Annotated in this window: 61 protein-coding genes and 1 tRNA gene (2 of these 62 running past the window's edge); 36 read left to right on the top strand and 26 right to left on the bottom strand. The window is 74.9% G+C overall.

Translation table 11 applies throughout. From position 1 onward, the window contains the following. The 3 genes from HWY08_RS04550 to HWY08_RS04540 form a co-directional block, all read right to left on the bottom strand. A protein-coding gene (locus tag HWY08_RS04550) for a response regulator (protein ID WP_176063383.1) crosses the window boundary here: on the bottom strand, positions 1-180 show its 5' end (the start). It extends 462 nt beyond the left edge of the window; only the first 180 of its 642 coding nucleotides appear in the window; it begins with the start codon at positions 178-180; its stop codon lies off the left edge, out of view. Positions 181-315: 135 nt separating this feature from the next. Next, positions 316-585 (bottom strand): hypothetical protein, encoded by a 270-nt coding sequence (locus HWY08_RS04545; RefSeq protein WP_176063381.1) that lies wholly within the window; start codon positions 583-585, stop codon positions 316-318. Beyond that, positions 582-1,280, bottom strand: coding sequence for a NapC/NirT family cytochrome c (locus HWY08_RS04540; RefSeq protein WP_176063379.1), 699 nt, complete (start codon positions 1,278-1,280; stop codon positions 582-584). Before HWY08_RS04540 ends, HWY08_RS04545 begins: the two co-directional genes overlap by 4 nt. Before the next feature lie 427 nt (positions 1,281-1,707). On the opposite strand from HWY08_RS04540, the gene HWY08_RS04535 reads away from it, so the two are divergent. The 4 genes from HWY08_RS04535 to HWY08_RS04520 all read left to right on the top strand — a co-directional run bounded on the left by HWY08_RS04535 (position 1,708) and on the right by HWY08_RS04520 (position 4,442). Further along, positions 1,708-1,784, top strand: a tRNA-Arg gene (locus tag HWY08_RS04535). 205 nt (positions 1,785-1,989) lie between these two features. Beyond that, entirely contained in the window at positions 1,990-2,571 is a 582-nt protein-coding gene (locus tag HWY08_RS04530; protein WP_176063377.1) for a hypothetical protein, read from the top strand. Between the two features lie 187 nt (positions 2,572-2,758). Beyond that, the gene (locus HWY08_RS04525) at positions 2,759-2,947 is read left to right on the top strand and encodes a hypothetical protein (RefSeq protein WP_176063375.1); all 189 of its coding nucleotides are present in this window, start codon (positions 2,759-2,761) and stop codon (positions 2,945-2,947) included. 121 nt (positions 2,948-3,068) lie between these two features. Continuing rightward, entirely contained in the window at positions 3,069-4,442 is a 1,374-nt protein-coding gene (locus HWY08_RS04520) for a hypothetical protein (RefSeq protein ID WP_176063373.1), read from the top strand. A 75-nt stretch (positions 4,443-4,517) separates the two neighbouring features. Here HWY08_RS04520 and HWY08_RS04515 read toward each other — a convergent pair whose 3' ends face one another. The 5 genes from HWY08_RS04515 to HWY08_RS04495 form a co-directional block, all read right to left on the bottom strand. Then, on the bottom strand, positions 4,518-5,027 hold the full coding sequence (locus tag HWY08_RS04515) for a hypothetical protein (RefSeq protein ID WP_176063371.1): 510 nt from the start codon (positions 5,025-5,027) through the stop codon (positions 4,518-4,520). 102 nt (positions 5,028-5,129) lie between these two features. Beyond that, entirely contained in the window at positions 5,130-5,972 is an 843-nt protein-coding gene (locus tag HWY08_RS21775; RefSeq protein WP_235969454.1) for an OmpA family protein, read from the bottom strand. Between the two features lie 179 nt (positions 5,973-6,151). Continuing rightward, positions 6,152-6,811: a peptide-methionine (S)-S-oxide reductase MsrA gene (msrA, locus tag HWY08_RS04505; RefSeq protein WP_209005116.1), complete on the bottom strand. Its 660-nt coding sequence runs from the start codon at positions 6,809-6,811 to the stop codon at positions 6,152-6,154. Beyond that, on the bottom strand, positions 6,808-7,290 hold the full coding sequence (gene msrB, locus HWY08_RS04500) for a peptide-methionine (R)-S-oxide reductase MsrB (protein WP_176063369.1): 483 nt from the start codon (positions 7,288-7,290) through the stop codon (positions 6,808-6,810). Before msrB ends, msrA begins: the two co-directional genes overlap by 4 nt. Positions 7,291-7,490: 200 nt before the next feature. After that, a complete protein-coding gene (locus HWY08_RS04495; RefSeq protein WP_176063367.1) occupies positions 7,491-7,892 on the bottom strand; it encodes a Fur family transcriptional regulator in 402 nt (133 codons plus the stop codon). 144 nt (positions 7,893-8,036) lie between these two features. On the opposite strand from HWY08_RS04495, the gene HWY08_RS04490 reads away from it, so the two are divergent. The 7 genes from HWY08_RS04490 to HWY08_RS04460 all read left to right on the top strand — a co-directional run bounded on the left by HWY08_RS04490 (position 8,037) and on the right by HWY08_RS04460 (position 14,194). Beyond that, positions 8,037-8,456: a rubrerythrin family protein gene (locus HWY08_RS04490; RefSeq protein ID WP_176063364.1), complete on the top strand. Its 420-nt coding sequence runs from the start codon at positions 8,037-8,039 to the stop codon at positions 8,454-8,456. 54 nt (positions 8,457-8,510) lie between these two features. Further along, positions 8,511-9,860 (top strand): heterodisulfide reductase-related iron-sulfur binding cluster, encoded by a 1,350-nt coding sequence (locus tag HWY08_RS04485; protein ID WP_176063362.1) that lies wholly within the window; start codon positions 8,511-8,513, stop codon positions 9,858-9,860. Beyond that, a complete protein-coding gene (locus HWY08_RS04480; RefSeq protein WP_176063360.1) occupies positions 9,857-10,414 on the top strand; it encodes a DUF3501 family protein in 558 nt (185 codons plus the stop codon). Before HWY08_RS04485 ends, HWY08_RS04480 begins: the two co-directional genes overlap by 4 nt. Before the next feature lie 107 nt (positions 10,415-10,521). After that, complete coding sequence (locus tag HWY08_RS04475; RefSeq protein ID WP_176063358.1) at positions 10,522-11,409, top strand: alpha/beta fold hydrolase; 888 nt, start codon at positions 10,522-10,524, stop codon at positions 11,407-11,409. Positions 11,410-11,523: 114 nt separating this feature from the next. Next, the gene (locus HWY08_RS04470; protein WP_176063356.1) at positions 11,524-12,702 is read left to right on the top strand and encodes an ABC transporter substrate-binding protein; all 1,179 of its coding nucleotides are present in this window, start codon (positions 11,524-11,526) and stop codon (positions 12,700-12,702) included. Next, complete coding sequence (locus tag HWY08_RS04465; protein ID WP_176063355.1) at positions 12,699-13,604, top strand: hypothetical protein; 906 nt, start codon at positions 12,699-12,701, stop codon at positions 13,602-13,604. Before HWY08_RS04470 ends, HWY08_RS04465 begins: the two co-directional genes overlap by 4 nt. Beyond that, complete coding sequence (locus HWY08_RS04460; RefSeq protein WP_176063353.1) at positions 13,601-14,194, top strand: hypothetical protein; 594 nt, start codon at positions 13,601-13,603, stop codon at positions 14,192-14,194. Before HWY08_RS04465 ends, HWY08_RS04460 begins: the two co-directional genes overlap by 4 nt. Before the next feature lie 6 nt (positions 14,195-14,200). Here the strand turns inward: HWY08_RS04460 and HWY08_RS04455 are convergent, their stop codons facing one another. Beyond that, positions 14,201-14,611 carry a bacteriohemerythrin gene (locus HWY08_RS04455; RefSeq protein ID WP_176063351.1) on the bottom strand — a complete coding sequence of 137 codons (411 nt, stop codon included), beginning with the start codon at positions 14,609-14,611 and terminating at the stop codon, positions 14,201-14,203. 108 nt (positions 14,612-14,719) lie between these two features. Next, positions 14,720-17,575, bottom strand: coding sequence for an ATP-binding response regulator (locus HWY08_RS04450; RefSeq protein ID WP_176063349.1), 2,856 nt, complete (start codon positions 17,573-17,575; stop codon positions 14,720-14,722). A gap of 192 nt (positions 17,576-17,767) precedes the next feature. Here HWY08_RS04450 and HWY08_RS04445 point away from each other — a divergent pair, with 192 nt between their 5' ends. Then, positions 17,768-18,325 (top strand): hypothetical protein, encoded by a 558-nt coding sequence (locus tag HWY08_RS04445; RefSeq protein ID WP_176063346.1) that lies wholly within the window; start codon positions 17,768-17,770, stop codon positions 18,323-18,325. Further along, on the top strand, positions 18,322-18,945 hold the full coding sequence (locus tag HWY08_RS04440; RefSeq protein ID WP_176063344.1) for a PEGA domain-containing protein: 624 nt from the start codon (positions 18,322-18,324) through the stop codon (positions 18,943-18,945). The genes HWY08_RS04445 and HWY08_RS04440 overlap by 4 nt, the downstream gene beginning before the upstream one ends. Before the next feature lie 57 nt (positions 18,946-19,002). On the opposite strand, the gene HWY08_RS04435 is transcribed toward HWY08_RS04440, so the two are convergent. Next, a complete protein-coding gene (locus HWY08_RS04435; RefSeq protein WP_235969453.1) occupies positions 19,003-20,019 on the bottom strand; it encodes a M4 family metallopeptidase in 1,017 nt (338 codons plus the stop codon). A gap of 215 nt (positions 20,020-20,234) precedes the next feature. Here HWY08_RS04435 and HWY08_RS04430 point away from each other — a divergent pair, with 215 nt between their 5' ends. Genes HWY08_RS04430 through HWY08_RS04420 form a run of 3 tightly spaced genes read left to right on the top strand, consistent with a single transcriptional unit; the run spans position 20,235 to position 24,236 of the window. Next, entirely contained in the window at positions 20,235-21,698 is a 1,464-nt protein-coding gene (locus tag HWY08_RS04430) for an FAD-linked oxidase C-terminal domain-containing protein (RefSeq protein ID WP_176063339.1), read from the top strand. Beyond that, positions 21,692-22,924, top strand: a complete 1,233-nt coding sequence (locus HWY08_RS04425) for an FAD-binding oxidoreductase (RefSeq protein WP_176063337.1) — start codon at positions 21,692-21,694, stop codon at positions 22,922-22,924. Before HWY08_RS04430 ends, HWY08_RS04425 begins: the two co-directional genes overlap by 7 nt. Position 22,925: 1 nt before the next feature. After that, positions 22,926-24,236 (top strand): (Fe-S)-binding protein, encoded by a 1,311-nt coding sequence (locus tag HWY08_RS04420; protein WP_209005115.1) that lies wholly within the window; start codon positions 22,926-22,928, stop codon positions 24,234-24,236. Positions 24,237-24,292: 56 nt separating this feature from the next. Here the strand turns inward: HWY08_RS04420 and HWY08_RS04415 are convergent, their stop codons facing one another. Beyond that, positions 24,293-24,601, bottom strand: coding sequence for a hypothetical protein (locus tag HWY08_RS04415; protein WP_176063335.1), 309 nt, complete (start codon positions 24,599-24,601; stop codon positions 24,293-24,295). A 277-nt stretch (positions 24,602-24,878) separates the two neighbouring features. Here HWY08_RS04415 and HWY08_RS04410 point away from each other — a divergent pair, with 277 nt between their 5' ends. Further along, positions 24,879-25,319 carry a bacteriohemerythrin gene (locus HWY08_RS04410; protein ID WP_176063333.1) on the top strand — a complete coding sequence of 147 codons (441 nt, stop codon included), beginning with the start codon at positions 24,879-24,881 and terminating at the stop codon, positions 25,317-25,319. A 38-nt stretch (positions 25,320-25,357) separates the two neighbouring features. On the opposite strand, the gene HWY08_RS04405 is transcribed toward HWY08_RS04410, so the two are convergent. The 3 genes from HWY08_RS04405 to HWY08_RS04395 all read right to left on the bottom strand — a co-directional run bounded on the left by HWY08_RS04405 (position 25,358) and on the right by HWY08_RS04395 (position 27,418). Continuing rightward, on the bottom strand, positions 25,358-26,104 hold the full coding sequence (locus HWY08_RS04405; RefSeq protein WP_176063331.1) for a DUF554 domain-containing protein: 747 nt from the start codon (positions 26,102-26,104) through the stop codon (positions 25,358-25,360). Positions 26,105-26,219: 115 nt separating this feature from the next. Then, a complete protein-coding gene (locus HWY08_RS04400; protein ID WP_176063329.1) occupies positions 26,220-26,675 on the bottom strand; it encodes a response regulator in 456 nt (151 codons plus the stop codon). A 74-nt stretch (positions 26,676-26,749) separates the two neighbouring features. Continuing rightward, positions 26,750-27,418, bottom strand: a complete 669-nt coding sequence (locus HWY08_RS04395) for a hypothetical protein (protein ID WP_176063327.1) — start codon at positions 27,416-27,418, stop codon at positions 26,750-26,752. Between the two features lie 233 nt (positions 27,419-27,651). Here HWY08_RS04395 and HWY08_RS04390 point away from each other — a divergent pair, with 233 nt between their 5' ends. From HWY08_RS04390 to HWY08_RS04370, 5 genes are all read left to right on the top strand, one after another. Further along, complete coding sequence (locus HWY08_RS04390) at positions 27,652-28,926, top strand: acetyl-CoA hydrolase/transferase family protein (RefSeq protein ID WP_176063325.1); 1,275 nt, start codon at positions 27,652-27,654, stop codon at positions 28,924-28,926. Positions 28,927-29,336: 410 nt separating this feature from the next. After that, positions 29,337-29,597: a hypothetical protein gene (locus HWY08_RS04385; RefSeq protein WP_176063323.1), complete on the top strand. Its 261-nt coding sequence runs from the start codon at positions 29,337-29,339 to the stop codon at positions 29,595-29,597. A 1-nt stretch (position 29,598) separates the two neighbouring features. Next, positions 29,599-30,162, top strand: a complete 564-nt coding sequence (locus HWY08_RS04380) for a hypothetical protein (protein WP_176063321.1) — start codon at positions 29,599-29,601, stop codon at positions 30,160-30,162. Positions 30,163-30,411: 249 nt separating this feature from the next. Beyond that, complete coding sequence (locus HWY08_RS04375) at positions 30,412-31,653, top strand: Fic family protein (protein WP_176063319.1); 1,242 nt, start codon at positions 30,412-30,414, stop codon at positions 31,651-31,653. A gap of 54 nt (positions 31,654-31,707) precedes the next feature. Beyond that, positions 31,708-32,337, top strand: coding sequence for a hypothetical protein (locus HWY08_RS04370; protein WP_176063317.1), 630 nt, complete (start codon positions 31,708-31,710; stop codon positions 32,335-32,337). A gap of 51 nt (positions 32,338-32,388) precedes the next feature. Here HWY08_RS04370 and HWY08_RS04365 read toward each other — a convergent pair whose 3' ends face one another. Then, on the bottom strand, positions 32,389-33,000 hold the full coding sequence (locus HWY08_RS04365; protein ID WP_176063315.1) for a hypothetical protein: 612 nt from the start codon (positions 32,998-33,000) through the stop codon (positions 32,389-32,391). Positions 33,001-33,302: 302 nt separating this feature from the next. On the opposite strand from HWY08_RS04365, the gene HWY08_RS04360 reads away from it, so the two are divergent. From HWY08_RS04360 to HWY08_RS04340, 5 genes are all read left to right on the top strand, one after another. Further along, positions 33,303-35,240, top strand: coding sequence for a glycoside hydrolase family 15 protein (locus HWY08_RS04360; RefSeq protein ID WP_371869298.1), 1,938 nt, complete (start codon positions 33,303-33,305; stop codon positions 35,238-35,240). Next, positions 35,237-35,713 carry a hypothetical protein gene (locus HWY08_RS04355; protein WP_176063313.1) on the top strand — a complete coding sequence of 159 codons (477 nt, stop codon included), beginning with the start codon at positions 35,237-35,239 and terminating at the stop codon, positions 35,711-35,713. The genes HWY08_RS04360 and HWY08_RS04355 overlap by 4 nt, the downstream gene beginning before the upstream one ends. A 59-nt stretch (positions 35,714-35,772) precedes the next feature. Further along, entirely contained in the window at positions 35,773-36,990 is a 1,218-nt protein-coding gene (locus HWY08_RS04350; protein WP_176063311.1) for a DUF748 domain-containing protein, read from the top strand. 1 nt (position 36,991) lies between these two features. After that, entirely contained in the window at positions 36,992-37,441 is a 450-nt protein-coding gene (locus HWY08_RS21770) for a peptidoglycan-binding domain-containing protein (RefSeq protein WP_235969452.1), read from the top strand. 263 nt (positions 37,442-37,704) lie between these two features. Beyond that, positions 37,705-38,040 carry an STAS domain-containing protein gene (locus tag HWY08_RS04340; protein ID WP_176063309.1) on the top strand — a complete coding sequence of 112 codons (336 nt, stop codon included), beginning with the start codon at positions 37,705-37,707 and terminating at the stop codon, positions 38,038-38,040. Between the two features lie 19 nt (positions 38,041-38,059). Here the strand turns inward: HWY08_RS04340 and HWY08_RS04335 are convergent, their stop codons facing one another. Together HWY08_RS04335 and HWY08_RS04330 are read right to left on the bottom strand one after the other, a co-directional pair. Beyond that, a complete protein-coding gene (locus HWY08_RS04335; RefSeq protein ID WP_176063307.1) occupies positions 38,060-38,923 on the bottom strand; it encodes a M48 family metallopeptidase in 864 nt (287 codons plus the stop codon). A 15-nt stretch (positions 38,924-38,938) separates the two neighbouring features. Beyond that, positions 38,939-39,091 carry a lmo0937 family membrane protein gene (locus HWY08_RS04330; protein WP_176063305.1) on the bottom strand — a complete coding sequence of 51 codons (153 nt, stop codon included), beginning with the start codon at positions 39,089-39,091 and terminating at the stop codon, positions 38,939-38,941. A 151-nt stretch (positions 39,092-39,242) separates the two neighbouring features. Between HWY08_RS04330 and ku the strand changes: the two genes are divergently transcribed. The 4 genes from ku to HWY08_RS04310 all read left to right on the top strand — a co-directional run bounded on the left by ku (position 39,243) and on the right by HWY08_RS04310 (position 42,167). Further along, positions 39,243-40,127, top strand: coding sequence for a non-homologous end joining protein Ku (ku, locus tag HWY08_RS04325; RefSeq protein ID WP_176063301.1), 885 nt, complete (start codon positions 39,243-39,245; stop codon positions 40,125-40,127). Beyond that, entirely contained in the window at positions 40,124-41,200 is a 1,077-nt protein-coding gene (gene ligD / locus HWY08_RS04320; RefSeq protein ID WP_235969451.1) for a non-homologous end-joining DNA ligase, read from the top strand. The genes ku and ligD (HWY08_RS04320) overlap by 4 nt, the downstream gene beginning before the upstream one ends. A gap of 71 nt (positions 41,201-41,271) precedes the next feature. Continuing rightward, entirely contained in the window at positions 41,272-41,697 is a 426-nt protein-coding gene (locus HWY08_RS04315; RefSeq protein WP_176063299.1) for a phage holin family protein, read from the top strand. Further along, positions 41,694-42,167, top strand: coding sequence for a hypothetical protein (locus tag HWY08_RS04310; RefSeq protein WP_235969450.1), 474 nt, complete (start codon positions 41,694-41,696; stop codon positions 42,165-42,167). Before HWY08_RS04315 ends, HWY08_RS04310 begins: the two co-directional genes overlap by 4 nt. Before the next feature lie 6 nt (positions 42,168-42,173). Here HWY08_RS04310 and ligD (HWY08_RS04305) read toward each other — a convergent pair whose 3' ends face one another. The 3 genes from ligD (HWY08_RS04305) to lpxC form a co-directional block, all read right to left on the bottom strand. Then, on the bottom strand, positions 42,174-43,700 hold the full coding sequence (gene ligD, locus HWY08_RS04305) for a non-homologous end-joining DNA ligase (RefSeq protein ID WP_176063295.1): 1,527 nt from the start codon (positions 43,698-43,700) through the stop codon (positions 42,174-42,176). A gap of 12 nt (positions 43,701-43,712) precedes the next feature. Continuing rightward, positions 43,713-44,138: a hypothetical protein gene (locus HWY08_RS04300; protein ID WP_176063293.1), complete on the bottom strand. Its 426-nt coding sequence runs from the start codon at positions 44,136-44,138 to the stop codon at positions 43,713-43,715. A gap of 104 nt (positions 44,139-44,242) precedes the next feature. Continuing rightward, the gene (gene lpxC, locus HWY08_RS04295) at positions 44,243-45,163 is read right to left on the bottom strand and encodes a UDP-3-O-acyl-N-acetylglucosamine deacetylase (RefSeq protein WP_176063291.1); all 921 of its coding nucleotides are present in this window, start codon (positions 45,161-45,163) and stop codon (positions 44,243-44,245) included. A 352-nt stretch (positions 45,164-45,515) separates the two neighbouring features. Here lpxC and HWY08_RS04290 point away from each other — a divergent pair, with 352 nt between their 5' ends. Beyond that, the gene (locus tag HWY08_RS04290; protein ID WP_176063289.1) at positions 45,516-46,217 is read left to right on the top strand and encodes a rhomboid family intramembrane serine protease; all 702 of its coding nucleotides are present in this window, start codon (positions 45,516-45,518) and stop codon (positions 46,215-46,217) included. A 21-nt stretch (positions 46,218-46,238) separates the two neighbouring features. Here HWY08_RS04290 and ruvB read toward each other — a convergent pair whose 3' ends face one another. The 4 genes from ruvB to HWY08_RS04270 all read right to left on the bottom strand — a co-directional run bounded on the left by ruvB (position 46,239) and on the right by HWY08_RS04270 (position 49,824). Next, positions 46,239-47,267 (bottom strand): Holliday junction branch migration DNA helicase RuvB, encoded by a 1,029-nt coding sequence (ruvB, locus tag HWY08_RS04285; RefSeq protein ID WP_176063287.1) that lies wholly within the window; start codon positions 47,265-47,267, stop codon positions 46,239-46,241. Between the two features lie 35 nt (positions 47,268-47,302). Next, complete coding sequence (gene ruvA / locus HWY08_RS04280; protein WP_176063285.1) at positions 47,303-47,896, bottom strand: Holliday junction branch migration protein RuvA; 594 nt, start codon at positions 47,894-47,896, stop codon at positions 47,303-47,305. After that, positions 47,893-48,459, bottom strand: a complete 567-nt coding sequence (gene ruvC, locus HWY08_RS04275; RefSeq protein WP_176063283.1) for a crossover junction endodeoxyribonuclease RuvC — start codon at positions 48,457-48,459, stop codon at positions 47,893-47,895. The genes ruvA and ruvC overlap by 4 nt, the downstream gene beginning before the upstream one ends. Before the next feature lie 117 nt (positions 48,460-48,576). After that, a complete protein-coding gene (locus tag HWY08_RS04270; RefSeq protein WP_176063281.1) occupies positions 48,577-49,824 on the bottom strand; it encodes an MFS transporter in 1,248 nt (415 codons plus the stop codon). Positions 49,825-49,889: 65 nt separating this feature from the next. Here HWY08_RS04270 and HWY08_RS04265 point away from each other — a divergent pair, with 65 nt between their 5' ends. From HWY08_RS04265 to HWY08_RS04255, 3 genes are read left to right on the top strand one after another with little or no spacing between them, the layout of a single operon-like run. Beyond that, entirely contained in the window at positions 49,890-51,299 is a 1,410-nt protein-coding gene (locus tag HWY08_RS04265; protein ID WP_308469062.1) for an MATE family efflux transporter, read from the top strand. Positions 51,300-51,328: 29 nt separating this feature from the next. Further along, the gene (locus HWY08_RS04260) at positions 51,329-52,336 is read left to right on the top strand and encodes an NAD-dependent epimerase/dehydratase family protein (RefSeq protein ID WP_176063279.1); all 1,008 of its coding nucleotides are present in this window, start codon (positions 51,329-51,331) and stop codon (positions 52,334-52,336) included. A 33-nt stretch (positions 52,337-52,369) separates the two neighbouring features. Next, positions 52,370-52,807 (top strand): archease, encoded by a 438-nt coding sequence (locus HWY08_RS04255; RefSeq protein WP_176063277.1) that lies wholly within the window; start codon positions 52,370-52,372, stop codon positions 52,805-52,807. Between the two features lie 22 nt (positions 52,808-52,829). Here the strand turns inward: HWY08_RS04255 and HWY08_RS04250 are convergent, their stop codons facing one another. Next, a complete protein-coding gene (locus tag HWY08_RS04250) occupies positions 52,830-53,312 on the bottom strand; it encodes a hypothetical protein (RefSeq protein WP_176063274.1) in 483 nt (160 codons plus the stop codon). Positions 53,313-53,483: 171 nt separating this feature from the next. On the opposite strand from HWY08_RS04250, the gene HWY08_RS04245 reads away from it, so the two are divergent. Then, a protein-coding gene (locus tag HWY08_RS04245) for an RtcB family protein (protein WP_176063272.1) crosses the window boundary here: on the top strand, positions 53,484-53,836 show its beginning. Its footprint extends 1,087 nt past the window's final position; only the first 353 of its 1,440 coding nucleotides appear in the window; the start codon lies at positions 53,484-53,486; its stop codon lies beyond the right edge, outside the window.

Here is a 53,836-nt window from a genome sequence, read left to right as displayed (position 1 = left end):
CATCTTCGGCAAGCCCAGGTCGACCAGGGCGACGTCGGGCTTCTCGCGGCGGGCGAGCGCGAGCCCCTCCTCGCCGGAGCCGGCCGTCCCGCAGACGTCGAAGCCGTGAGAGGCGAGCACCTGTGCGATGAGGCGGGCTACGGCCTCGTCGTCTTCGATGGCGATGGCGCGGACGGGCATGGGCGTGGGGCCCTCCCCTTTCCTGAGATCAAGCTCGTGAGTAGCAGGGGGGGCTGCCGCGGGTCAAGGTTGAGTCCGGCGGCGAGCGAGGCGCAGGGCCGCCGCCCACGTGGGCGGCGGCTCCGCGCGCGGCACTCACGCCTTGGCGGGCGGCTCGCCGGCCTCGCTGCGCGCCTCGCCGGCCGCCTCGAGCGCCTGGTCGGCGGCTCCTGCGCCCTGGAGGTCGAGCACGATGGCGAGCAGGTAGAGCGCCAGGGACAAGGTCCCGATGCCCTGCCCCACGCTCATGGCGAGGACGAGGAGGAGCGGCTTCGGCGCGACGATGGAGGCGGCCATGAGGGCCAGCGCCGCCAGCGTGGCCAGGGCCGAGACGAACACGAGCTTCTTCACCTGTGCGTGTCTCACTTCTTCTCCTCCGCCGGCTTCGCGCCCGGCCGCCGGGACAGCGCGGTCGGGTGGATCTCGTTGTGGCAGTCGATGCAGATCTGCGCGTTCGAGCGGACGTCGTCCGCGAACGCGCCGTGCTTCTCGACCCAGGTCGCGGCGTAGGTGGAGTGGCACTGGCCGCAGACGCCGTTCATCCGCTTGTTGAAGGCCTCCTGGGTGATCTTGCCCTTGTCCAGGTCCTGGCGCTTGTAGAGCTTGATGGGCGGGCCGCCCTCGCCGTCCGGGCCCGTGCCGGCGTACTCCGTCACGTAGTAGTAGAGGTGCTTGAGGCCGGTGAGCTTGGTCGTGATGGCGCCGAACATGTCGTAGTCGGCGTGGCACGTGTAGCAGCTCTGCTCGCCGAACTTGTGGTTGCGGCTGTGGATGGCCGCCAGGCTCTGCGACTTCGGGTCCGCCGCGTCGCGGATGTACGGCCCCATGACGTGGCACGAGCCGCAGAAGTTGCGCGAGAGCGTGAACTCGTACCCGGCGATGTTCCCGGTCAGCGCGACCAGCACCGGCAGGAGCCCGAGCCCGAGCAGCAGCAGGACCTTGGTCACGCGCCCGAGCGGCGGGCGGCGCACGAGGTACCAGACGAGGATGGCGGCGGAGACGGCGGCGCAGACCAGCGCGACCAGCTTCAGGAGCTCTTCGACGGAGTGGATGGAGGACACGGTGGCGTTCGGTACCACGCCAGATGGGACGGTTCAAGGGTGACATGCGGCAAAAAAGCGCACCCACCAACCCTGCGTCATTCCAGCGCGAACCCGAGGTCGACCCGCACTTCGGCCGCGATGAGCCTCCGGTCGACGGGCTTTTCATTCACCATTGGTGACTGTTCGCGGCAGCGGAATCGCCCCCCGGCGCCCGCCCCTTCGCGCCCCTTCGCGCCGCCCGAGCACGCGGTCGCGGCCGGCTCGGGGTCGCGGTCGCGGTCGTCTTCCCCGTGCTCGCCGTCGTGGTCGCGGTCGTCTTCCCCGTGGTCATGGTCGTGGTCGGGTCGAGTCGGCGGTCATTGCGGCCCTCCAGCGCGCTCCGCAGGCCCTCCCCGGGCTTCCGCCTTGACGTGGCGACCGCGCCACGGCATACGTCTCGCCGTCTGCGCGATTAGCTCAGCTGGATAGAGCGTCGGCCTCCGGAGCCGAAGGCCACAGGTTCGAATCCTGTATCGCGCGCCATCTCGACGGCCCGAATTCGCTGGCGACCTCGCCCGGATTCGGGCCGTTCCTTTTCTGCTCGCCGCGGTCGGGTAGCACACCCACACCCCCGAAGTCGTTCGCGCGCGGCTCGTACACGATACGTAAATACGGCCGCAACATGTCTCGGCCACCCTGCTACAGTCGGCGGCGACTCGCGGAACACGACGTAGGGGGGGGGATCGACATGAAACATGGCGTGCTGGCGCTGGGACTCCTGTGCGGGGCGTGCGGTGGCTCCGAGCCCAAGGTGGTCGTAGGGACGGGGGCTTCCCCGTTCACCGGGGTGGACGCGTATGCGGTCGCGAGCGAAGTGAGCGGGGCCGCCCTGTCGGCGGATGGCTCCGCCTCCGCTGCGTTCACGGGTCGGAGCATCGAGGTGGTGGTCTCCACCGCGCCGGGCGCTTGCGCGCGAATCGGAGCCAGGACGTACAAGGCGAGCACCACCACCGTCGCCATCCTCGTCATGAATGGAGCGCCGGTTCCGATCAGCCCAGGTGCGTACGGCGTCGGAAACCCACGGTCGGGCGACCCGACGCCCTTCGCCGCGGTGACCTCTTACACTTCCGACGCGGCATGCGCTGGCGGGACGCCGCGCGTCTCGGTCAGCGGGGCCGTGACGTTCTCTGCGATCGACGCGGGCGAGGTTTCCGGGAGCCTGGACGTCGTCCTCGACGACGGCACGAGGGTGACGGGCTCCTTCGGTGCCCCCGTGTGTAACGCCGCCGAGCAGAACCTCGCTGGAGTGACCTTCGCTTGCACCCCGTAGCCCCGCAGAACCAGGCCGTGCCCCACCCCGCCGGCGCTGCGTCCGAGCGCCCATCCGGCGGTTCACGCGAGGCGACGGCGTGCGCGCACCGCGGACCCGCCGCCTCGCTCGCCTGTCCCTGCTTGGGCACACGCCGCCTGGGTGCGGCGCCCGAGCCGGCGCGATAGGGAGCCGGCGGAGGCACGACATGGCCGGAGCAGAGCGCAGGGAGCCGCCGGGCGCGGCGGACGCGACGCGCCGCGGGGAGGAGCGGGTGACCGGGGCGCAAGGGGGCCTCGTCACGAGCAGGCGCGAGCCGGACGATCCGCGCGAGGAGGAAGGCTGGACGCAGCCCGAGTCTTCCGCTCAGAAGGGCGCGCTGCCGGACGAGGGCTGAGCGCAGCCGCCGGTGCGCGAAGGGCGAGCGCGCGGCGCGGGCGGGCGCCGGCGGCGCGCTTCCGCGGAGCGCGCCGGCAGGATAGAACCGTCGGCGGGCGCGGCTCGCCGCGCCGCGTGCGATGCCGCCTCTCACCCCGACCGCGCCGCGCCTGCCGCAGCTCGAGCCCGCGGTTCCCGCCGCCGCGCCGCGGCACCGCGCCGCCCTGGCCTTCGGGCTCCTCGCGCTCCTGCTCCTCCTGCGCACGGGCTACGGCCTCGTCTCCGAGTTCTGGTTCGAGGACGAGCTGCAGGTCTACCTGCTCGGCCTCAAGTACGCGACCACCGGCGCCTGGCCGTACTTCGGGCCGGACGTGGTCTACACGCGCTCCCAGATCCCGGGCGCGCTCCAGGCGCTCCTCGTGGGGCTGCCCTTGCGGTGGCTGCGCCTGCCGGAGGCGCCCTGCCTGGCGCTCAACCTGCTCTCGTTCGCCGCGCTGGCCGCGCTCGCCGCGCGCGCGACCCGCTGGTTCCCGGGCCTGCCGCGCTGGTTCGTGTGGGGCTGGGCGCTCACCTGCCCCTGGACGCTCGTCTACGGGACGCGGGTGGTGAACCCGTCCTACGTGCTGCCGTTCGCGGTCCTGTTCTTCGTCCCGCTCCTCGACACGCTCCCCGTCTTCCCCGGCCCGCGCCTCCGCCCCGGCCTCGCCTTCGCGCTGCAGGGCCTCGCGACCACCTGCATCCTGCAGCTGCACCTGTCCTGGGTGCTCCTGCCGCCCTTCACGGCGGCGGCCCTGCTCCTCGCCTGGCGCGAGGCGGGCCCCCGCGCGGCGGTGTCGCGGGCGGCGTCCTGGGCGGCGGGAGCGGCTGCGGGCGCGGCGCTCCTCGTCCCCACCTTCCTCCGCTACGGCGCGTCCGGCACCGGCGGCGTCGAGCACAACGTGGCGCTGCACCCGCGGGCGCTGCTCGAGCTCCCGGCGCTGGTGCAGCGGTTCGTCTCGTTCGGCGCCTTCGAGGTCCCCTACATGCTGGGCGGCGACCGGGCCCAGCGCGTCGCGGTCCTCGCGGCGCATCCGTGGGTGATCCCCTTCGCGGCCGCGCTCTTCGCCGCCTTCCTCCTCCAGGTCGCGCTCTACGTCCTGTCGCTCCTGCGGCGGGGCGCCGCCGCCTGGACCCGGCTGCGCGACCTCGTCCTCGCGTGCCTGGCGCTCCTCGCCGCGGGCTTCCTCTTCTCGGTGAAGGGCCCCTCCTCGCACACGTTCTACGTCCTGTTCCCGGTGGCGCTCCTGTGGAGCTTCGCGTGCCTGCAGCGCGCCCTGGCGGCGCGCGCGCGGCTCCGGGTGGCGCTGGCGCTGCTGCTCGCCTGCGGCGCCGTCTTCCACGCCGCGCTCGCGCTCGAGCACTACCGCCACCGCTCGCTCTACCGCGACCGGGACCGCGTGGTGCGCGCGCTCGAGGCGCGCGACCACCGCCTGCTCGGGACGCGCCGCGCCGAGGCCTGGGGCCGCGGGTACTGAGAAACGAGCGGGGCGGGACCCACGGTGGGTCCCGCCCCGAGCGCCGGAGCGCAGCTCGCGCCCGCGGGCCGCGCGCTACTTGCCGACGCGGTCGATGGCGCCCTGCCCGGCGGCGCTGGCGGCGTCGGTCTTCGCGTCGGCGGCGTTCCCGACGTTCTCGACCTTGCCCTGGCCGGCCGCCTTGACCGGCTGGAGGGCGGCGCCCCCCGGCGCGGCGTCGAGCTTCGCCTTGGCCTTCGCCTTCGCGCGGCCCGTCTTCTGCTTGGCCGCGGCGGCGCCCTCGCCGACCTTCTGCTTGGCCTTGGCCTTCACGCCCGCGCCTTCGGTCTTCGCCTTCGCCTCGGCGGCGCTGGCCTTCGCCTCGGCCGCGTTGGCCTTCGTCTCGGCGGCGTTCGCCTGGCTCGCGCCCTCCTTGCGGGCGGCCGCCTCGGTGCTCGCGGCCTGCGCCTCGGCCTGGGCGGACGACCCGGCCGCCTTCTCCTTCGCGGCGTCGAGCTGACCACCCAGCTGCCCGAGCTGCGCCGCCGCCGGCGACGCGACCGCCAGCGCACCCGAGATCATCACGGCCCACGTGAAGCGTTGCATGGTCCTTCGTCCTCCTGGACTGCGGGTTGAAAAGCGAGGAGGCGCCGCCCGCCTCGCCGGCGGCGCCTCCCGAGGAACGTGCGGCTCAGCGCCGCCCGGCCGTCACTGCGCGATGACGAACTCGACGCGCCGGTTGGCGTCGCGCCCGGCGGCGGTGTTGTTGTCCGCCACCGGGCGGGTCTGGCCGAAGCCCTTCGCCTGGAGGCGGTCGGCCGCCACGCCCTTGTCGACGAGGTACTTCCGGACCGCGTCGGCGCGGGCCTGCGAGAGCTTCAGGTTCGCCTTCGCTCCGCCGCGGTTGTCGGTATGCCCCTCCACCCTGACGGTCTTCACCTCGGGGTGGTCCTTGAGCGCCGCCGCCACCTCGTCGAGGAGCGAGTACGAGCGCTGGTCGATGGTGGCCTTCCCGGTGTCGAACAGCACCTTCTCGGTGAGCTGGAGCCGCTCCTTCGTGACCTCCACGCGCGCCGGGGGAGGCGGCGGCGGCGGCGCGATCGTGTAGTCACCCCCCGCGGCCGCGCTGCTCGGCGCGCCCGGGGCGACGGCGATCGCCTTCAGCGTCGTGGTGCGGTCGACGGTGATCGGTCCGGTGTAGACGGGCGAGTCCGCCGTCGGGGTGCTGCCGTCGGTGGTGTAGTGGATCACCGCGCCGGGCGTGGACGACGCGATCGTCACCGTCTGCGCCGCGGGGTACGAGCCGGGCGGCGGGTCGAAGGTGGCGGCGGCCGCGGGCTCGGCCGGGGCCGGCGGCGGCGGGGGAGGCGTCGGCTTGGGCGCGGGCGCGGCCACCGCCTCCACCGGCAGGCAGCCGAGCGTGCAGGGCATCTGGCACGGGTTGCAGTGCGAAGCCTTCGCGATGGCCTTCGCGTTCGCCTCGCTCTGGGTGGTGGAGCAGCCGCTCGTCCACGCGGCCGCGGCCGCGAGCAACGCGAGAGTTCTCTTCACGAGGATCTCCTCCGGCGAAAGGGGGCGCCGCCCCGCGGAGAGACGCGAGGGGCGCCTCTCCCCGCGACCGGCGCGGAAGCGCAGCCAGGCTACCGCACGCAGGGCCGGCCGACTCCCGGTTTCCAGGTCCCGAGAGGGGTCCAACCTCCGGCGCAGCACGCGCGGAACGCGAGCCAGCCCTACTTCGCGCGGGGCCGATGCGGCGACGGGCAGGAGCGCGCGCCGTGCTTCTCGTCCCACTGCTGGTGGTAGTCCTCCGCCACCCAGAACGGGCCGGCGGGGGCGATCTCGGTCGTGATGCGGTCGGTCAGGCGCCGCTGCTCCTCGTCGCGCGAGGCGCGGGCCGCCGCGAGCTGCTCCGGACCGAAGGTGAAGAGGGCCGAGCGGTACTGGGTCCCGTGATCCGGGCCCTGGGCGTCGCCGCTGGTCGGATCGTGGGTCTGCCAGAAGAAGCGCAGGAGCTCGGCGTAGCTCACGCGCGCCGGGTCGAACTCGACCAGCACCGCCTCCGCGTGCCCGGTCCGGTCGGTGCAGACGTCCTCGTAGCTCGGGTCGCGCGCGTGGCCGCCGGTGTAGCCGACCGCCGTGGCGACCACCCCCGGCACCCTCCGGAAGCGCTCCTCCACGCCCCAGAAGCACCCCTGGGCGAAGATCGCGAGCTGGTCCTGACCGCTCGGCGTGAGCGCGGTGCCGTGGCCGGCGTGGCCGGGGTGGGTGCCGCAGGCGGGGTTGCCGATCGGGCCGCCCGCGGCGTGCGGCGCGGGCCCCGGGCCGGCGGCGAGGATGGCCAGGGCGAGCACCGCGGCGGCGGCGGCGCCGACGAGGGGCGCCGCGCTCACGGCGCCCCTCCGCCCGGCGCCGGCGCGGCGCCGGCGCGCTGGAAGAGCGCCAGGTACTGGCCGTACCCCTCGGCCGCCAGCCGCTCCACCGGCACGAACCGCAGCGCGGCGGAGTTCATGCAGTAGCGGAGCCCGGTCGGCGGCGGGCCGTCGTCGAACACGTGCCCGAGGTGCGACCCGGCGAGCCGGGAGCGCACCTCGGTCCGCGCGAAGAGGAGGCTGCGGTCGGTGCGGGTGGTGACGCGGTCGGGGTCGAGCGGCCGCGTGAAGCTGGGCCACCCGGTCCCGGAGTCGAACTTGTCGAGCGAACTGAAGAGCGGCTCGCCGGAGACGACGTCCACGTACAGCCCGGGCTGGTGCTCGTCCCAGTAGGCGTTGTGGAACGCGGGCTCGGTGCCCTCGCGCTGCGTGACCGCGTACTGCTGCGGCGTGAGCCGCTGGCGCAGCTCGGCGTCGGTGGGCTTGTGGAAGCTGGACACGGGCACCTCCCGGGCAGCGGGCGCCGGCGCAGGGCCGGCGTCCGCCCCCGCCCGGCAGGCGAGGGCCGCCGCCGCGGCGACTGCGAGGGCGCCGGCGCGCAGGGGTCTCACGCCCGAAGAGATGCTGGCCGCGCCGCGGCGTTTCACGCCCCGCTCGGGCGAGCGTGCGAGCGGGCGGCGAGGCGGCCCGCCGGCGGCGGTCAGCGCCCCCAGCGCCCGCGCAGCACGACCTGGTACTCGCGCACGTCCACCCCGCGCAGCGCCTCGACGTGCCGCACCTCCAGCGCGTCCCAGGGCACGTCGTGGATCTCGCCGGTCGCGTCGTCGACGAAGTGGTGGTGCCGCTCGAGGTGGGGATCGAACACCACCCGCCCCTCCGCCAGGACGAGCTGCTGCAGGAGCTGCTCGCGGACGAGGAGGTTGAGCGTGTTGTAGACGGTCGCGCGCGAGATCACCGGCGTCCGGCCGCGGACGACCTCGAAGACGCGATCGGCGGAGGGGTGATCCTTCGCGCCGAGCACGTACTCGGCCACCGCCAGCCGCTGCGGGGAGGGCTGGATGCCGCGCTCGGTGAGCGTCCTGACGATCGCCTCGCGATCCACGACTAAGAGTTAACGGGCCGGGGGCCCTGCTCGCAACGCGCGGCTCCTCGGTGTCGCAGAGCCCAACCGGGACCAGCGGCCGTGAGCCGGCGCGAGTTAGACAGCGTCTAAACCCCTCACCCGCAGCCTCCAAGGAGAGACCCGATGGCCAAGCTGAACGGCTCGAAGACCCACCAGAACCTCAAGGACGCCTTCGCCGGCGAGTCGCAGGCGAACCGGCGCTACCTCTACTTCGCGAAGGTCGCGGACGTGGAGGGCTACCCCGAGGTCGCCTCCAACTTCCGCGAGACCGCCGAGGGCGAGACCGGCCACGCCCACGGCCACCTCGACTACCTCAAGGAGGTCGGCGATCCCGCCACCGGGCTGCCGCTCGGCGACACCGCCACGAACCTCAAGGCCTCCGTGGCCGGCGAGACCCACGAGTATACGGACATGTACCCCGGCATGGCGAAGACCGCCCGCGACGAGGGCTTCGCCGAGATCGCGGACTGGTTCGAGACGCTGGCCAAGGCCGAGAAGTCGCACGCCGGCCGCTTCCAGAAGATGCTCGGCCTCGTCTCGTAGCCGGCCTGCCGGGCGCGCGGGCTCCCCGCCCGCCGCGCCGGCGAGGAGGACCCCGTGAGCGAACAGCGGATCTCGTACCAGCCCACCCCCGGGCTCTCGTACGACCCCACCGAGGAGAAGTACTGGGACCCCGCCGGCCTCGACCAGGAGGTCCGGCGGGCGTTCGAGATCTGCCACGGCTGCCGCATGTGCTTCAAATACTGCGGCAGCTTCCCCACCCTCTTCTCCCTCCTCGACGAGCAGTACGACGGCGACGTCCGCCGCCTCACCGGCGGCGACGTCGAGGCCGTCATGGACGCCTGCTTCCAGTGCAAGCTGTGCGAGGTGCAGTGCCCGTACACGCCGCGCGACGGGCACGAGTTCCAGCTCGACTTCCCCAAGCTCGTCCACCGGCACGACGCGCTCGCGCTGCGCCGCCGCGGCAAGACGCTGCGCGAGCGGCTGCTCGGCGATCCCGACGGCTCCGCCCGCGCGGCGCGCGCCTCGCTCGGGCTCGCCAACGTCGCCAACCGCTCGCGGCCGCTGCGCGTCCTCATGGAGAAGGCGATCGGCGTCCACCGCGACAAGCTCCTCCCGGACTTCGCGCGGGAGCCGTTCGACGCCTGGGCCGAGGCGAACGGCTTCGTGCGCGAGACCCCCGGCGGCGAGGCGGTGCTGTTCCAGACCTGCTTCGTGCAGCACAACGAGCCGCAGGTGGGGCGCGACGTGCTGGAGGCGCTGCGCGCCTGCCAGGTCGACGTCCGGGTGGTGAAGGGGCTCGCCTGCTGCGGCATGCCGGCCTGGGAGCACGGCGACCTCGAGGCGCTGCGCGCGCAGGCGCACCGCGACCTCGACCTGCTCCTGCCCTTCGTCGACGCCGGGGCGAAGGTGCTGGTGGTGAACCCGACCTGCTCCATGATGATGCGCCGCGAGTGGCCGCACCTGCTCGCGGGCGAGGACCGCGCGCGCGCCCAGCGGCTCGCGCCGGCGGTGCGCGATCCCTCCGAGTTCCTGTGGGCGATGCGCGAGGAGCCGCGCTTCGTCTCCGCCTTCAAGAGCGCGCCGCCCGGCGGCAAGGTGGCCTACCACGCGCCCTGCCACCTGCGGGCGCAGGGGATCGGCTTCAAGGGGCGCGACCTCCTGCGCCGCATCCCGGGCGTCACCGTGGCGGCCACCGTGGTCGAGTGCTGCGGGCACGACGGCACCTACGCCATGACGGTGGAGGGCTTCGAGCCGTCGCAGAAGGTCGGCCAGAAGGCGTTCGCCGGCATGCAGGCCGCCGGCGCGCGGGTCTGGGCCACCGACTGCCCGCTGGCGGCGCTGCAGTTCCAGCAGCACGCCGGGACGAAGCCGCTCCACCCCCTCGCCATCCTGGCCCGCGCCACGCGGCCGGACGGCTTCGCCGACCTGGAGGAGAAGGCATGAAGGTGCAGCGATCGGAGCTCCTGCCGCTCGAGACCTACGACGCCCGGCGGGCCGAGGTGCGCGCCCGGGTGCTGGAGGTGAAGCAGCGCCGCCGCGTCCACGCCGGGCCGCTCACGTTCCTGTTCGAGAACGCCGACACGGTCCGCTACCAGGTGCAGGAGATGGCGCGCGCCGAGCGGCTCTTCCGCGAGGAGGAGCTGCAGCACGAGCTCGACACCTACAACGAGCTCCTGGGAGGCCCCGGCGAGCTCGGCTGCTCCCTGCTCATCGAGCTCGCGGAGCCCGCCGAGCGCGACGCGAAGCTCCGGGCCTGGGTGGCGCTGCCCCGGCACCTCTACGCGAAGCTCGCCGATGGCCGGCGCGTCCGGGCGCGCTACGACGACCGCCAGGTGGGGGACGACCGGCTCTCCTCGGTGCAGTACCTCAAGTTCCCGGTCGGGCCGCAGGCGCCGGTCGCGATCGGCTCGGACCTGCCCGGCCTCGAGGTGGAGGCGGTCCTCACCGAGGCGCAGCGCGCCGCGCTCCAGGAGGACCTCGCCGTGTCGCCGACGTGACCCGCCGGCGCCTGCGGCGCATGGCCCTTCGTTCCGCCGCGCGGGCGGGCTCCGCGCGCTAGAGGGGAGGAGACCCGCGCCGGCGCGCCCGCCGGGCGCGGCAGCCCATGCTCGAGCTCCGCCACCGCACCCTCCACGGACACGACGTCGCGTACCGCCTCGAAGGGGAGGGCCCGCCCATCCTCTTCGTCCACGGCATCGCCGGCACCTCCGCCACCTGGCTCGCGCCCATGCGCCGGCTGGTGGCGAGCCACCGCGTGCTGGCGCCGGACCTCCTCGGCCACGGCGCCTCCGCCAAGCCGAGGGGCGACTACTCGCTCGGCGCGCACGCCTCGTTCCTGCGCGACCTCCTGGCCGCCCTCGAGATCCCGCACGCCACCGTGATCGGCCACTCGCTCGGCGGCGGGATCGCCATGCAGCTCTCCTACCAGCACCCCGAGGTGTGCGACCGGCTGGTGCTCGTCGCCAGCGGCGGCCTCGGCCGCGACGTGAGCCCGTTGCTCCGCCTCCTCTCGCTGCCCGGCGCCGAGTTCCTCTTGCCCTTGCTCGTCCCGGCCTTCGTGCGCGAGCGGGGTAACGCGCTGCAGGCCTGGCTCGCCGACCAGGGCGTCTCCTCGCCGCGGCTGGCCGAGATGTGGCAGGCCTACACCTCCCTGGGCGACGCCGAGAGCCGGCGCGCCTTCGTCCGCGAGCTGCGGTCGGTCGTGGACCACGGCGGCCAGGTGGTGAGCGCGCAGGATCGCCTGCACCTCACCGCCGAGCGCCCGCCGCTCATCGTGTGGGGCGCGCGCGATCCCATCATCCCGGTGGCGCACGCGCGGGCGGCGCACGAGGCGATGCCCGGCAGCCGCCTCGAGATCTTCGAGGGCGCGGGGCACTTCCCTCACGCGGAGTGCCCGGAGCGCTTCGCCGCGCTGGTCAGCGAGTTCGTCGCGGGCGCCGCGCCCCGCGCGGCGGAGCTGGGGCCGCCGGCCGGGGCCGGCGGCACCTCGTAGGTCGGGACCGCCCCAGGCGGCGCTGCGCGGGCTTCGCGCCGCGCGGCGTTGAAGCTCGCCCGGCGCGGTGGTAAACGGACCGTCCTTCATCCATCCTCTCAAGGAGAAAGACACATGCGGTTCGCGCGCTCGCTCGCGCTGGTGGTGGTCGTCGCCGCCGCCGGCTGCACGAAGAAGCAGGAGGCGCCGCAGGGCGCTCCACCCCCCGCGGCCGGCGCGCCGACCGACACCCTGCGCATCGGCCACGTCACGAGCCTCGCCGGCGCCGAGGCGACCTTCGGGACCTCGGCCAACAACGGCGTGAAGATGGCCGTCGACGAGGTGAACGCGAAGGGCGGCGTGAACGGCAAGAAGGTCGAGCTCCTCGTCTACGACGACCAGGGCAAGCCCGAGGAGTCGGCCACCGCCGCCACCCGCCTCGAGACGCAGGACAAGGTGACGGTGCTCATCGGCGCCATCACCTCCAGCCGCGCGCTCGCCATCGCGCCCATCTCGGACACGAACCAGGTCCCCACGGTCAGCCCCTCCGCCACCAACGCCAAGGTGACGAAGGACGGCGACAAGACGCGGCCGTACATGTTCCGGGTCTGCTTCATCGACCCGTTCCAGGGCACGGTCATGGGCAAGTTCGCCCGCGAGAACCTGAAGCTGAGCAAGGCCGCCATCCTGCGCGACGTGTCGAGCGACTACTCGGTCGGGCTGGCCGACTCCTTCATCAAGGAGTTCACCCGCCTCGGCGGCCAGATCGTCGCCGACGTGACCTACAAGGCGGGCGACCAGGACTTCAAGGCGCAGCTCACCGCCGTGAAGGCGAAGAGCCCCGAGATCGTCTACCTCCCCGGCTACTACACCGACGTGGCGCTCATCGGCCGCCAGGCGCGCGAGCTCGGCCTCAAGGCCCCCATGGCCGGCGGCGACGGGTGGGACTCCGGCAAGCTGTACGAGATCGCGCAGGGCGCGCTCGACGGCTCGTTCTTCACGAACCACTACACGGACGAGAACCCCAGCCCGGTGGTGCAGGACTTCGTGAAGAAGCACCAGCAGGTCTACGGGAGCCGCCCCGACGCCTTCGCCGCGCTCGGCTACGACGCCGCGCGGGTGGCCCTCGACGCGCTCCAGCGCGCCGCGACGCCCACCCGCACCGCCGTCCGCGACGCGCTCGAGCAGACGAAGGGGTTCCAGGGCGTGACCGGGACCATCAGCTTCGACGCCGACCACAACCCGGTGAAGTCGGCGGTGGTCCTCGGGGTGGAGCACAACAAGCCGAAGTACGTGACGACCGTCGAGCCTTGACGAACACCGCCCCACGGGCGCCGCGGTCGAGCGCCCTCTTCGACGCCCTCGAGGCGCGCTGGGAGAGCGCGCTGGCCCGCCGCGTGGTCGCGGACGGGCTGGTGCTCGTCTTCCTGGCGAGCCTCGCCCACGTGGAGCTGGGGCGGCGCGGGCTCCTCCCGCCCGCGCTCGCCCCGGCGCACCCGCGGAACCACTTCCACGCCGTGCAGGTCGCCTTCTACCTGCTCCTCGGCTACGAGGTGGTCGGGCTGGTGTTCGGGCTCGCCCGCTCGGTGGCGAACGCGGCCGGCAAGCAGTTCGAGATCTTCTCGCTCATCCTGCTGCGGCAGTCGTTCGAGGCGTTCGGCGACCTGCACGAGCCCATCGTCTGGGGCGAGGTGCGGGGGACGGTCCTCGAGATGCTCTCGGACTGCGCCGGCGCGCTCGTCATCTTCGTCCTGCTCGGCCTCTACTACCGCCTGCAGCGCCACCAGCCGCTCTCGCCCGACGCGAAGGACCGGCAGAGCTTCATCCACGCCAAGAAGGCGGTGGCGCTGACGCTGCTGGCGCTCTTCCTCGGGGGCATGGGCTGGGCGGCGCTGAGCGCGGTGGTGCTGCGCCGGCCGCCGCCCGCGTTCTTCGAGTCGCTCTACACCCTGCTCATCTTCGCCGACATCCTGGTGGTGCTCATCTCCGCCCGCTACAGCTCCACCTACCGGGTCGTCTTCCGCAACTCGGGCGTGGCGGTGTCCACCGTCCTCCTGCGCCTGGCGCTCTCCGCGCCGGTCTTCCTCAACGCCCTCCTCGGCGCGGTCGCGGTCGCCTTCGCGCTGGCGCTCACGGTCGCCTACAACCTGTTCGCGGCGGGCGAGGTCGAGCGGCCCCCGGCCCCGGCCCTCGCCCCGGGATCGCTCGCCCCGTGACGCCGCCGAGGGCACCGGAGGTGCGCGCCCTGCACCTCCGCATGCTCCTCGACGCCCTGCCCGCGCTCGGGCCCGAGCCGGCACACGAGGTGATGGCCAGGATCCCGGCGCCGACGCTGGCCCGGATCCGCCGCGCCGGCAGGCTCGCCTGGCTGCCGGTGCGGCTGCTCGTCGAGACCTGCGAGGCGGCGGCGGCGGTGCTCGACGAGGAGGGGCTGCGGCGCTGGGGCGGCGTCGCCCTGCAAGCCGCCGCCGGCGCGCCGCTGACCCGCGCCTTCTTCCTGGCGGTCCTCGGCCGCGAGCGCCACGATCCCGCGGCGCTCCTGTCCTCCCTGGTCAAGGCCTGGCCGCTGCTCTACGCCGGCTGCGGGGACCTGCTGGTGATGGAGCGAGCGCCGGGCGCGCTGCGGCTGCTGCAGGGCCCCACCCCGCCGGCGCTGCGCCGCAGCGCGACCGTGCTCCCCCTCGTCGGCGCACTGGGCGCGGTCCCGGCCCACTGCGGGCTCGCCGGCCGGGCGGACGCCGCCTGGAGCCCGGACGTGGAGTGGTTCGAGTACCGGATCAGCTGGGCGCCGCCGCCCCGGACCTGAACGGCCTCACTGCGTCTCGCGGGGCCGCTCGGCGAGCTCTGCGAAGTGCCGGTCGGAGGCCGACATGTGCGACCCGAGCTCGGCGCGCAGGTCGAGCGCCATCACCACCGCCAGCGCGCGCTCGCCGGCCGCCACCAGCTCCCGGGTCTCGGCGATCTGCGCGAGCAGGTCCCGGTGCTCCTGCCGGTGCGAGTCGAGGTGGCCGTACGCCGCCGCCTCCATGAGCAGCTCCTCGCCGGCGAAGTGCGCCGCGCTGTACCCTGCGAGCTGCTCGGCGATCCGCCGCGCCACCCGCGGCCGGCCCGCCTCCAGCGCGTCGGCGAGCGCGCTCGCCAGCGCCAGCTGCAGATGGTGCTCGCGGTCGAGCGCCTCGTGGCCCAGGTTCAGCCTCTCGTTCCAGGCGTGCGTCTCTTCCATGCCGTCTCCGCACCGGTCGACCCGGCGAGTCGGCAGGTCTCTGACCGGCGGAGCGGAGGGAGGGCAACCCCTTTCTGGGCCGTAGACGGACGGACCGCCGAGCTCGCGCTACGCCTCGCCGGCGAGCTCGACGCAGCGCGCCACCGCCTGCCGCAGCGCCTCGGCGTCGAACGGCTTCTCGACGCGCAGGTTCGGGACGCGCTCGAGGAACTCGCGCGCCGCGGGGGTGAAGGCCCCTCCGGTGAGGAAGATCATCCGGCCCGCCAGCTCGGGGCGCCGGGCGCGCAGCGCCTCGTAGCACTCCATCCCCGAGAGCCCCGGCATCATGAGGTCGCACAGCACCACGTCGAACGGCTCGCCGCGCTCCAGCCGAGCCAGCGCCTCGGCCGGCTCGGTCAGGGCGACCACCTCGTGCGCGCCGCGCAGGGTCCGCGCCACCGCCCGGCACACCAGCGCCTCGTCGTCGAGGACCAGCACCCGCCCGCGCCGGCCGGCGGTGGGCCCGGCCGGCGCCGGGGCGGGCTCCGCCGGCCGCGCCGGCAGGAGGACGCGAAACCGGGTGCCCCGGCCGACCGTGCTCCGCACCTCGATCTCGCCCCCGAGCGTCTCGACGATGCCGTGGCAGATGGCGAGGCCCAGGCCGGAGCCCTCGCCCACCGGCTTGGTGGTGAAGAACGGGTCGAAGATGCGGGCGAGGTGCTCGGGGGCGATCCCCGCGCCGGTGTCGGACACCTCGAGCGCCGCCCGGCCGTCGGGAGCGCGGGAGGTGGCGACGCGGATGGTGTGCTCGGCCGGGCGCCCCTCGGGGATGGCGTGCGCGGCGTTGACGAGCAGGTTCAGGGCCACCTGCGCCAGCTCGTGCTCGCTGCCCGCGACCGGCGGCAGGTCGGCGAGCTCGACCACCAGGTTCGCCTTCGGCCGCAGCTGCCGCTCCGCGATGCGGACCGCGGCGCGCACCGCCTCGGTCAGGCTGGCCGGGCCGGCGGGGTGAGCGCCGGCGTCCGCGCGGGAGAACGTGCGGAGCCCGCGGACGATCTCGGAGATGCGGCGCGCGCCGTCGCGCGCCTCGCGCACGGCCGCCAGCGCCTCGCCGTCGGGGGCGCCGCCTCCGCCGGCCCCGCGCAGCCGCTCCTCCAGGAACTCGAAGTTGGCGAGCAGGTAGGAGAGCGGGTTGTTGATCTCGTGCGCCACCCCGGCGGCGAGCGTGCCGATCGAGGCCAGCCGGTCGGCGAAGACGAGCTGCGCCTGCAGCCGCCGCTGCTCGGTGACGTCGCGGCTGACGGCCAGGTAGCCCACCACCGCCCCGGCGTCGTCGCGCAGCGCGGCCCAGGTGACCTCGACGTCGATGGACGCGCCGTCCGCCCGGCGGTGCCGATCGTCGAAGCGCAGCTCCCCGCCGGCGTCCACCCGCGCCCTCCGCTCCGCCTCGACCGCCGGGTCCGCGGCGGAGCCGAGCGCCTCGCGGAGGGGGAGCCCCGCCGCCGCGCTCGCGGACCGGCCGTAGATGCGCTCGGCGGCGCCGGTCCAGGCGGTGACGCGCAGCTCGCGATCGGCGGCCACCACCGCGTCGCTGAGGTGCCGCAGGAGCGTGCCCTGCAGCCGCGCCAGCCGCTCCACCTGCTTGCGCTCGCTCACGTCGCGGGCGACCGCGACCAGCCGGCGCAGGTCTCCGACCTCGGCGACCCGCGCCACCAGCTCGACCGGGAAGGTCGAGCCGTCGGCCCTGCGGAAGAGGGTCTCGAAGCGCGCGGAGCCGCGCTCGACCGCTCCCGCCAGCTCGCGCTCGAGCTGGGCCCGCGCCTCCGGCGGCGCGAGCTCGCGGAGCGGCAGGCGCGCCAGCGCCTCGCGGCGCCCCGCCAGCGCGGCCACGGCCCGCTCGTTCGCGTCCACCAGCTCGCCGTCGAGGGCCGCGACGAACACCAGGTCGTTCGCGTTGCTCCACAGGTAGTCGAGCCGCTGGCGCACGCCGCGCGCCTCGAGCTCCAGCGCCCGGCGCTCCAGGGCCCGCTGCTCCGAGCGCCACCAGGCCGCGGCCGCCAGGGCGGCCGCGATCAGCGCCACCCCCACGCCGGCGGCGAGCGCGCGCCCGCGGCGGGCCGCCGGCTCCAGCAGCTCGGCCTCGTCCACCTTGACCGCCACCGCCCAGGGCGCGGCCGGCACCGGGCGCCAGGCCTCGATCACCGCGACGCCGCGGTAGTCGCGGACGACCCCGTCCCCCCGCTCGCCGCGCGCGGCCCGCGCCAGCGCCCAGCGCTCCGGGTCGGACCGGAGCCGGCGCGGTACGGCCTCGCGGAAGACGTGGCGCAGCGGCTCGAGGAAGAGCTCGTCCTCGCCGTCCAGCGCGCCGAAGAGGATCTCGCCGCTGCGGGTGGCGGTGGGCCAGGCGCGGACGGCGCTGGGCAGGGCGGTGGCGACGTCGCCCTCGAGGAGCACCGTGCCTGCCACCCGGCCCGCGCCGTCCGGGATGGGCAGCGCGACCACGAGCCGCCCCGCCTCCCCCGGCAGCGGGTCGAGGCGGGGCGCGCCCTCGCGCCGCGCGCGGCCGGCGGCCGCCAGCTCGACCTCGCTGGCGCGCGGCCAGGGCGAGGTGGCGGCGAGCACCCGCCCGTCGAGGGAGACCAGGCACGCGCGCGAGAGCCGCAGCCGCTTGAGCCGCGCGCGCAGGGACTCCGTCACCTGGGCCTCGTCCGTCCCCCCGATCTCCCCGCGGGCCACGCGCACCAGCGCGGCGTGGACGAACGGGTGCGTGAGGAGGCTGCCGGCGTCGTCGAGGAGCTGCTGCCGCCACTCGGCGATCTGCTCCACCTTGAGGTCCGCCACCGCGGCGAGCTCGCGCTGGAGCTGCCCGCGGAGCTCGCGCTCGAAGGCGACGAAGTGCGCGCGCGCCGCGCCGGCGAGCGCGCAGGCGAGCGCCGCGACGATCGCCGCCGGAACGATCCAGGTCCGGGTGGTCCCGCGCAGCATGCCGCCCCACGCCGGCTCGAGCCAGCCGGTCAGGCGAGCTTATCGCAACCGCACCCCGGAGGCGCCGCGGGCCGCGTGTGGGCGGGCTCCCCACCCGCAGCGCGCGCGCCCACCTCGGCCCCCAGCGACTCCGATGCGAGCCGCGCCGGCCGTGCGCTAGGCTGCTCGCCTCGACCTGGGAGGGTCCCCCGCTTGTGGTTCTTGTTCTTCGGGCTCGGCGCCGCGTCGATGCCGCTCTGGCACCTCCCTGCCCGGCTGGCGCGCCTGCCGTGTCCCCCGCCGCCGGAGGCGAGCTGCGCGCTCTTCTTCCTGTCCGCGGCGCTCCTGCGCCTCGTCATCCTGCGCGCCCGGGTGGGCGCGATCGAGGGGCGCGAGCGGCGCGCGCGCCGCGCCCCGAAGCGCGAGTCGCGCTTCGGGCTCCCGCCGCCCGGCCTGCTGGAGGTCGGCGCCGGCATCGGCAAGGGCGTCGCGGAGGCGGTGATGGGGAACGTGGTCGGCGCGGCCTGGGCCGGCGCGGCGCTCCTCCTGCGAGTGGCCGCGTCCCGCGCTCCCGAGGATCCGCTGGTGGCGGCCCGCCGGGCGGCGGAGCGACGCCGCGCGGTCGAGCGCGAGCGCCGGCGCGCGGCGTGGTGCGTGGCGGGGGTGGGGCTCGTCTGCGCCTGCGTGGCCTGGTGGCCGCTGCTGGCGCCTCGCGTTCCGGCCGCCTGGGCGGTCGCGATCGATCTGGCACACCGGAGGAGCTGGCGATGAACGGAACGTCCCGGAGTCCGGCCGGAGGGCGCGAGCGGCACGTCGATCGCGAGGCGCTCCCCGATCCTGCGCTCTTCACCCGGCGGAGCGCGCACCGCGCGGCCGTGCGGCGCATCGTCTTCGCCGCCGTGGCGCTGGTGGCGGTCGCGGCGCTGGGCGCGATCGGGCTGCGCGGCGCCTCGGCGCGCGCGGGCTCCGCCCGGCGCGCCGCGGCCGCGGCCACCGCGGCCCTCGAGCACGCCGCCTCCGGAGGCGCGGCGCTGACCGGCCGCGAGGAGGCGAGGCCCGCCTCCCCCGCGGAGCTGGCGGACCTGCAGAAGAGCTGGGTCGGCAGCGAGGCCATCGCGCCGCGCTCGGCGCGCGTCGACCCCGCCAGCGGCGAGGAGGTCCTGCCGTTCCAGGGCTTCGGCCTCCAGGTCGACACGGCGCCGTCCGGCGCGAGCGTGCTGGTGGACGGCGAGGACATGGGGACGACCCCGCTCCTCACCACCGTGCCCTGCCAGCCGGGGGAGCAGGTCCGCGTCCTGGCCAAGCTGGGCGAGCTGTCCGCCTCGGCGGTCACCCGGTGCCGGAAGGACGTGCTGGTGAAGCTGCCGCTCACGCTCCGGCGCGGGCGCTGAGCGGCTCACTTCCGCGTGGCCGTGCGTGGTCGAGAGGCCGCGCGCCCCTCCCGGCCCTCACGCCGCGCGCTCGGCCGCCGCGCCGACGCCCACCGCCCGCCACGCCTCCTTCACGATCTTCTCCGCCTCGGCGCCGAGCAGCGCCCGTGCGGAGAGCGCGGTGGCCTGCGCCGCGCCGGCGAAGTCGCTGGTGCGCCCGAGCGTGTGGCAGAGCGCGTGGTACCAGACGCGGCCCGCCTTCTCCCAGGCGTGGCCGCCGAACGCCTTCGCGCACAGGTAGAACGCGTGGTTCGGGATGCCCGAGTTCACGTGCACCCCGCCGTTGTCGTCCTCGGTCTCGACGTAGCCCTTCATCGTCGCCGGCTGCGGGTCCTTGCCGAGCCGGCGGTCGTCGTAGGCGGTGCCCGGCGCCTTCATCGAGCGCAGCGCGGCGCCGTGCACGCCCGGCGCGAGCAGCCCCTCCCCCACCAGCCAGCTCGCCTGCGCCACCGTCTGCCCGAGCTTCCACTGCTTGACGAGCACGCCCAGCACGTCGGCGAACGACTCGTTGAGCGCCCCCGGCTGTCCCTCGTATACCAGGGCCGCCTCGGCCTCGACCACGCCGTGCGTGAGCTCGTGGCCGATGACCTCCAGGCAGCGCGTGAAGCCCTGGAAGAGCTTCCCGTCGCCGTCGCCGAACACCATCTCGCGGCCGTTCCAGAAGGCGTTGTCGTAGGCGCGGCCGAAGTGGACCGAGGCGTCGAGCCGCTCGCCCCGGCCGTCGATGGAGCGCCGCCCCAGCACCTCGGCGTAGAAGTCGTAGGTCGCGCCCAGCCCGTCGAACGCCTCGTTCACCGCCGCGTCGCGCACCGGCGCGTCGCTCTCGCCCCGCACGAGCCTCCCCGGGAGCCGCTGCAGGTGCAGCGCGTCGTACAGGGTCCGCCGCTTCTGCCCCGCCGGGACGCCGCCGCGCTGGTCGGCGACCGCGTGCCGCTCGCCGCGCAGCCGCTCGGTGGCCATGAGGGTGTCGACGGCGCGCCCCCGCTCCTCGTCGGCTCCGTGCTGGGCCAGGTGGCGGAGGATGTGGGGCGGCACGATGCCTTGCGGGGCGTGGCGAGGGCGGGGTGGACTCATGGTGACGAACAATGACTCGAAGTGACGTCCCCCTCAAGCGCGATCGCCCGCCGAACGCCCCGCCAGGGGCGGCCGAGGGAGCGGGCGCCACTCCCTTCATGAGGGTCCCCGCTTCCCGGCGAGGCCCCCGCGCGTCCACACTCCGCTGCGCGCACCCCACGAGCCTGGAGAGAGCCATGGTACGGCCCGCCGTCGCGCCCGACCTCGTCCACCGGATGGCGGCCGTGGTGGGCGCGGAGCACTGCATCTCCGATCCCGCCGACCTCCTCGTGTACGAGTGCGACGGCCTCACCCACGGCCGCACCACCCCGGCGCTGGTCGTCCTGCCCGCCACCACCGACGAGGTGGCGCGCGTGGTGAAGCTCGCCTCGGAGGCGGGTCTGCCCATCGTCCCGCGCGGCGCCGGCACCGGCCTGTCCGGCGGCGCGCGCCCGGTGCCCGGGTGCGTGGTGGTCGGCCTCTCGCGCATGACGCGGGTCCTCGGGGTCGACCTCGAGAACGGCACCATCCGCGTCGAGCCCGGCGTCATCAACCTCGACGTGTCGCGCACGGTCCAGGCGGGCGGCTACTACTACGCGCCCGACCCGTCCTCGCAGGGCGTGTGCACGGTCGGCGGCAACGTGGCCGAGAACTCCGGCGGCGCGCACTGCCTCAAGTACGGCTTCACGGTGAACCACGTCCTCGCCGCGCGGGTGGTCCTCGACGGCGGCGAGGTGGTCGACCTCGGCGGCCCGGCGCTCGACCCGCCCGGCTACGACCTGCTGGCGGTGCTGGTGGGGAGCGAGGGGATGCTCGGCATCGCCACCGAGGTGACGCTGCGGCTCCTGCGCAAGCCCGAGGCGACCCGCACCTTCTTCGCCACCTTCCCCTCCACCGACGAGGCGGGCGCGGCCGTCTCCGGCATCATCGCGGCCGGCATCCTCCCCGCCGCCATCGAGATGATGGATCGGCTCGCCATCGCGGCCGCGCGCGCCGCGACCGGCCTCGACTGGCCCGACGTGGGCGCCGCGCTGCTCATGGACGCCGACGGCGCCACGGCGGAGGTGGAGCACGTCTCGCGGCGCGCGGTGGAGATCGCCCGCGCCGCCGGCGCGCTCGAGATCCGGATCCCCCGCGACGAGGCGGAGCGGCAGCTCATGTGGAAGGGGCGCAAGTGCGCCTTCGCGGCCATGGGCCGCATCAGCCCCAACTACCTGGTGGAGGACGGGGTGATCCCGCGCTCCGAGATCGCGCGGGTGCTGCGGGACATCGGGCGCCTGGCCGAGGAGGCCGGGCTGCGGGTGGCGAACGTCTTCCACGCGGGGGACGGCAACCTGCACCCCCTCGTGCTCTACGACGCCCGCGCCCCGGGCGAGGAGGAGCGGGCGGCGGCGCTCGGCCGCGAGATCCTGCGGCTGTGCGTCCGGTACGGCGGCTCGATCACCGGCGAGCACGGCGTGGGCGCCGAGAAGGCGGCGGCGATGGCCGACATGTTCGGGCCGGACGACCTCGAGACCATGGCGCGGGTCCGCTGGGGCTTCGATCCTCGCGGGCGCTTCAACCCGGGGAAGGTGTTCCCCACCCCGCGGCTCTGCGGCGAGCGGCCCGGGCCCTACCAGCCGCACCCGCTCGAGCTGGCCGGACAGGCGGAGCGATGGTAGCGCTCGGGCGAGAGGGCACCCCCGCCGACGCCATCCTGGGCGTCGTCCCGCGCGAGGTGGTCGAGCCCGCCACCCTCGACGAGGCGGCGGAGGTGCTCGCGGCGTGCGCCCGCGACGGCCGCGCGGTCGCGTTCGTGGGAGGCGGGACCGAGCTCGAGCTCGGCGCGCCGCCGCGCCGCCTCGACGTCCTCCTCCGCACGGCGCGCCTCGCGCGCGTGGTGGAGCACGCCCCCGCCGACCAGATCGCGGTGGTCGAGGCGGGCCTGCCCCTCGGCGAGCTGCAGCGGCGGCTCCGGCCGCACCGCCAACGGCTGGCGCTCGACCCCCCGCTCGCGGAGCGCGCCACCGTGGGCGGCGTCGTCGCGGCGAACGCGTACGGCCCGCGCCGGCACCGCTTCGGCGCCGCGCGCGACCTCGTGGTCGGCATGAGCTTCGTGCGCGCGGACGGGGTGCTGGCGAAGGGCGGGGGCAAGGTGGTGAAGAACGTGGCGGGCTTCGACGTGCCGCGGCTGCTGGTGGGCTCGCTCGGCACGCTCGCGCTCATCGGGACGGTCACCTTCCGCCTGCACCCGCTGCCCGAGGCGGACCGGACCGTGCTCGTGCCCATGCTCGACGCCGGCGGGCTGCGCGCGCTGGCGGCGGCGCTCGGCCAGGCGCAGCTCGAGCCCTCGGCGGCGGCGGCGCTCCTCACCGGCGACGGCTTCCAGCTCGCGCTCCGCTTCGAGGGCTTCCCGCCGGGCGTGGCGGAGCAGGCGCAGCGGCTGTTCGCGCTGTGCGAGCGGCTGGGCCACGGCGTCGAGCCGCTGGAGGAGGAGGGCGCCCGGGCCTTCTGGGCGCGGCACAACGCGGCGCGGTCGGGAGGCGCGCTCCGGGCCCGGCTCACCTTCCCGCGCACCGGCCTCGAGCCCGCGGAGCGCCTGGCGCTCCGGCCGCTGCTCGCATCGCTGGGCGGCGCGGCGGCGGCGATCTACCCCACCCTCGGCGTCGCCTTCGCCTCCGGCGAGCCCGCCGATCCCGGCGCGGCCGCCCGGGCGGTGACGGAGGCGCGCGCGGCGCTCGCCGCGGCCGGCGGCTCGCTCGTCGTGGGCGCGGCGCCCGCGGAGGTGCGGGCGCGGGTCGACCCGTGGGGCCCGCCGCCGCCCGGCCTGTCGCTCATGCGGCGCGTGAAGGCGCAGCTCGACCCCGAGGAGCGCCTCGCCCCCGGCCGCTTCGTGGGAGGGATCTGAGATGACCGAGCCGGCAGCCGCCCGCGCGATGCCCGCCGCCCCCGCCGCGCGCCGCCCGGAGGACGACTGCGTGCACTGCGGCTTCTGCCTGCCGCACTGCCCCACCTACCGCTCCTGGGGCGAGGAGATGGACTCGCCGCGCGGCCGGATCGACCTGTACCGCGCGCTGGGGGACGGCCGGGTCCGCCTCGACGACGCGGTCGCGGAGCACTTCGACCGCTGCCTGGGCTGCCTGGCCTGCGTGACGGCGTGCCCGTCGGGCGTGCGCTACGGGGAGATCCTCGAGTCCGCGCGCGCCCGCGTCGAGCGCGAGCGCCGGCGCCCGCTCGTCGAGCGGCTCCACCGGGGCCTCCTCTTCGCGCTCTTCCCCTACCCGCTGCGGCTGCGCGTGGCCGCGCTCCTCATCTTCCTCTTCCGCGTGACCGGGCTGCAGTGGCTCGTGCGCCGGAGCGGCCTGCTCCGGCGGCTCTCCCCGCGCCTCGCCGCGCTGGAGGCGCTCGCGCCCCCGCTCGGCCCGGCCGGGCTCGCGGCGCGCCTGGCAGAGCGCACGGGACCCGCCGGGGCGCGCCGCCTGCGGGTCGGGCTCGTCGCCGGCTGCGTGCAGCGCGTCTTCTTCCCCGGCGTGAACGCCGCCACGGTCCGCGTGCTCGCCGCCGAGGGCTGCGAGGTGATCGTGCCCTCCGGGCAAGGCTGCTGCGGCGCCCTGTCCCTGCACGCCGGCCGCGACGAGGAGGCGCGGCGCATGGCGCGCGAGCTCATCGCGCGCTTCGAGCCGTACGCGCTCGACGCGGTGGTGGTGAACGCGGCGGGCTGTGGCTCGTCGCTGAAGGAGTACGGCCGGCTCCTGGCGGGCGATCCCGCCTGGGCGGCGCGGGCGGCCGCCTTCGCCGCCCGGGTGAAGGACGTGAGCGAGCTCCTGGCGAGCCTCGCCCCGCGCGCGCCGCGGCACCCCTTCCCCGTCCGCGTCGCCTACCACTCCTCCTGCCACCTCGGTCACGCGCAGCGCCTGCAAGAGCCGCCGCGCGCGATGCTCCGCTCCATCCCCGGGCTCGAGCTGGTCGAGGTCCCCGAGCCCGATCAGTGCTGCGGGAGCGCCGGTGTGTACAACCTGCTGCAGCCCGCCAGCGCCGCCGAGATCGGCGCGCGGAAGGCGGAGCACGTGCTCACCACCGGCGCCGCCCTGCTCGCGAGCGCCAACCCCGGGTGCACCCTCCACATCCAGCGGATGCTGCGAGAGCGCGGCACCGAGCTCCCGGCCGCGCATCCGATCGAGATCCTCGACTGGTCGCTCCGCGGGGTGCCGCCGCCCTGAGGTCGGCGCGCGAAGCGCGGTGGGGCGGGGCGGGGCCCGTCTCTACGACGCCCTCTCTACGACGCCGTCCGCATGATGCGGAGCCGCGCGCCGACGCCGCTCACGGCGCGGCGGACGCTCGACCAGGCGGTGGCGAGCGCCTCCGCCGGCTCCGGGCGGACCTCGGGCGCTGGCAGCGGGCGCGCGGGGACGGCCGCGGGTGGCGCGAGCCGCTTCAGCTCGGCGCTCGCGCGCTGGAAGTCCCGGATCGACTGGCGAATGACGTCTCCGTTCGAGGCGCCGTCCAGCGAGGCGAGCACCGCCTTCCGGTAGCGGACCCGCGCCTCCTCGTACCTCGCCATGGCTCGCTTCAGTTCGCTGGTCATGAGCTCGACCTCTCCCGACCCTTCGAAAGGGGTCTCTCCGGCTCGCCTCCCCAACGGGCGACCAGGAGGGGATATGCCTGCCCCGGCGGTCCAGGGAGCCCCCCACCGGGACCGCGACCGGCGAGCGCAGGCGTGCCTGCCGGATACCCAAGCGCTTTTCCGGTTCGATCCCAGATGGAGTTCCCGTGCTCACGCTACGGCTCGAGACGCCCCGGAGGGGCTCGGAGTCCTTGCGACCGCGCCGCGCTTCTGCTCTCCTGCGCCCCAGGAGAGACACGTGCGACTTACTTCCGAGCTGGCGAGCGGTTACGAGGAGATCGACGGCCAGCACCGCGTGATGCTCGACCGGATGGAGGCCCTGGCGCGGGCCGCCCAGGCGGACGATCTCGCGCAGGCCAAGGAGATGCTCTCCGCGCTGGGCGACTACCTCGTCTCCCACTTCCAGGCCGAGGAGTCGATGATGGCGGAGACCGCGTATCCCGAACGCGGCCGCCACAAGAGCGCGCACGACCTCTTCATGCAGGACTTCGCGCAGCTCGGTCAGGAGCTGAGCGGGCAGGGGCTCTCACCCCCGATCCTCGCCTGGATCGGGACGCGGCTGCCGGAGTGGCTCAAGTTCCACATCCAGGTGAACGACCTCCCGCTCGGGCGCTACCTCGCGAGCCGCCACTTCCGGCCCGCGGCCGCGCCGCGCGTCGACAAGCCGCGCGCCTCCTGAGCTGGGGACCCCGGCCGACCTCCCGGCAAGGGGCTGCGTCAGCCGAGCAGCGCCTGCAGCGCGGGCGCGATGGCGAGCGCGGGGAGCATGGCCCCCACCCGCACCCGTCGGTCCTCGACGGAGAGGCCGCCGAGCAGCAGGTTCACGCCGATCCCCACGATGAGCAACCCGCCCGCCCCACTCACGAGCAGCACGCGAGGGTCGACGGCGGGGTCCGGCAGGCTGCGCGCCAGCCCCGCGGCCCCGAGGCTCATCCCGCCCTGCAGCGCGCCGAGCACGAGCGCCGAGAAGCCGACGCCCACCCCGTAGACGCCGGCGAGCGCGATCGAGGCGATGCCGTCGAGCGCCGACTTGAGCACGAGCGTGCGGGAGTCGTGGGAGAGCCCGTTCTGGATCGAGCCCACGATCGCCATGGGGCCGATGCAGAAGAGGAGGCTCGCGGTGACGAACCCCTCGGTGAACCGCCCGCTGCCGCGGAACCGCCGGCGCAGGAAGTCCCCCAGCGTCTGCAGCCGCTCCTCGAGCCCGAGCGCCTCCCCGGCGATGGCGCCGAGCGCGAGGCTGACGAGCGCCACGATGACGCCCGGCACCCGGCCGGCGTGCAGGCCGTCGAGCTCCCAGGCCATGCGGAGGCCCACGAGCAGCGTGACGAGCCCGAGCACCTGCATGAGCGTGCGGCCCATGCGCTCGGGCAGCCGCCCGCCGGCGGCGAGGCCGACCGCGGTGCCCAGCACCACCGTGCCCATGTTGAACCACGTCCCCGAGGTCCTGGCGAAGAGCTCCATCGCGCTGCAGCCGCTCCTTCTGCCGCCGGAGGCGGAGGCCGCGGCGGGGCGCGCATTGTAGAGCAGCGGCGGGCGGGGCGCGACCGGCGTCTCGCCGGCCCCGCAGGAGCCGCGCTCAGTGCGCGCAGAGGCGCGCCACGGCGCGGTCGAGCTGCGTCGCGTCGAACGGCTTCGGCAGGCACGCGTCCGCGCCGGGGGGAGGCTCGCCGGGCGCCGCGCTCGTCACCAGCACCGGCAGGTCGTGCAGCGTCGGGTGGCACCGCAGGTGCTCCAGGAACGTCCAGCCGTCCATGCGCGGCATCATGAGGTCGAGCACGATCGCCTGCGGCGAGACCACGGCGAGCAGCTCCGCGCCCTCCTGCCCGTCCGCGGCCACCACCACCTCGTAGCCGGACAGCTCCAGGATCTCGGCCAGCGCCGTCCGGATGTCGGCGTCGTCGTCGATGACGAGGAGCCTCCCCTTGGGCGCGTCGCGCAGGCGGTGGTCGTCGCGCGCCGGGCGCTCCGGGTCGCGGGCGCCGCGCGAGCCGCGCTCCAGTTCCTGAGGGTGCGGGTGACTCTGCATGGGCATCCGACCCCAAACCTGCTTACGCCCGGCTGGGGGGCAAGGGGTGAGGTCGCGCGCGCCGGCGGCCAGGCGAGCGATCAGGCGCGCGGCGCGCGGGCGGCCTCGGGCGAGGCCTCGAGCAGCGCCGAGAGCGCGACCAGCTCCCGCGCCTGCTGGGCCCAGGGCGCGCGGCGCGCCAGGTAGAGCGCGACCGCCGGCCCGGCCGCGGGGAGCCCGCGCTCCTCCAGCGCCCCCATCAGCGCCTCGAAGTCGCAGGGCGGCTCCGGGTTCACCCGCAGCACGAGCCGGATCCGCGCGCACGCCTGCGCCGCCGCGTCGAGCACCCGCAGCCAACCGCCGCCGCCGGCGTGCGCGCTGCGCCGGGGCACCTCCAGCGCGACCTGCAGCCGCGCCACCCCGGCCCTCGCCAGCTGGCGCGCGGCCGCCGCGTCGAGGCCGGCGCCGTCCCCGACCACGTAGGCCGCGAACCCCACGCCCCACGCGAGGCAGGCGCGCTGCAGCCCGCTGGACAGGGCCGCCGCGGCGCCGAGCTCGCGGAGCGGCTCGCGGCCGAAGATCGCGAGGTCGAGCCAGCCGGCGCGGCGCTCGGCGACCCGGCGCAGCACGCTCTCGGCGAGCTCTCGAGCCCCGACGCCGCGGAGCCCGGGCCACGGCACATGGAGGTCGACGAGGCAGGAGAGGGCGGTGCCGCCGGGCGGCCCCCCGGCGAGCCGGGCCCTCACGTCTTCCTCGAAGAGCACGCGCATGCTCGCTCCCGCGGCGCCGAGCTCGCCCCGCTCCCCCTGGATCGACGTTGAGCCCGGGGCGCCGGGTCGGCCTTGACCCTCGTCACGCAACGTGGAGTTCAGGTGGGGTGCCTCCGCGCGGCGCGCCCTCGGCGGTGGCCCCCCGCCGCGCGGCGCTCGCCAGCCCCGCGCGTGGGGGACGCTTCGACTATGCTCCCGGGGTTCGCCCGCCAGCCGGGCGCGATGGAGGGGGCGTGAGCCGGAGCGTCACCGCTGAGGAGGCCGTCTCGGTCGTCCGGTCGGGGCACCGCGTCTTCGTGCACAGCGTCGCGGCCGCCCCGCGGCGGCTCATCGCGGCGCTCACCGCGCGCGCCGGGGAGCTGCGGGTGGTGGAGATGGTCCACCTGCACACCGAGGGCGAGGCGCCCTACGCCGCGCCGGAGCTCGCGAAGAGCTTCCGGGTGAACGCCCTCTTCGTCGGCGCGAACGTGCGCGCCGCCGTGCAGGAGGGGCGCGGCGACTACCTGCCCGTCTTCCTCTCCGAGGTGCCGCAGCTCTTCCGGCGCGGCCTGCTGCCGCTCGACGTGGCGCTCGTCTCGGTCTCGCCGCCCGACCGGCACGGGTTCTGCTCGCTCGGCGTCTCGGTGGACGTCGCCCGGGCGGCGGTGCAGACCGCGCGCACGGTGGTGGCGCAGGTGAACCGGCACATGCCGCGCACCCACGGCGACGGGCTCATCCACGCCGACGCCATCGACTACCTGGTGGAGGGCGACGACCCGCTGCCCGAGCTGGCGCCGCGGGCGCTCTCGGAGGTGGAGCGCGCCATCGGGCGCCACTGCGCCGAGCTGGTGGAGGACGGCGCCACGCTCCAGGTCGGGATCGGCGGGCTGCCGCAGGCGACGCTCGCCGCGCTGGCGGGGCACCAGCGCCTCGGCATCCACTCCGAGATGATCTCGGACGCGGTGGTGGACCTGGTGGAGCGGGGCGTCGTCACCGGCGAGGCCAAGCGCGTCCACCCGGGCAAGGTCGTGGCCGGGTTCGCCTTCGGGACGCGGCGCCTGTACGACTTCCTCGACGACAACCCGGCGGTGGCGATGCTCGACATCGCCTACGTGAACGACACCGCCGTCATCCGCCGCAACCCTCGCGTCACCGCCATCAACAGCGCGATCGAGGTGGACCTCACCGGCCAGGTGTGCGCCGACTCCATCGGGGACCTGCTCTACTCCGGCGTGGGCGGCCAGATGGACTTCATCCGCGGGGCCGCGCTGTCGGAGGGGGGCAAGCCCATCGTGGCCCTCCCCTCGACCACCAGCACCGGCGAGTCGCGCATCGTCTCCTACCTGAAGCCCGGCGCCGGGGTCGTCACCACCCGCGCCCACGTGCACTACGTCGTGACCGAGCACGGCATCGCCGACCTGTTCGGCAAGAACCTGCGCCAGCGCGCGGCGGCGCTGGTGGCGGTGGCCGACCCGCGGCACCGCGAGGCGCTCGCGGCCGAGGCCCGGCGGAGGTTCGGGAGCTGGTAGGGGTCCTTTCCAGGATCGCGCATCCGCCTCTCCCGACTGCTTTTCACGCCTGAGCCCCAGCGCTTCCGCGCGTCCGCGGCGAGATGAAACGTTGGCCGGGTCAGACCGGCCTGGTACGGCTCTGCCCGGGCATGGCTTCATCCCGGGACACCAGGCGCCGCGCGCTAGGGCGCGCCTCCTGGGATGAAGCAGGGCCCCGCGGCCGACCAGCCGCGGAGCCCCGACCACCGGCCTTGTCGGAGGCGCGATGGACAGCGTGCAGTCTACCCGGCGCCGCGTGCGGCGCCTCACCGAGACGTGGCTACGGTCGCAGCTCGGAAGCAGCGCCCCGCCCGCGAGGAGTGGGGCGACGCCGAGAAGCCCGGCCTGCGCGTGATCCGCGCCGCGGCGCGCGACCACGTCTCGCGGTGATGCCCCTCCTCGACGAGCAGAAGCGCCGAGCCCTCGAGTTCCAGGCGCGGGACCCGTGCGAAGCGATGGCGCAGTCGACGGAGGGCCAGGTCTACACCGGCCTCGACTTCTCCGCCGCCTACGTCGCGGCGAAGGCGCTCGTTGACGGGCTGCGCCGTGGCGTGTCTGCCGACCTGGTCGAGGAGCTGGACGACGCCGCCGCCGAGTTCACCGCGGAGCGTCTCGCGGAGATCGGCCTCTCGAAGGACGGAGCGAACTGAAATGACGCTTCTCGAGGCGGCGCAGGTCGGAGAAGTGCTCTCGGGGGTCGGCACCGCGGCTGCTGTTCTCGTGGCGGCGTTCGGGATCCGAGGGTGGAAGAGAGATCGGCGGCGGGAGCGGCGGAGCGAGGCGGCGGCCACCGGGATCGTCGCGCTCACGACCGCGTGCGACGCGCTGGCGGGTTGGACGGGGGCGATCGCGATGAAGGCCCACTATCTCGAGGGCGTTGGCACCGGCACGGGGATGATCATTGAGCGGATGGCCGACGTCATGAAGCAGGGCCGCTCCGCAACGGAGGAGCCGCTGCAGCAACTCCGCGCCGCAGCAGCGCTCGCCGTCGCCTACCTGACGGACGAAGAGGCGAAGACACTGAGGAGCGCGCTCGCGATCGCTCCGGACGTCGAGAAGGAGCACCACGAGTTCATGATGAACATCGTGAGCATCGCGAATCCCTCGCTGAAGCACGTCGCCGTGTTCTTCGACGAGTTCACGGACAGCATTGGGCGCCTGCGGGATGAAGGCGTAGCGGCCCTGAGGCCGGTCGCGCGGTTCGACGTCGACTGATCCAGCACCCTGCCGGCGGGGGGAGGGTAAGGCGGCCGGCCTCCGAATGATTGGGGCTCCCCCATGTGACGTCAGCCTGTGGCTCCCTTAAGCAGCCGAGCGGTGCCCTGATTCGGGTCGCAGGCTGGCAGGCATTGCGCCCGACATCTGCCTGGACTAACCTCCGGACATCGCAGCGGACATCCGGCTCGAACAAGCTGATCTAGTGCTCTGATATTTCAGGTGTTCTGTTGGACATCAGGAGGCGCCATGCCACGGAAGTACGAGGTGACGCATCCTTGGCTCAAGTTCACGGTCGATCTTTCCCCTGGCCGCGTGTCGGCCCGCGTTTGGATGCTCCTCGGGGAAGCCAGGTCGAAGTGCGAGCACATCGGCGGCGTGCCTCTGCGGCCCGAGATCGCGAAGAAACTCTACACGGTTACGTTGGCCAAGGGCGTCGCCGCTACGACCGCGATCGAGGGCAACACGCTCTCGGCCGAGGACGTGGAGAAACGCATCGAGGGGAAGCTCCAAGTGCCGCAGTCGAAGGCGTACCAGGTGCAGGAGGTCGACAACATCCTGGCGGCCTTGAACGGCGTCATCCACCCCGATCTCATCCGCGGCTCGCTTCCGCCGCTCACGCCCCCGCGCATCCGCCTGTTCAACAGCCTCGTGCTCAAGGGCCTGCCGCTCTCCCCCGAGGTCGTCCCTGGACAGGTTCGGACGCATGGCGTCGGTGTGGGACCATACCTGGCTCCGCCCGCCGAAGACTGCGAGTACCTGCTGGACCGGCTCTGCCAATGGCTGGGGGGCGAAGACTTCGACGCGCGGGAGCGTCCCGAGTTGGCGCTCCCGGTCGCGATCCTCAAGGCGGTGTTGGCGCACCTGTACATCGCCTGGATTCACCCATTCGCGGATGGGAATGGGCGCACCGCTCGACTCATCGAACTCCAGATCCTTGCGGCGGCGAGCGTGCCCGACGTCGCGTGCCACCTGCTCAGCAACCACTACAACGACACGCGCACCGAGTACTACCGGCAACTGCAGGCCGCGAGCCAGTCCGGTGGCGACGTCCTTCCGTTCATCGAGTATGCACTGGGAGGGTTTGTCGAAGGCCTGACTCATCACATCGCGATCGTACGGGAGCACCAGCAGCGCGTCGCGTGGATCAACTATGTTCACGATCAGTTCAGAACCAGGAAGACGCCGAGCGCCTCGCGGATGAAGGATCTCGTCCTCGAGCTTTCGAAGAAGGATGCGCCTGTTCCGCGGCGTGACCTGCCGAGGCTCAGTCCTCAGCTCGCGGTGGCGTACGCCGGAACGACCGACAAGACGCTTTCGCGCGACGTGAACGCACTTGAGGGAATGGGGCTCATCATGAAGACGGACGCCGGGTACAGGGCGATGAGCGAGATCATCCTCGCGTTCTGCCCAGCGCGACACGGACAGGCACGGCCGCAACTGACGCCACCCGCCGAGCCGCCCTCACCGCAGCAGTCGCTTGCGCTCTAGCGCCCGCCGGGACCTTCGCGCGGCCTTGGACGCGCGATGAACCGGAGAGAAGGCATGCCCTGGTACTACTCCGACGCCGCGGTTGGCGGTCTGGTCGCTCTGCTCGCGATCATGGTGACGACGATTCTCGCTACTCGCGACCGGTATGAGCGCCAGCTCGTCGTCATCGACCCCACGCGCACGCGCGTCTTGTTCGAGGAGGGCAGCGGCGAGCCCCACCGCGCGATTCTCTCGCTACTCAGCACCGGGAACCGTCCGACGGTGATCCGCGACGTGCGGCTCGTCGCGGCCGATGGCAAGCCATTCGTCAGCTACCGTGGAGCCGACCGCATCGCCCCGGCGCTTCCGTTTCGGCTCGACGCACCTGACGAACGCGTGGTGACCCTGGAACTCACCGACCGCGAAGCGCAGCAACTCGACCACATCGATGTCGAGTTCCTCGGCGGGACGAAACCTGTCCGATGGCCTTACATTCGGTTGAGCGCCGCCGCGACTGGAACGAGCTCCGCGTCCGCGATACTGAGTACCGCGCCGGCGGCCACCGACACCACTACCGCGCCCGACCACGCCGGGGATGTCCTCACCCCTGTGCAGAAGCCGACGGCCCCCAAGGCGGAGCAGCTCCAGGTCGGAGAGAAGGCGACGGACACCCTCACGCCCGCGCCCACGTCCAGGCCGAAGTAGCGGCGCGCCAAGGGCCACACGTATGCGGGGTGATGGGGCCGCCGCTGGCGCCTACGTGAGCCGGATGATGCGTCCCTCGGTTCGCGCGCGCTCCCAGTCCTCGTCCTGTTTCCGCTTCTCGGCCGCGAGTTTCTCCTCGCGCTCGCGCTGCTCGGCCGCGAGCTTCTCCTCGCGCGTTCGGCGCTCGGCCTCCGCCCGGTCGCGCTCCGGTTTCGTCTCGGCGAAGATCCGGGCGCGCCGCTCCTCTTGGAGCTGCGCCTTGGTTCGCTTCAGCTCGGCCCGCAGGTCCGCCTCGGCCGTGATGGCACGCCGAAGGTCTGCCACATGGCGGGTGTACACGTGCGCCGCGAGCATCCCGGCCATGAACCCCACCATGGCCCCGAACTCTCCCTCGTGCATGTACAGCTGCGCGAACTCGAAGCCGCCCGCCGCCGCGACGGCGAACACGAGCAGGGCGGCCGCCGTGATCGGCTCCGCAAGCGCGAGCAGTAATCGGCGCCATTCCGGAAGCTGCGCCTCCCGGGCGTTCCGGATCTGCCGCCGGCGCCACTCCTCGTCGGTCTCCGGCTCCCGAGCGTCCTGCTCGAGGCCGAACATGCACAGGCCGCCGTACGCGGCGAACAAGGCCCCGACGACGAGCACCCCGATGCGCAGACCGTCCATGGAGCGGCCCTCCTGGGGTGACGGTACGCCGCGGCGCTCGCGCCGACGCTGACCGGCGTCAGGCCGCTCCCGCACTGCCGCGAGGGCGCGCACCGCCCCACGCCCTCCGGCCCGCGATCGCCTCGCCGCGGCCGCTCTGGAGGGACTGGCGCTGCCGTTGCGCGCGCACTCCCCGCCCGCCATGAAGCGGACGTGCAGCCCACCCTCCGCCGCCCTCCTGGTACGCGCCGCCGGCCGGCGTCGGCGGTGGGGCTCGGCCGCACGGCTTCATCCCGGGCCGCCAGCCACCAACGCATGCCCTACTGCCGCAGCGGTTCCGTGAACCTAGCCCGGCGGAGGTTCGGGAGCTGGTAGACCGCGCCCGCGAGCCCGCCATCGGCGATCACGCCGTCCTCGGGGACGGCCGGTCGACGGCGCTGGTCACGCGGCAGGGGTGCGTCGACTGGCTGTGCTGGCCGCGCTTCGACAGCCCGGCCGTCTTCGACCGCCTGCTCGACCCCGCCGCGGGCGGGCACTTCACCGTCGCGCCGGCGAGCGGGTGGCCCTCCTCGCGCCGGTACCTCCCCGGCACCAACGTCCTCGAGACGCGCTTCGAGTCCGCGGCCGGCGCGCTGACGCTCGTCGACCTCATGCCGCTCGGCGACGCGGACGGCGGCGCGGCCGGGCTCCACGCCGAGCGCGAGCTCCTGCGCCTGGCGCGCTGCGAGCGGGGCGAGGTGGAGCTGGAGGTGGTGCTGGCGGCCCGCCCTCGCTTCGGCGCGGCGCCGGTCCGGTGGCGCGACGCCGGGGCGCTCGGGCTGCGCCTGTCGAGCGCGGCCGAGCTCTTCGCGCTGCGCGGGGAGCCGCGCCTGCCGCTCGCGCCCGGGGGCGGGGTGCGGACGCGCCTGCGCCTGCGGGCGGGCGAGACGGCGCGGTTCTCCTTCACCCACGCCACCGAGTCGCCGGCGGTGCTGCCGCCGCTCGGGGCCGCGGCCGAGGAGCGCCTGGCGCGGACGGCGCGGGCCTGGGCGCGCTGGTCGGCGCGCACGAGGTACTGCGGGCCGTTCCAGGAGGAGGTGCGGCGGAGCGCGCTCACGCTCAAGCTGCTCGCGCACTCGCCCTCCGGCGCCATCGTGGCGGCGGCGACCACCTCGCTCCCGGAGCAGGTGGGCGGGTCCCTCAACTGGGATTATCGGTACTGCTGGCTCCGGGACGCCTCGCTCACGGTGCGGGCGCTCTTCGGGCTCGGCCACGCCGAGGAGGCGGAGGCGTTCCTGGGGTGGCTCTTGCACTCGACCCGGCTCACCCGGCCCGCGCTCGACATCCTCTACGACGTCTACGGGCGCCGCCCGCCGGCCGAGCGCGAGCTCCCCCTGCCCGGCTACCGCGGCTCGCGCCCGGTGCGGACCGGCAACGCCGCGCGCGACCAGGTGCAGCTCGACGTGTACGGGGAGGTGCTGGACGCCGCGGCGCAGCTCGTGCGCACCGAGGGCTCCATCGACCGCGACACCGCCCGCATGCTGACCGCCTTCGGCGACTACGTGTGCCGGCACTGGCGCGAGCCCGACGAGGGGCTGTGGGAGCCGCGCGGCGGGCGCGAGCACCACACCCACTCCAAGGTGCTGTGCTGGGCCGCCCTCGACCGGGTGCTCACGCTCGCCGCGGCGGGCCACCTCCCCCGCGTCGCGCGGGGCGCCCTGGCGCGCGAGCGCGCCGCGCTGCGGGAGGCGATCGAGCGGGAGGCGTGGAGCGACGCCCTGCAGAGCTACACCGGGACCTTCGGCGGGCAGGAGGTGGACGCCGCGCTCCTCCAGCTGCCCTGGTACGGCTACCTGCCGGCCGGAGCGCCGCGCATGCGCGCCACCTACCGGCGCGTGGAGGAGCAGCTCGGGGCGGGGCGCGGGCTGCTGTACCGTCACCGCCGGCGCGACCCGGCCTGGCGGGAGGGCGCCTTCGGGATCTGCGGCTTCTGGGCCGCCGAGTACCTCGCGCTGGGCGGCGGCACGGCGGCCGAGGCCGAGGCGCGCATCGCGGCGCTGCTCGCCACCGCGAACGACCTCGGCCTGTTCGCGGAGGAGGTCGATCCCGCGACCGGCGAGGCGCTCGGCAACTTCCCCCAGGCCTTCACCCACATCGGCCTCGTGAACGCCTGCCTCACCCTGCAGAACCGGCTCACCGGCGCCGAGCAGCTCTCGCACCAGCGCCACCTGCCGGAGGCCGACGGCGGGGGCGCCGGGACCGGCGAGGAGGTCCACTCGTGAGCCTCGGGGAATGGGTGCTGTGGGGGTTCGCCGCCACCGTCGTCCTCACCACGATCCTGGCCGGCGGGCAGGGGTTCGGCCTGACGCGGATGAGCATCCCCTTCCTCCTCGGGACGCTCTTCACCGGCCACCGCGACCGCGCCAAGGTGATCGGGGTGGCGATCCACCTCCTGAACGGCTGGGCGTTCGCGCTCCTCTACCTGGCGCTGTTCCGGGCCTGGGGCGGGGGTGGGCTCCTCCGCGGCGCGGCGATGGGGGCGGTGCACGCGCTCTTCGTGCTCACCGTGGTGCTGCCGGTGTACCCCGGCCTCCACCCGCGCATGGCGAGCGAGCACCACGGGCCGGACGTGCGGCGGCAGCTCGAGCCGCCGGGCTTCCTCGGCCTGCACTACGGGTTCCAGACGCCGATCCTGGTGCTGGCGGCGCACCTCGTCTACGGGGCCATCCTCGGCGCCTTCTACCGCTTCGGCTGACGGTCGGGCGGGCGCACGGGCGCCGGCGGCCGTCCGGGCGTGGCTATCTTTCCGGCAGGATGACGACGGGCGCGTCAGGGGCGCCGGCCGGGCCCGACGGCGAGGCCCAGGGTGGCCGGAGGCGGGCCGCGCGGCGGCTGCACCGGTGGTGGCGTGGGCTCGGCCTGGCGCTGCTCCTGCTACTCGCCCTGCTCGCCGCCGCGCGGCTCGCGCTGGAGCCGCTCCTCGCGCGGCGCACCCACGCGGCGCTGGAGCACACGAAGGGGATCTGGGGGACGTTTTCGCGGGTCGAGGTGAGCGTGCTCCACCTCTCTTACGAGCTCCACGACCTGCGCGTCGACAAGGTCGGCGAGGGCGGCGCGCGGGTGCCGTACCTGACCGTGCGGCGGCTCGAGGCGGGGCTGTACTGGCGGGAGCTGCTCCACCGGCACCTGGTCGGCGCGCTCGGGCTCGACCGGGCGAAGCTCGAGATCCACGCCACCGGCGGCGCCGGGGGCAAGCCGCCGGCCGAGGCACCCATCGACCTCGCGAAGGTGCTGAACCAGTTCGTGCCCTTCCGCCTCGACCGGGCGGAGGTGCGCGGCGGCGAGATCCTCTGGGTCGACGAGCACGTGCCCGGCCACCCGAAGCTCTGGTTCCACGGCATCGAGGCGACCCTGGAGAACTTCGCCACGCGCGCCGCCCTCGCCCGGGGCGAGCCGTCCATCCTGGCGGTGAGCGCCACGCTCCAGCGCTCGGGCCGCGTGTCGCTGTACGCCTCGGCCGACCCGCTGGCGAAGGGGCTCACCTTCGCCGGCCAGGCGCGGCTCGCCGGGCTGGCGCTCCCGGAGCTGGGCGCCCTCCTCGCCGCCACCGCCGGCCTCACCCCGACGCAGGGTACGCTCGACGTGAACCTCGCCTTCAAGGCGGTCGACGGCCACCTCTCGGGCGGCATCCGGCCCATCCTGCGGGATCCCGGCGTACAGCAGGCGAAGCCGGGCTTCGGCCACCGGCTCAAGGCCCTCCTCGCCGACCTCGCCATCGACGTGCTCTCGGACCGCGTGCCGGGCCGGAACGCGGTCGCCACCACCATCCCCATCGAGGGCGACGTGCGGCAGCCGGGCGCCCAGGTGTGGACCACCGTGCTCGGCGTCGTGAGGAACGCCTTCGTGGCGGGGCTCTCCGACAGCTTCGCCCGGCTCCCGCCGCCGCAGGCGCAGCGCGGCGAGACCCCGAAGCAGCAGGCGCGCCGGCCGCCGGCGACCCAGCGCGGCACGCTGGGAGAGGACGGCGGCTGAGGTGAGGCGCCTCGTCGCGCTCCTCGGCTGCACCTGCCTGGCGCTCGCCTGCCGGCACACCCAGCGCGTCGAGGCGCCCGGCAGCGAACGAAGCGACGGCGCGCACGCGCGCGGGAAGAAGGAGGAGCAGGGCGGCACCGGCAAGGCGACCTCGACGCGCGTGCCGGCGCGCGCCGGTCACCCGGCCGTCGCGGCGTCGCCCGAAGAGCTCATGCAGCCGGGCTCCGCCCTCCGGATCCAGGAGGCGCTCCGCGCCCGCGGGCTGCTCCGCGAGCCGGCCTCGGGCGAGCTGGACGAGCCGACCAGCGCGGCGCTGCGGCGCTTCCAGGGGCAGGAGCACCTCGCCCAGACCGGCGCGCCGGACCGCGAGACGCTGCGGCGGCTCGGGATCGACCCGCAGGGCGTGTATCGCTCCGTGCCGGAGGGACGCGAAGCCGCGCCCAGGCCGTGAGCGCGGACCGACCGCTGACGCAGCGCGGTGGCCGCGCTCGCGGGCTCCTCGCAGGTCCCGCTCGGGCTCCCTCGCTTGCCAGGTCGGCCGGCCGTGCTCATGGTCGGGGTGCGTCCCCATCAACCTGCCGAGCCAGCGCGCTCGACTCGCGCGCGCCTGCGCAGCGAGCCGTCACGGAGTCGTGACCGGCTCGCCCAGGGGAGGACGCGGAGGTCTGCGACGCTGTCGTGAGAGGTGCGCACCGCACCGGAGGAGGACGCCGGATGGCCGACTGCAACATCAGCCGCGAGCGGGACGGAGAGCGCGTCCTCTACCGGATGTCGGGCGTCTTCGATCGCATCGGCGCCTGGGCCCTCCGGGAGAAGCTCGAGGTCGAGACGGCGGCGGACGTGCTGCTCGACTTCAGCCTGGTGCGCGACTTCTCCGACCTGGGCGTCGCCGTCGTGGCGCACGCGCTCCACGAGACCCCCCGGCGCGTGCGCTTCCGCGGCCTGCGGCAGCACCAGCTCCGCATCTTCCGCTACTGCGGCCTCTCGATCGACGACGGCGCGCGCGCCTCGCCGGCGACGGCCGCGGCGCCCGCGGCCGAGCTCTCCTGAGCGCGGGACCCGGCCGCGGCTACGACCCCGGCCCGCCGCCAGGCGGCGCGCTGGCCGGCGCCTTCGGGATCTTCGCCTTCACCGCAGGGAGGTCCCCGGGGTCCCGGCCGCCGGCGCCCGCGAGGTGGTTCGCGGCGATGTACTGCTCGAGGTGGCTGACGCGGTCGGGCGTGGGCGGGTGGTCGGACAGGAACTTCGCGAACCCGGGCTGCTGGCCCTCGAGCTTCTCGAGCTTCTGGAAGAAGGTGATGAGCCCGCGCGGATCGTAGCCGGCGCCGCTCGCGAAGCGCGCACCGTACTCGTCCGCCTCGGTCTCGTCCTCGCGCGAGTTCGCGAGCATGAGCCCCTTCCCGCCCGCGCCCGCCACCACCTGCGAGAGGGCGCTCGGGTTCTTCCCCAGCGCCAGCGCCGCGACCGCCTCGAGGCCCATCGCGTCGACCATCTGCCGGGCGGAGTGGCGCGCGACCACGTGCCCGGCCTCGTGCGAGAGCACCCCCGCCACCTCCGCCGGCGTGTCGGCCGCGAGGAGCAGCCCCGAGTAGACGTACAGGTACCCGCCGGGCGTGGCGAAGGCGTTGACCGTCTTCGGGTCGTCGATGACGTGCACCTGCCACTTCACGCCCGGCCGCTCCTTCTCCGCCAGCGGCAGGATCTTGTCGGTGATGCCCTTCACGAACCCGACCACCGCCGGGTCCTGGAGGTACTTCACGTGCTGCTCCTGCTCCAGCTGCTGCTTCACCTGCACCCCGAGCTGCGACTCCTGCTGATCCGAGATGAGCGCCTTCGCGAGGGCGGTCTCGGCCTTGCCGCGCTGCGCGTGGCTGCAGGCGAGCCCGAGCAGCGACGCGAGGCCGGCGGCGACGAGCTTCCCCGAGCTGGACACGCCGCCGGCCCCTCGTCAGACCGTCGCCGCGCCGCGGCGCATCACGGCGAAGATGAGGCTGATGACCGCCAGGACCAGGAGCAGGTGGATCCACCAGCCCATGGTCGCGCCGCTCACCATCCCGAGTGCCCACAACACGAACAGGATGATCGTGACTGTCCACAGCATGTGTTTCCCTCCCTCGGTCAAACGCTAATCCCGACCTCCGCGGCGCGGGAGCCATCCCCCGAGGAGCGCGCCCCTGTCCGGGCGCACGCCCGCCCGGCCCGCCCCTTGCCGCGCGGCAGGCGGCGGATCGAGCTTTGGCGGGGAGGCATCCATGGCGCGCGCGATCTGGAGCGGCTCGATCAGCTTCGGCCTGGTCAACATCCCGGTGAAGCTGTTCAGCGCCATCTCGCACAAGGAGGTGCACTTCCACATGCTCCACGACGCGGACGGCGCGCGCATCAACCTGAAGCGCTTCTGCTCCGCCGAGAACGTCGAGGTGCCCTACGAGCACATCGTGAAGGGGTACGAGCTGTCGCGGGGCCGCTACGTCACGGTGACGGGCGAGGAGCTCGAGGCGGCGGATCCGAAGGGCGCCCGGACGGTCGAGATCCAGGACTTCGTCGAGCTCGCCGAGATCGACCCCATCTACTACGACCAGACCTACTACCTGGCGCCCGACCGCGGCGCCGGGAAGGCCTACGCGCTCCTGCTCGACGCCATGCGCCGGACCGGCAAGGTCGGCATCGCGCGGGTCGTCCTGCGCAGCAAGGAGGCGCTCTGCTGCGTCCGCCCCATGGGCGGCGCGCTGGCGCTCTCCACCATGAACCACGCCGACGAGGTGGTGGGCCTCGACCAGCTCGAGCTCCCGGAGAGCCCCGCGCCGGCCCCGCGCGAGCTGGAGATGGCGGAGCGGCTGGTCGAGTCGCTCACCACCGGCTTCGAGCCCTCCCGCTACCACGACACCCACCGGGAGAAGATCCTGGCGCTGATCGAACGCAAGGCGGCCGGGGAGCAGGTGGTCGCGCCGCCGGAGGAGGCGCCGGCCAAGGTGGTGAACCTGGCGGACGCGCTGGCCGCGAGCCTCGCCGCGGCGCGGCGCCACCCGGCCCCGGCCCAGGAACCCTCGGCGGCCGCGCCGGCCCGGGCGCACCGGACCGCGCCGCGGCGCGAGGCGGCGCACACCGCCGGCCACCGCAAGAAGCGGGGCGGCTCGTGAGCGCGCGCCGCGCGGTCGAGGTGCAGATCGGCGGGCGCCGGCTGGAGCTGTCGAACCTCGAGAAGGTCTTCTACCCGGCCACCGGCTTCACCAAGGGCCAGGTGATCGACTACTACCTCCGGATCGCGCCCGCCCTGCTGCCCCACCTGCGCGACCGGCCCCTCACGCTGAAGCGGTACCCCGAGGGCGCGCAGGGGCCGCACTTCTACGAGAAGCGCTGCCCGGCCCACCGTCCGGCCTGGCTCCGGACGGCCGGCGTCTGGAGCGGGGTGCAGGAGGAGGAGATCCGGTTCTGCGTGGTGGACGACCTCGCGTCGCTCATCTGGGCGGTGAACCTGGCCGACCTCGAGATGCACACGTACCTCCACCGCGCGCCGGCGGTGGACCGCCCGACGGCGCTCGTGTTCGACCTCGATCCGGGGCCGCCGGCCGACGTCGTCCAGTGCTGCGAGGTGGCGCGGGTCCTCAAGGGCCTCTTCGACCGGCTGGGCCTCGCCTCGTTCCCCAAGACCTCCGGCTCGAAGGGGCTCCAGGTGTACGTCCCGCTCAACACGCCGGTCGGGTACGCCGCGACCAAGCCCTTCGCCCGGGCGGTGGCGGAGCTGCTCGAGCGCGAGCGGCCCGATCTGGTGGTGTCGTCGATGAAGAAGGCCCTCCGTGCGGGGAAGGTCCTCGTCGACTGGAGCCAGAACGACGCGCACAAGACCACCGTCTGCGCCTGGTCGCTCCGCGCCAAGGAGCGGCCGACGGTCTCCACCCCGCTGCGCTGGGAGGAGGTCGAGGCCGCGCTCGCGGCGCGCGACCCCGCCGCGCTCGCGTTCGACGCGGCCGAGGCGCTGCGGCGCTTCGAGCGCGACGGCGACCTCTTCGCGCCGGTGCTGAAGCTCAGGCAGCGGCTGCCCGCGGCGGGGGTGGGCGCCGCGCCGGGCCCGGCCCCGGAGCGCGGGCGGCGCGCGCCCGGCGGGCGGCGGAGCGCCCGCTCGCCCGGGCGCAAGGCGGGCCGGAAGGAAGAGCGCACGCCGCCTCCGGGCGGTGGCCCCGGCACGCCGGAGGATGGATACCTTTCCTCCTAGCGCGAGGGCCTTCGCGGGCCCTCCGCGAGCGCTTGGCCGGGGGTCGGGGGATTCCGGCGCGGGGGAGGACCATGGAGACGACGCATCACCCAGCGTCCGCGCCGGACGCGGCGCGCCTTCGGGCGCTCAGCGCCAAGGAGCTGGTGACGCAGCTGGCGCAGAAGGCGAGCCTGCTCGCCCGCAAGGAGATCGAGCTCGCGAAGTCCGAGGCGCGGGAGCAGCTCCGGGCCGAGGTGAAGATGGCGAGCGGCCTGGGCGTGGCGGGCGTCTGCGCGCTGATCACCGTCCAGATGCTGCTGGTCGCGCTGGTGTTCGGGCTCGCCGAGGGCGGGGTCCTCGCCGGATGGCTGACGGCGCTGATCGTCGCCGCGGTGGTGCTCGCCGTGGGGACGGTGGCCGGGCTGGTGGGGTGGAAGAAGCGGGTGCGTCAGCCGCTGCCGTCGACGCGGCGCTCGGTCGAGGAGAACGTGCGATGGGCGAAAGAGCGGATGGCGTGAAGCCGGGCCGCGCCGTGGCACGGCCGTCGCACGAGGTGGCGGGCGAGATCTCGAGCCTCCGCGGCGAGCTCGGCGAGCTGGTGGACGAGCTCGACCGCCGGCGCCGCGCGCTCTTCGACGTGCGCGCCCAGCTGCGGGCGCACCCGGTCGCGATCTCGCTGGCGGGCCTTGCGGTCGCGGCGGTGCTGGGCGGCTCGGTGGCCCTGCTCGTCTACAACGGGCGCCGCAAGCAGCGCCGGAGCTACAAGGCGCGGCAGCTGCGGGTCGCGGTGGGGCGGATGATGGAGCACCCGGAGCGGGTCGGCCGCGGGGAGGCGCCCCCCGGCGAGAAGATCCTGGCCGCCGTCGGCACCGCGATCGCGACCCTGCTGGTGAAGCGCGCGCTGGAGCGGGCCGTCCCATCCCCGCGCGCCCGCGCCGCGCGCGCCGCGCAGGCGGACGGGCACCCCGAGGCCCGCCCGCGCCCCTGACCTCCGTCAGCGCCCGCGCGGCCGCTCCCGCACCGCCTCCTCCGGCCGCTTGTCGTCCCGCAGCCCCTTGAACGACGGGTGGCGCAGCCTGCCGTCGCTCGTCCACTCCGTGAACGCCACCTCGGCCACGAGGCGCGGCGTGACCCAGCGCGCGTCGCGCATCCTGGGCGCCCCCTCGGCGGCCGGCGCGTCGATCCGGTCGGGGTCGAGCCGGCGCTGGAGCTCGCGCCGGACCGCCTCGGTGTAACCCGTCCCGACCTTGCCCGCGTAGACGAAGCGGCGCCCCTCGCGCACGGCCAGCAGCAGCGCCCCGATGCCCGCCGCGCCGCCCTTGAGCGGCGTGTACCCCACCACCGCCAGCTCCTGCCCCCCGAGGAGCTTCACCTTGAGCCACGCGCGCGAGCGGCGGCCCTCGTACCGCGAGCCCGGCCGCTTGGCGACGAGCCCCTCCCACCCCTCGCGCCGCGCCCGCGCCAGCGCCTTCCGGACGGGCCCCTCCACCTCCTCGGCCAGGCGCAGCAGCGGCGGGGCCCCGGCCAGCAGGCTCTCCAGGAGCTCCCGCCGCTCCTCGAGCGGCCGCGCCCTCAGGTCCTCGCCGTCGAGCCAGAGGAGGTCGAACACGGCGTAGACCACGCGCGATCCGTCGCCGTGCAGCGCCTCGAAGGCGGAGCCGCCTCCGCCGCTCGCGACGACCTCGCCGTCCAGCACCGCCTCGCCGACGACGAGGTGGCCCAGCGCCGCCGCCACCGCCGGGAAGCGCGGCCCGAGGTCGAGCCCGTTGCGGCTCTGGAGCGAGACCTTCCCGCCCGAGAGGCCGGCGAGCGCCCGGAACCCGTCGTACTTCACCTCCAGCCGATCCCCGGGGTGGACCTCGGCCTCGGTGGCGAGCGTGGCGAGCATCGGCGGCCACACGCGCAGGAGCAGGTCCACCGGCGGCGGGTGCGCCGCGCGGAGGGTCTTGGCGGCCACCGGCCCGCGGGTCACGCGCCGCCCGGAGACGACCGACTCCGGCCGCTCGCCCACCACGTCGAACCGCGCGTCGGCGGCGTCGTCCTTGGCCTTGAAGAAGAGCCAGGCGGGCTTGCCCCCCTCGCCGCGCGTCCGCACGAGGTGCCAGCGCCCCCGCAGCTTCTCGCCCGAGAGCTCCGCCTCGATGTGGCCCTTCCGCTTCTGCTGCGCGGCCTGGCCCGGCGGGACCGTGTCCCAGGTGCCCCGATCCCAGATGAGCGAGTCGCCCGCCCCGTACTCACCGTCCGGGATGCGCCCCTCGAACCCGCCGTAGGCGAGCGGGTGGTCCTCGGTCTCCACCGCCAGCCGCTTCACGGCGGGGTCATAGCTCGGCCCCTTCGGCACGGACCAGCTCGCGAGCACCCCGTCGAGCTCGAGCCGCAGATCGTAGTGGAGCCGGCGCGCGTGGTGCTTGTGGATCATGAACGTGAGCGGCCCCGCCCTTCGCGGCCGCGGCCGATCCCCCGGCGGCTCGGGCGTCACGTGGAAGTCGCGCTTCGCGTCGTAGACGTCGAGCTTGCCCATCGCCCCCTCGCGCTACCCGACCGCGGCGCGCGACGCGTCGGGGTCCGGCGGCGACAGCAGCGCGGGGAGCGCCGCGGCCCAGGCCCCGGCGAACCCGAGCTCGAGCGCCGCGTCCGCCAGGTAGATGGGGTGGATGCGGCGGCGCCGCCCGGCGTACCACACGTCGATCGCGCCCAGCGCCCCCGCCATGCCCGCGCCCAGGACCGCCGTCTCCGGCCCCGGCGGGCGCTGCCGCGCGGCCACCAGCAGCGCGGCGCCCGCGACCGCGATGAGCGCCCCCACCGTCTTCACCAGCCAGCCCTCGAGCTTCGGCCCCGTCACCGCCTCGAACGAGCGCAGGTGCATGATCGGCCACAGCCCGGTCGCCAGGAAGAACGCGCCCTGCCCCGCCGCCAGGCGGCGCGCGACGCGCCCGCCATCGATCCGCTCACGGTCCATGCCTCCAAGCTGGGGCGGGCAGGCGGGGACGTGAAGGACGGCACGGGCGCACACCCCTCGCCGGGGCGCAGCGCGAAGCGAGGGGTGGAGCGGACGGCCGGAGCCTAGGCGGCGTCGAGCGCGCCGAGGGCGGGCAGCCGGATCTGCAGCGGCTCCAGCTCCTCGTCGGCCCCGATCTGCACGACCGCGTGCGCGGTCGGGTCGGCCAGGAGCTTCTTGACGAGCGCCTGGTTGAGGGCGTGGCCGCTGCGCCGGGCGGTGAAGGTCGCGATGAGCGGCATGCCCAGCAGCGAGAGGTCGCCCATGGCGTCGAGCACCTTGTGCCGGGCGAACTCGTCGGGGTAGCGCAGCCCGCCGGGATTCAGGATCGAGAACTCGTCCACCACGATGGCGTTGTCGAGGCTGCCGCCGAGCGCGAGCCCGGCCGCCTGCATGCGCTCGACGTCGCGCAGGAAGCAGAAGGTGCGGGCGCGCGCCACCTCCCGCGCGAAGACGCGGTCGGAGAAGACGAAGGAGAAGGTCTGGTCGGTGATGAGCGGGTGGCCGAAGTCGACGGTGAAGCGGACCGACAGCTCCGGGGCGGGCTCGACGCGCGCCACCTTGTCGCCCTCGCGCGCCTCGACCGGGCGCTTCACGATGAGGAAGCGCTTGCCCGCGCGCTGCGTGCGGACCCCCGCCTCCTGGAGCAGGTAGACGAAGGGCGCGGCGGAGCCGTCGAGGATGGGGATCTCCGGCCCGTCCAGCTCGACGCGGCAGTTGTCGACGCCCATGCCCGTGAGCGCCGCCAGCACGTGCTCGACGGTCGCGACGCGCGCCGGGCCGAGGCCCAGGCTGGTGGAGAGCTGCGTGTCGACGACGTGCTCGGCGCGGGCGGGGATCTCGACCCCGAGATCACGGCGGAAGAAGGTGACGCCGGCGTCGGGCGCGGCCGGGGCGAGCGTCAGGCTCGCCGGGCGGCCCGAGTGCAGGCCCACGCCGCGGCAAGTCACCTTGCGCGCCACCGTCCGTTGGTTCCAGTTCGCCATTCCGACGCCGTCCTCCGTCCCGCTCGCCTCTGAACCCCTGACGCCTGCGCGGGGTGCGGTCCAAAGTCGAACCGCTGCCGCGGCAGGCGTTCCAGCAAGCCATGTGCCGCGCCGCAAGCCGCGAGGGTCTCCGGGGCGACTCGCGCACCCATCCTGAATCCGCTGTAATTTCCTTCAGCTTGGCAGTGTGAGCGGGCTGCCTTCTTCGCCCACCCGGCCGAGCCGCCGGTCACAGCCCCCCCCGGTGCGACATGGGTGTCACGGTCTGCAACATCGGACGCAGATCTGACGCGGCGGGTTATAGCATGCGCATTGACGCAGGGAAGAAAGTCCTGCTCCTGATGAGCCCCCCGTGATCCCTCTCAAGGACGACGTCCCCGTCCGGCGGCCGCCGGTCGTCACCATCGCCCTCATCGGGGGGAACGTGGCCGCCTTCCTGTGGCAGATCGCCGTCGTGGGGCTGCCACTGTCGGTGCAGGTGGGCGGGGCCATCCCCTACGAGATCCTCAGCCTGCGCGACGTGCCGCCCGCGGACCTGGTGCCGCCGCCGTTCACCGTCCTCACCAGCATGTTCCTCCACGGCGGGTTCATGCACATCGCCGGGAACATGCTGTTCCTGTGGATCTTCGGGAACAACGTGGAGGACGTGCTGGGCCGGTTCCGCTTCCTGCTGTTCTACCTCGCGTGCGGGGTCGCGGCGGCGCTCGCGCAGGTGGGGGTGGCGGCGGCCGCCGGGGACGAGGCCTCCCTGCTCGTCCCGATGGTCGGCGCGAGCGGCGCCATCGCCGGCGTCCTCGCCGCCTACATGATCCTCTTCCCGCGCGCCCGGGTGCTCACCCTCGTGCCCATCTTCATCTTCATCCGGCTCATCTACGTGCCGGCCGTCTTCTTCATCGGCCTCTGGTTCGTGCTCCAGCTCCTCAGCGCCTTCATGGGGGACCAGGGCAGCGGTGTCGCTTTCGCGGCACACGTGGGCGGATTCGTCACGGGGTTCGTGCTGGTGAAGACGCTCGCCCCGCGGACCGGGTGGACCGTGAGCCGGCGCGGCTGGTAGGGCGCCGTGGGCCCGGGTGGCCTAGAAGAGCCCGCCCTGCTTGCCGGCGGGCTTCGTCTTCCCCAGGTGCGCGTACGCGGCCGGCAGCGCCACCCGGCCTCGCGGCGAGCGCGCCAGGTACCCCTCGCGGACGAGGAACGGCTCGTAGACGTCCTCGAGCGTCTGCCCCTCCTCGCCCACCGCCGCGGCCACGGCGTCGATGCCGACCGGCCCGCCGCCGAAGGTGTCGATGACGCAGGCGAGGATGCGCCGGTCCATCCCGTCGAGCCCGTTCGCGTCCACCTCCAGCCGCGCGAGGGTGACGTCCACGATGCGCCGGTCGAGGCGGCCGTCGCCCTCCACCTGGGCGAAGTCGCGCGCGCGCTGCAGGAGCCGGAGCGCGATCCGCGGGGTGCCGCGCGCGCGCCGCGCCAGCTCCTCGGCGCCGTCCGGCGCGAAGGCGAGGCCGAGCTTCCGGGCCGCCCGCTGCACGATCTCGTGCAGCTCCGGGGCGCCGTAGTAGTCGAGCCGCTCCTGGATGGGGAACCGGTCGCGGAGCGGGCTCGCGAGGAGCCCGGTGCGCGTGGTGGCGCCGACGAGCGTGAAGCGCTCGAGCTTCATCTCCATGGTCTGGGCGCCGATGCCGGCCCCGAGCACCACGTCGAAGCGGAAGTCCTCCATCGCCGGGTAGAGCGCCTCCTCGACCGCCGGCGAAAGCCGGTGGATCTCGTCGATGAAGAGGATGTCGCGCGGCTGCAGGGCGGTCAGCAGCCCCGCCAGGTCGCCCTTCTTCACCAGCGCCGGGCCGCTCGTCACGTGCAGGTTCACCTGCAGCTCGCGGGCGAGGATGTGCGCCAGCGAGGTCTTGCCGAGCCCGGGCGGGCCGGAGAGGAGCACGTGGTCGAGCGCGTCGCCGCGCTCGCGGGCGGCGCGCGCGTAGACGCGGAAGTTCGAGACGAGCTTCTCCTGGCCGACGTACTCGTCGAAGGTGGCGGGGCGGAGCGACTGCTCGAGGCGCGCCTCGCCCTCCTTCGCCTCGGCGGAGACCTCGCGGACGGGGCGCGGTGACATCGCGGGAGAGGGTAGCAGACCCTTCCGACGCCGGGTCAGGAGCGCAGGAGCTTCAGCGCCTCGCGCAGGAGCTCGTCCAGCGGGCGCTCCCCGCCCTGCTCGCGCAGCGCGTCGGCCGCCGCGGACGCCTGGGCGGGCTTGAACCCGAGCCCGGTGAGCGCCTGCTCGAGCTGATCGAAGAGCCCGGCCGCGGCGCCCGGCGTCCGGGGGGCGGCCGCCCGGGCCAGCGCGACGAGCTTCTCCTTGAGCTCCACCACGAGGCGCTCGGCGGTCTTCTTGCCGACCCCGGGCACCTTGGTGAGGCGCGCCACGTCGCCCTCCGCGACCGCCCGCGCCAGCTCGCGCGGCGCGATGCCGGAGAGGATGTTCTGGGCCGCCCGCGGGCCGACGTTCTTCACGCCCATGAGCTCGTGGAACACCGACTCCTCCTCCTCGGTGGCGAAGCCGAAGAGCTGGAGCGCGTCCTCGCGGACGTGGGTGTAGGTGCGGACCGCGACCCGCTCGCCGGGCGGCGGGAGCGCCGCCAGCGAGAGCGCCGAGAGCTGCACCCGGTAGCCGACGCCGTTCACGTCGACGATGGCGTGGTCGTCGCGCTTCTCGGCCAACGTGCCGGTGAGGCGCGCGATCACGGGGCCTCGGCGAAGCGGCGGACGGAGGGGCGCAGGGCGCCGGACGCGCGGAGCCTGGCGCCGGCGGTGGCCGGGCGCGCCGCGGCGCGGGGCGGCGGGGCGCGGTGGCCGCGCGCCAGGTGGCAGACCGCGATGGCGACCGCGTCGGCCTCGTCGGCGAGGCGCGCCTCGAGCCCGAACAGCGCGCGGGCGGTGCGGAGCATCTGCCCCTTGTCGGCGCGCCCGCTGCCGGTGAAGGCGCGCTTCACCTCGGCCGGCGCGTACTCGTGCACGGCCAGCCCGGCCCGCGCCGCGGCCGCCAGCACCACCCCGCGCGCCTGCCCCAGCGCCAGCGCCGAGCGCGGCGAGCGCCCGCAGAAGGCGGTCTCGACCGCGACCGCCTCGACCCGCTCCAGCGCGAGGAGCCGCGTCAGGCCGTCGAGGATGAGGCCGAGCCGCTCGGCCATGGGCAGCGCGCCGGGGACGATGACGCCGGAGGCGAGGCGCACCAGGCGTCCGTCGCGGCGGGCGACGATCCCGTACCCGCAGCGCTGCGTTCCGGGATCGATGCCGAGGACGACCACGCGGTCATCCTGGCATGGCCCTGAACCGGCGTCCAGCTTACGTCGAGCGCGGCGCAGCCGCGCGAGCCCCCGACCCGGAGCAGGAACCCTGCCTTCACCGTCCCGGTACGAAGCCGCTCACGGCACCTGCGGCGGGAACAGGGTCGGGTGCTGCGCCAGCACGGTGCGGCGGAGCCGCGGCAGGAAGAGGTGGAACCCGGCGCTCGCGGCGAGCACCACCGCCGCGCCGGCGAGCAGCACCCGCCCGACACCGTAGCGCCCCGCGGCGAGGCCGCCCACGAGCGAGCCGAACGGCGTCGTCCCGATGAACAGGGTCGAGAAGAGCCCCATGACCCGGCCCCGCATCTCCGCCGGCGCGAGGCCCTGCAGGAGCGTCATGGTCCCGGCGGCCTGGGTGAGGAAGCCGAAGCCGACCAGCACCAGCGCGGCGCAGGAGAGCGCCGGGCTCCGGGAGAGCGCGAGCCCGGTGAGCCCGAGCCCGAGCGCGCTCGCCCCGAAGGCCACCCGTCGCCCCAGCCCGCGCAGCCCGCGGCGGAGGACGAGCGACACGCCCGCGGCGAGCGCGCCCACGCCGGCGCACGCCTGCATCGTCCCGAGCAGCCGCGCGTCGCCGCCCAGCACGTCCTTGGCGAAGGCGGGGAGCAGGCTCAGGTAGGGCAGCCCGAAGAAGCTCGTCAGCCCGAGGAGGAGGAGCAGCGCGCGCACGTGCGTCGTCCGGCCGGCGTAGGCGAGCCCCTCCAGCAGGTGCCCGCGGCGGCTGCCCAGGTGCGGGCGCGCGGGCGGCAGGTCCATCACCGCCAGCGCCCACAGCGTGCCCGCGAAGCTCACCGCGTTCACCGCGAAGCAGACCCCCTCGCCCAGCGCGGCCACCGCCCAGCCGGCCAGCGCCGGCCCCACCGCGCGCGCGCCGTTCACCACGCTCGAGTTGAGCGCGAGCGCGTTCGGCATGTCCTCGCCGGCGATCTCGCCCAGGAGCGCCTGGCGCGCCGGGATCTCGAAGGCGTTCGAGAGCCCGAGCAGGCACACCAGCACGAGCAGCATCCAGGGCTGCACCACGCCGGTGAGCGTGAGGGCCGCCAGCGCCGTCGCCTGGATCACCGCGTTCACCTGGGTGATGAGGACGATGCGGCGCCGCGGGTAGCGGTCGGCGAGCGAGCCCGCGAGGATGCCGAACAGGAACACCGGCACCTGCGCCAGGAACCCGAGCAGCCCCAGCATGGCGGTGGAGCCGGTGAGCCGGTAGACGAGCCAGCCCTGGGCGACCGACTGCATCCAGGTGCCGACCAGCGAGACGCACTGGCCGCCGAAGAACAGCCGCAGGTTGCGGTGGCGCAGCGCGGGGAGGGCGGCGGAGAGCCAGCGCATCGCGGGCGCGAGTGTACCCCGGCCGTTGCGCCGCCGCCCGCGGGACGGGTTATGTTGCGCGCCCCGTGGCCCCTCCCCGACCCGTCCGCGCCGAGCTCGGCGCCCTGATGCGGCTGGCGCTGCCGCTCGCCGTGGCCAGCGCCGGCCAGGCGGCGATGGGGGTCGTGGACGCGGCGGTGTGCGGCCGCGCGGGGGCGGTGGTGCTCGCCGGGGCGGGGCTCGGCAACGTCCTCTTCCTCGACCTGGCGGTCACGGGGATGGGCCTCATGATGGGGCTCGACCCGCTCGTGGCGCAGGCGTTCGGCGCCGGCGACGCGCGCGGCGCCCGGCGGCTCCTGTGGCAGGGCACGTGGCTCGCGCTCGGCGCAGGGGTGCTGCTCGCGCTGCCCTGGGCGCTCGTGCCGCTCGCGCTCCGGCCGCTCGGGATCGAGGACGCGGTGGCGCGCGAGGCGGGCCGCTTCATCTGGATCCGGCTGCCGAGCCTGCCCGCGCTGCTCTTCTTCGTCGTCGCCAAGTCCTACCTGCAGGGGCTCGGGCTCACCCGCGCCGTGCTCGTCTCGACGCTCCTCGCCAACGTCGTGAACTTCGGCCTCGACCTCCTGCTCGTCTTCGGCGGCGGCGATCTGCCCGGCTGGGCGGGGCCGCTGCGGGCGATCCCGCCGCTGGGCGCGGCGGGGAGCGGGCTCGCCACCGGGCTCGTGACGGTGGTGCAGGCGCTCTACCTCGCGCTCGCCGTCCGCGCGGTGCGGGTCGAGGGCGGCCTCGCCGGCCAGCGCCGGCCGGAGCGCGCCGCGATCGTCCGGGCGGCGCGGGTCGGCGCGCCCATCGCGCTGCACCTGGCGGCGGAGGTGAGCCTGTTCGCGCTGGTGGGCTTCCTCGCCGGCCGGCTCGGCCGCGCGCCGCTCGCCGCCCACCAGATCGCGATCGCGCTCGCCAGCACCAGCTTCACCTTCGCGGTCGGCATCGGCACCGCCGGCGGCGTGCGGGTGGGCTGGGCGGTGGGCGCCGGCGACACCGCGGCGGCGCGGCGCGCCGGGCTCACCGCCTTCGCGGCCGGCGCCGCCGTGATGGCGCTCTCGGGCCTGGTGTTCTTCCTGTTCCCCGGCCCGCTGGCGCGGCTCATGACGAGCGACCCCTCGGTGGCGCCGGTGGCGGCGGCGCTCCTCTCGGTGGCGGCGGTGTTCCAGCTCTCCGACGGCGTCCAGGCGGTGGGGGCGGGCGTGCTGCGCGGCGCCGGCGACACCCGCTACACCTTCGGCGCCAACATGGTGGGGCACTGGCTCATCGGCCTGCCCATCGCGATCGGGCTGGGCCTCGCCGCGGGCCTCGGCGTCACCGGGCTGTGGTGGGGGCTGTGCGGCGGGCTCTCGGTGGTGGCGGCCGCGCTGCTCCACCGCTTCCTCCGCCTGTCCTCGCGGCCCATCGCGGCGCTCGCCCCGGCCGGCGCCGGCGCCAGGCCGGAGGCGACCTCGTAGCGGGCGCGCCCGGCGCCCAGGAGAACCTCGTGCGCGTCCTCGTCATCGGCGGAAGCCGCTTCGTCGGCTCGCTCCTCACCTGGCGGCTCCTGGCGCAGGGGCACCGGGCCACGCTCCTCAACCGCGGCACGCGCCCCGATCCGTTCGGCGACCGCGTCGAGCGCCTGCGCGCCGACCGCACCGGGCCCGAGCTGGCGCGGCTCCTCGCCGGCCGCGACTTCGACGCGTCGATCGACCTCGCCGCCTACACCGGCGAGGACGGCCGGCGCGCGGCGGAGGTGCTCGGCGGCCGCGTCGGGCACCACGTCATGATCTCGACCGGGCAGGTGTACCTCGTGCGCGCCCCGCGGCCGGGCGGCGCGGCGCGGGAGGAGGACTACGACGGCCCGGTGATGGCGCGCCCCGCCGGCGAGCCGGACCTCGGCGAGTGGTCCTACGGGGTGGAGAAGCGCGCCTGCGAGGACGCGCTCGCCGAGGCCTTCGCCCGCTTCCGGTTCCCCGCCACGCGGGTGCGGATCCCGATGGTGAACGGGGAGCTCGATTACTACCGGCGCCTCGAGACGTACCTGTGGCGGCTCCTCGACGGCGGCCCGGTGCTGGTGCCGGACGGCGCCCCGGCGCGCACGCGCCACGTCTACGGGGACGAGGTGGCGCGCTTCCTGGTCGAGCTGCTGGGCCGCCCCGCCACCTACGGCCGCGCCTTCAACCTGGCGCAGGAGGAGACCCCCAGCCTCCCCGAGCTCCTGGAGAAGCTCCGCGCCCTGGTCGGCTCCCGCTCCGAGCTCGTGCCGGTCGCCCCCGACGCGCTGGCGAAGGCGGGCCTCGACCCGCGCGCCGTCTCCCCGCTGTCGACGCCCTGGATGTCCTTCGTGGACCCCTCCCGCGCGCGCGACGAGCTGGGGTTCCGCCACCTCCCGCTCGACGTCTACCTGGGCCGCATCGCCGCGAGCTTCCTCGCCCACCCTCCCCCGGCGCCGACCCCCGGCTACGAGCTGCGGGCCCGGGAGGTCGCGCTCGCGGCCGCGCTGCAGGCGTAGGCGCCGCGCCCCCGCGGCGTTACGCCCACCGCCGTGCGCTACACGCTGCCGCAGCCCTGGCGCGACCTCGACCACACCGCCGACGTCGGCGTGGCCGTGGAGGGCGCGACCGCCGAGGAGGCCCTCGCCCGGCTCGTGCTGGCCTTCGCCGCCCTGCTCGCCGGCGGCGCGCCGGTGGAGGTCGAGCGCGACGAGCCGCTGGCGGTGGAGGCCGCGGGCGGCGGCCCCGCGCTGGCGCTGGCGGTCCTGCGGGAGCTCCTCTACCGCTTCGCGGTCGAGCGCGTCCTGCCCGGCGCCTGCGAGGTGGTCATGCTCGCGCCGTGCCGCGCCGAGCTGACGATCGGGTTCGGCCGCCACGACCCCGCGCTCCACGCCGGCGGCCTAGATCTCAAGGCGGTGACGCGCCACGCCGCCCGGTTCGAGCGCGGCGAGGATGGGGCGTGGAGGGCGCAGGTGGTGTTCGACGTCTGACCTCGTGGCAATGAGGCACCGGTCACTGCTTCGTGCCGCTGATCGTGCCGGAGATGGTGCAGGGCGCGCCGCTCACCGAGGTGGACGTCGACACGCCGATCGACTGGTCACCCGTCAGCGACGACCCGTTGAAAGTGACGTTGACGAGGCTGGTCGCGACGAGCGTGGCCGTCGAGCCGTCGGTGAGCTGGACGGGCTCGCTCGCGCTCGCGTTCAGGGTGGCCTTGCACTTCGCGGGGTCGAGGGTGCCGGTGAAGTCCGCACCGCCGGACTGCGCGTGCGCCGTGATGCTGACCCCCGTCACCGTGATCGTCATGGTGTCTTCGGTGGTGAGCTGCGCCGCGAGGTCACCGCACAGCGAGCTCGTCGTGTTCGTGATCTTGCCCGAGGTCTTCCAGGTCCCGCTGGGCGAGCACGCGGCGCTGGGGTTGCTGCTCCCCCCGCACCCGGACCAGAGTACGGACAGCGCCGTCGCCACCGCCAACCCCAGGCGTGCGCTTCTCATCATCTTCCCCCCCTCGAGTCGTGAGCCGCGGATCGCACCGGGTTTCTTGGTGCGTGTGCGGCGCCCCGGATTATGGTCGCCACCTGCGGTCACGCGGCGGGCCTGGATCGAGACCCGCCTTCGGGGCTCGTGCGCGGCCGCCGCCCCCAACCACCCAGCCATGACGAAACCATGAAGCTGCGCCGCATCGAGGCCGATCTGTGGGAGATCGCGCGGGAAGGCCGGATGAAGGTGCCCGGCCGTGTCTACTCGGTCGGCCCCCCAGCGCCCGACGACCCGGCGCTGCAGCAGGTGGCGAACGTCGCGCACCTGCCCGGGATCCTGCGCTTCTCGCTCGCCATGCCCGACATCCACTGGGGGTACGGCTTCCCGATCGGCGGCGTGGCCGCGGTGGACGCGGAGCGCGGCGCCGTCTCGCCGGGCGGCGTCGGGTACGACATCAACTGCGGCGTGCGCGCCGTCACCACCCAGCTCGACGCGCAGTGGGTGCGGGCCCGGTTGCACCAGGTGGTGGCGCAGCTCTT

The sequence above is a fragment of the Anaeromyxobacter diazotrophicus genome (assembly GCF_013340205.1).
Taxonomy (GTDB): Bacteria; Myxococcota; Myxococcia; order Myxococcales; family Anaeromyxobacteraceae; genus Anaeromyxobacter_A; species Anaeromyxobacter_A diazotrophicus.
Note: the sequence above shows the minus strand (reverse complement) of the source record. Positions and strands in the feature narration are given on the sequence as shown.

Coding starts and splice junctions, on each gene's coding strand:
- HWY08_RS04530 (WP_176063377.1), top strand. CDS start 1,990: ATGAAACATGGCGTGCTGGCGCTGGGACTCCTGTGCGGGGCGTGCGGT.
- HWY08_RS04525 (WP_176063375.1), top strand. CDS start 2,759: ATGGCCGGAGCAGAGCGCAGGGAGCCGCCGGGCGCGGCGGACGCGACG.
- HWY08_RS04520 (WP_176063373.1), top strand. CDS start 3,069: ATGCCGCCTCTCACCCCGACCGCGCCGCGCCTGCCGCAGCTCGAGCCC.
- HWY08_RS04515 (WP_176063371.1), bottom strand. CDS start 5,027: ATGCAACGCTTCACGTGGGCCGTGATGATCTCGGGTGCGCTGGCGGTC.
- HWY08_RS04490 (WP_176063364.1), top strand. CDS start 8,037: ATGGCCAAGCTGAACGGCTCGAAGACCCACCAGAACCTCAAGGACGCC.
- HWY08_RS04480 (WP_176063360.1), top strand. CDS start 9,857: ATGAAGGTGCAGCGATCGGAGCTCCTGCCGCTCGAGACCTACGACGCC.
- HWY08_RS04475 (WP_176063358.1), top strand. CDS start 10,522: ATGCTCGAGCTCCGCCACCGCACCCTCCACGGACACGACGTCGCGTAC.
- HWY08_RS04470 (WP_176063356.1), top strand. CDS start 11,524: ATGCGGTTCGCGCGCTCGCTCGCGCTGGTGGTGGTCGTCGCCGCCGCC.
- HWY08_RS04455 (WP_176063351.1), bottom strand. CDS start 14,611: ATGGAAGAGACGCACGCCTGGAACGAGAGGCTGAACCTGGGCCACGAG.
- HWY08_RS04450 (WP_176063349.1), bottom strand. CDS start 17,575: ATGCTGCGCGGGACCACCCGGACCTGGATCGTTCCGGCGGCGATCGTC.
- HWY08_RS04440 (WP_176063344.1), top strand. CDS start 18,322: ATGAACGGAACGTCCCGGAGTCCGGCCGGAGGGCGCGAGCGGCACGTC.
- HWY08_RS04430 (WP_176063339.1), top strand. CDS start 20,235: ATGGTACGGCCCGCCGTCGCGCCCGACCTCGTCCACCGGATGGCGGCC.
- HWY08_RS04425 (WP_176063337.1), top strand. CDS start 21,692: ATGGTAGCGCTCGGGCGAGAGGGCACCCCCGCCGACGCCATCCTGGGC.
- HWY08_RS04420 (WP_209005115.1), top strand. CDS start 22,926: ATGACCGAGCCGGCAGCCGCCCGCGCGATGCCCGCCGCCCCCGCCGCG.
- HWY08_RS04415 (WP_176063335.1), bottom strand. CDS start 24,601: ATGACCAGCGAACTGAAGCGAGCCATGGCGAGGTACGAGGAGGCGCGG.
- HWY08_RS04405 (WP_176063331.1), bottom strand. CDS start 26,104: ATGGAGCTCTTCGCCAGGACCTCGGGGACGTGGTTCAACATGGGCACG.
- HWY08_RS04400 (WP_176063329.1), bottom strand. CDS start 26,675: ATGCCCATGCAGAGTCACCCGCACCCTCAGGAACTGGAGCGCGGCTCG.
- HWY08_RS04395 (WP_176063327.1), bottom strand. CDS start 27,418: ATGCGCGTGCTCTTCGAGGAAGACGTGAGGGCCCGGCTCGCCGGGGGG.
- HWY08_RS04385 (WP_176063323.1), top strand. CDS start 29,337: ATGCCCCTCCTCGACGAGCAGAAGCGCCGAGCCCTCGAGTTCCAGGCG.
- HWY08_RS04380 (WP_176063321.1), top strand. CDS start 29,599: ATGACGCTTCTCGAGGCGGCGCAGGTCGGAGAAGTGCTCTCGGGGGTC.
- HWY08_RS04375 (WP_176063319.1), top strand. CDS start 30,412: ATGCCACGGAAGTACGAGGTGACGCATCCTTGGCTCAAGTTCACGGTC.
- HWY08_RS04370 (WP_176063317.1), top strand. CDS start 31,708: ATGCCCTGGTACTACTCCGACGCCGCGGTTGGCGGTCTGGTCGCTCTG.
- HWY08_RS04365 (WP_176063315.1), bottom strand. CDS start 33,000: ATGGACGGTCTGCGCATCGGGGTGCTCGTCGTCGGGGCCTTGTTCGCC.
- HWY08_RS04350 (WP_176063311.1), top strand. CDS start 35,773: ATGACGACGGGCGCGTCAGGGGCGCCGGCCGGGCCCGACGGCGAGGCC.
- HWY08_RS04340 (WP_176063309.1), top strand. CDS start 37,705: ATGGCCGACTGCAACATCAGCCGCGAGCGGGACGGAGAGCGCGTCCTC.
- HWY08_RS04330 (WP_176063305.1), bottom strand. CDS start 39,091: ATGCTGTGGACAGTCACGATCATCCTGTTCGTGTTGTGGGCACTCGGG.
- ku (WP_176063301.1), top strand. CDS start 39,243: ATGGCGCGCGCGATCTGGAGCGGCTCGATCAGCTTCGGCCTGGTCAAC.
- HWY08_RS04315 (WP_176063299.1), top strand. CDS start 41,272: ATGGAGACGACGCATCACCCAGCGTCCGCGCCGGACGCGGCGCGCCTT.
- ligD (WP_176063295.1), bottom strand. CDS start 43,700: ATGGGCAAGCTCGACGTCTACGACGCGAAGCGCGACTTCCACGTGACG.
- HWY08_RS04300 (WP_176063293.1), bottom strand. CDS start 44,138: ATGGACCGTGAGCGGATCGATGGCGGGCGCGTCGCGCGCCGCCTGGCG.
- lpxC (WP_176063291.1), bottom strand. CDS start 45,163: ATGGCGAACTGGAACCAACGGACGGTGGCGCGCAAGGTGACTTGCCGC.
- ruvB (WP_176063287.1), bottom strand. CDS start 47,267: ATGTCACCGCGCCCCGTCCGCGAGGTCTCCGCCGAGGCGAAGGAGGGC.
- HWY08_RS04270 (WP_176063281.1), bottom strand. CDS start 49,824: ATGCGCTGGCTCTCCGCCGCCCTCCCCGCGCTGCGCCACCGCAACCTG.
- HWY08_RS04250 (WP_176063274.1), bottom strand. CDS start 53,312: ATGAGAAGCGCACGCCTGGGGTTGGCGGTGGCGACGGCGCTGTCCGTA.